This is a genomic window from Paenarthrobacter sp. AR 02 (genome assembly GCF_021538675.1).
GTDB lineage: Bacteria > Actinomycetota > Actinomycetes > Actinomycetales > Micrococcaceae > Arthrobacter.
The window spans coordinates 1-56,350 of the sequence record NZ_JAJUKH010000002.1; the positions used below are offsets into that span (position 1 = coordinate 1).

Sequence of the window (56,350 nt, forward strand, 5' to 3'; positions counted from 1 at the left end):
TTACGGCGGTCATAGCGTGGGGGAAACGCCCGGTCCCATTCCGAACCCGGAAGCTAAGACCCACAGCGCCGATGGTACTGCACCCGGGAGGGTGTGGGAGAGTAGGACACCGCCGGACAACCATTAACAGGGAGAGCCCCGACCACGACGGTCGGGGCTCCCCCCATTTAACCACCCGGTTCGCGCCGCCGGTAAAGTAGGTGGTCATGGAAAATCTCTTCAGCCATCCCGCGTCCGAACCCGAGCCCTCCGAGCAGTCCGGCAATGAGCTTGAGCCCCTGGTGGTGACCGTGGTGGTCCCATCGAACGTTTCGCATGCTTTCCAGGGCTTCACTGACCACCCCCACCTGTGGTGGCCCATGGAGGAGGAGAGCGTCTTTGGGCTCGGTTCCCATGTGGAGTTTGAGGAGAACCTGATCCTGGAGACAGCCGAGGACGGCCGCACCTCTGTCTGGGGCACCATTGACGACTGGCAGCCACCCCTGTCCTTCCATGCCAGCTGGTACCCGGCGAGCACCCCCTTGTGGTCCACGGAAATCCGTGTGGCATTCCGTGCAGTTGATGAAGGCACGGAGGTACGCCTGGTCCACGACGGTTGGGAAGGGGCCGAGGATCCTGAGGCCTCACGGGCTTCCTATGCCGAGGGTTGGCCTCGCGTGCTGCAGCGCTACGTGAGATTCATGGGCGGAGCCGTTGCCTAGGGTCCGCCGGCTCCACGCCGATGACTGGTTGTTGTTGAAGAACGTTCGCTTGGAGATGCTTGCAGACACCCCCATGGCTTACATCGAAAGCCTGGAGGCGGCACGTCGGCAGACGGATACCCAATGGCAGCAGCGAGCGGCCGCAATGTGCGGGGATGGCAACGTCACGCTGGTTGCGGATGGGGGCAAAGACGATCCCACGCTCTACGGGCTGATGAGGGTGGTCCTGAAGCACCCGCAGGATTCTGAGTCGACACGGGAAGCGATGCTCATCAGTGTTTACGTGGCCCCTGAGCATCGCGGCTTGGGGTTGGCTGATGAGCTTTTGAATGAGGCGTGCAGGGTCGCAGGGGAGTCTCTGGGCGCCGATCGTCTTGAGCTGGGAGTCCATGAGGACAATGCCCGGGCTCAAGCGTTCTACAGCCGCCATGGATTCGAGTTGACGGGTGCCAGCCGGCCCTATCCGCAAGATCCGGCCAAGCTGGAGCTCGTGATGGAACGGCTGCTGTAGACGGCGGGCCAGAGCGCTAGTACAGCTAGTTCGCGTCGGCCGGTGGAACAGCGGTGCTGGTGCGCACAACGAGCCTGGTGGGGTGCTGCGTGTCCGCTGCGACGAGAGGGGTGCCGTTGGTGATCGCCCCAAGGAGGGTACGGACTGCAAGTGCCCCTTGACCCTTGGCATCCTGGTCGATGGTAGTCAGGCCCATGACGTTACCAAGATCGTGTCCGTCGATGCCCATGATCGAGATGTCGTCCGGGACGCGCAGCCCGAAGTCGCGGGCAGCCAGGATGGTGCCGATCGCCATTTCGTCAGATGCTGCGAAGACGGCGGTTGGCCGTTCCGGCGCGCCGGCAAGCAACTGCCGGGCGGCCGCATAGGCGCCTTCTATGGTGAAGTCCGCAGAAACGATCCATTCGGGCCTGACCGGACATCCGGCGTCGTTCATTGCCTTTTCGAAACCGGTGCGGCGGGTTCCGGGCAGATGGAAGTCCTGATCGTAGGCTTCATGACCGGTGATGTGGGCGATCTTGGTGTGCCCCAAGCCTAGAAGGTGGTTGGTGGCCTGGCGCGCAATGGCCGTGTCGTCGATCCTGATGGTGGAGGCCCCAGGCAGTGGCCCGCCGATGCCAACAATGGGGCGGTGCACGGCGTGGAGTTGCCGGAGCTCGTTCTCGCTCAATTCCAAGGAGACCGCAATGACCGCGTCCACACGCTTACGCAGAAGGAAATCGTTGAAGACACTCTGCCGGTGGGCCGCATTCTCCCCGATGTTGTAGAGCGTGAGGTCGTAGCCCGCCTCCAACAGGGCTGCTGATGCGCCCTCCACCACCGCTGAAAAGAACCAGCGATGGACGGAGGGTACCACCAGGCCAACGTTGTGGGTCCGGCCGGACGCCAGGCTGGATGCGTGATAGGACAAAACGAAACCCAGCTCGGAGGCTGCAGCCTGGGCACGTGCGCGGCTGGCAGGGGATACGCTGCCTTTGCCGCTCAGGGCCCGGGAAACTGTTGCCACGGACAAACCTGCGCGCTCGGCAACGTCCTTGATACCGGTCATCCCGCTCCTTGAAGAAGATTTAGCTGACTTTGAGCCAGACTGTCTCTCCCGAGCTTATTTGATCAGCAGCCTGTGGTTCCGCGCTTACATGCCGGGAGCTGCGCAGGATCAGCTCTCCGGGCGGCATCGGCATGGGCTGGTGTGCCGTGTTCATGACCACCAAAATGTTTCCGTTGAGGTACGCGAGCGACGAGCCGCTGCAGTAATCCTCCACCCAGGCCAATGATCCTTCACCAAGTCGGAGTGCGGCCCTTTCGGCCAGTAATGCACGGTACAGGTTAAGGTGCGACGCCGGATCGGACTCCTGCTTGTCCCTCGCCAGTGCGGGCCAGGACTCGGGCTGGGGCAGCCAGGGATCCTTGCCGTCCCCGAAGCCGGCGTTGGCGTCCGCGGACCGCCACGGCAGCGGCACACGGCAGCCGTCGCGGCCGATGCGGGCCCCGCCTGTCCGGCTGAACGTGGGGTCCTGCCGAAGCGCGGCGGGGATGGTGGTGGAATCGGGGAGGCCCAGTTCCTCACCCTGGTAAAGGTAGGCGCCGCCCGGCAGGCCGAGCATGAACATGGTGGCCGCGGCAGCCCGCCGTCGTCCGAGTTCCTCGTTGGGTTGTACGTCGTCAGGCCCTATGCCATCACCATCGCGGGGGCCAGGTCCGTCGTAGCCGAACCGGGAAACGTGCCGGACAACATCGTGGTTGGAGAGAACCCAAGTACTCGGGGCCCCGACAGCATCCAGCGAGACCAGGGAGTCAGTGATGGTGTGGCGAAGGCGGTAGACGTCCAAGCCGGCATGCAGGTACGGGAAGTTGAAGGCTTGGTGCATCTCGTCGGGGCGGACCCACAGCGCCAGCCGCGGAAGCGGGTCCACATTGGCTTCGGCGCAGAGGATGCGGTCCGGCCCGTATTCCTCCAGGATGGAGCGCCAGCGCCGGTAGATGTCGTGCAGTGCGGGCTGGCCGAACATGGGAGCATCCTGGCCCGGGAAGCCGTCCGAGCTGTTGCCATCAGCACGGCCGCCCCAGTTGGGAAGGCCTGCGGCTTTGACCAAGGCGTGGGCAACATCAACACGGAAGCCGGAAATACCGCGGTCCAGCCAAAAACGGAGCACGCGTTCAAACTCTGCGTGGACCGCAGGGCTGTCCCAGTTGAAGTCCGGCTGCGAGGAGTCGAAAAGATGCAGGAACCACTGTCCTGGCCTCCCGTCCGCTTCGATGATGCGGGTCCAGGCCGAGCCGCCAAAGTGCGACTGCCAGTTGTTGGGCGGCTCGTTGCCGTCCGGACCAAGCCCGTCCCTGAAGATGAACATGTTGCGCTCGGGGCTATGAGGTCCGGCCTGGAGTGCCGCCTGGAACGCTACGTGCTGGTCGGAGCAATGGTTGGGAACCAGGTCCGCAATGACGCGCAGGTTCAGCCTGTTGGCTTCGGCAATCAGTGCGTCAAAGTCCGTCAGGGTGCCAAACAGCGGGTCGACGTCGCAGTAGTCGCTCACGTCGTAACCCGCGTCCCTCTGGGGCGAACGGTAGAACGGCGACAGCCACACGGCGTCCACTCCCAAAGCTGCAAGCTTCCCCAGTTCTTCCGTGATGCCAGCCAGGTCTCCTACACCGTCACCGTTGAGGTCGCGGAAGGACCGCGGATAAATCTGGTAGATGACGGCGGAACGCCACCAACCGTGGGCGTCGGAGGCGTCGTGGACTGGGGTTATCTGCGTGAATGCAGCAGTGGGCTCGTAGGCCTCAACTGAGAGCAATGAATCAACGGACATGGACACATCGTAGGAGACAGCCCGGAATATTGAAAGCGCTTCCACTTTCATGAACGCGCCACCCGCAGCAAAGTGAAGTGGGGCGGATTTTCGCAGGAGTAAGTTCGGGGCACAGTCTGGAAACGCTTACAGACGCCATCGAGGGAGGCCCGGCGGATTTAGCCCGGCTGTGCCAAAACGGTCAAGGGTCCGCTGGCTAGACTATGAGCACGGAAACACTGCGAAGACTGCCGGGTTGGCGTGTCCGCGGTGCTCGTGTGAAGGGAACACCTTGTCTGACGAAATGGCCATGGCCGGTACACCACAGAAACGCACACACGGCCAAGGCGAAGCAGCCCAGCCATCAGCAGCGCAGCGGGCTTTCCTGCGCGACCTTGCGGAAGGCCTGGGCGCCGGCAATCTGGCCCAGGACGTTGAAACACTCAGCACCTACTCAGCCGACCAGGGCCCCCTCTTGGAACGGCACCTGCCCCTTACCGTCGTTTGGGCTGAGTCCGTGGCGGACGTGCAACACGTCGTCCGCACCTGCGCCGCACACCAGGTTCCGATCGTCGCCCGAGGCGCCGGAACGGGTGTCTCCGGTGGTGCGCACGCCACCGAAGGGTGCATCGTCCTGAGTCTCGAACGGATGAACCGCATCCTGGACCTGAACCCCGACGACGAGACCGCCGTCGTCGAACCCGGCGTCATCAACGCCGAACTGAACGCAGCAGCCGCCGAACACGGACTGATGTACGCCCCGGACCCCGCCAGTTACAAAATGTCTACCATCGGCGGCAATGTGGCCACGAACGCGGGTGGGCTGCGCTGCGCCAAATACGGTGTAACGCGTGATTCCGTGTTGGCGCTTGATGTCGTCATGGCTGACGGCTCCCTGATGCACACCGGCCACCAGACCTTCAAGGGCGTCGCGGGCTACGACCTGACCGCCCTGCTGGTGGGCTCCGAAGGAACACTGGGAATCGTGGTGGGCGTGACAGTACGCCTGAAATACCTGCCGCGCGAAATCCACACCATCGCCGCGTTCTACCAGGACTTCCGCAGCGCAGCCGCGGGCGTCCTCGCTGTAGGCCGGGCCCGGGTCCAGCCAGCCATCATGGAACTCCTGGACAACGGCACGCTGGTGCAACTGGACGAACTGCACGGGGGAGACCTCCAGAGACGCGGCAAATCCCTGCTGCTCATCCAGACCGACGGTTTCGGTGCTGCTGCCGAGGCCGACGTCGTACGGCAGGTCCTCGCCGACGGTGGCGCCACCGTTACCACCGAAGCCAGCGCCGAAGCCGAAATGCTGGTGGAACTGCGACGCAACAGCCGCGGCGTCGAGGTCGACGACGAATTCCGGGTAGGCGAAGACATTGCCGTCCCACGATCGCGGCTGGTGGACTTCGTAGCCGCCCTTGAAGCGATGGCCGAGCGGTTCCAGGTCCGGCTCAAGGTAGTGGCCCACGCCGGCGACGGTAACCTGCACCCCACCTTCTGGATGGACCGGGTGGACCCCGTCACCGACACCGACGCCCTGCAGCGCCTGAACGCAGCCTTGGACGAGTCCATTCGGGTGGGGCTCCAGATGGGTGGAACCATCACCGGTGAGCACGGCGTAGGGCAATACAAGCTGCGCTGGCTGGGACTTGAGCAGCCGGAGCCCGTGCGGGAGCTGCAGCGGCGGATCAAGGAGCTGTTCGATCCGCAGGGGATCCTGAACCCGGGGAAGGCTATCTAGGAACCGGCTAGCGGCGCGTACCGGCCGGGCCGAGCGTACCGGGCGGGCCGGGCCCGAAGGCCCGGAACGCTCTGCGCGCTCGGTCGTTCCTCCCTTAGACGCGCGCTGCCGCGTTCCGGGCCTTCGGGCCCCTTGGGGGCGCACCGGCAGCGTTGCCGCCACATCACACCCCCGCTCTGGTATTCCAAAGTTTGTGCTTCTCGTCTTCTGGTCACATCGTTTCTGGCATTTACATTCGTTGATTCTGCTCATATTCTTATTTGGTATACCAAGTGAGTTATGAGGAGGATTGCGTGCGTGAAAACCGGGTGGGTGGGGCGGGGCTGGGTTCGAGGGCGACGACGGGCCTGATCTTGCTCGCACTTGTGATGGTGTCCATCAATCTTCGGCCGGCAATTACTACGGTGGCCGGGGTGATGAACCAGGTGCACGGGGTTTATGGACTCGATCCTTCGCTGCTTCCGCTCTTGGGAACGATGCCGGTGCTGGCCTTCGGGATTTCGGGACCCATTGGGCCGTGGCTGGCTCGCCGACTGGGAACCGGACGGGCCGTAGCCGTGGCACTCCTGGCGTTGGCTGCAGCGTTGATCCTCCGTGCGACCGTGCCAGCGCTCTTGCTCCCGGGCACTTTCCTGGCCGGCATGGCGATCATGAGCGCCAGCGTATTGGTTCCGCAGATCGTCAAATCCAACAGGGGCACGGGGTGGTGGACTGGCCTTTGCACCATGGGATTTGGACTAGGTGCAGCACTTGGGGCCGGGCTGGTCCAGCCACTGGAGCAGGCCTTCGGCGGAAGCCTGCCGTCGGCACTTGCCGCCTGGGCCGTGCCGGCCCTGCTGGGGGCCTTCCTGATCCACCGCTCCGGAGGACGCACGACGTCGACACCCCCGTCGCCCGGAACGGCCAGCCAGGTGCCTGGTCCAGCCAGCCCAGTATCTGGCTCGGCCAGCCCACTCAGGAAGCAGCGCACGGCATGGGCGGTCACGGCGTTCTTCGGTTTGCAGGCCATGCTCTACTTCGCCATCACCTCATGGCTGGCTGTGTACCTGGTGTCCCGGGGGCTCTCGCCTTCGGATGCCGCGGCATTGCTCGCATGGTTCAGCCTCGCTGGATTGCCGGCCAGCCTCCTTGCTCCTGTCCTGGCGGGCCGGCCCAGGATACTGCGGGTCATGGCACCCGGACTTGGAATATCCGTGGCCCTCGCACTCGTGGGAGTGCTGGTTGCACCCGTGGGGCTGCAGTTCGTCATGGTCGGCATACTCGGGGTTGTGCAAAGCGCCGGTTTTGGCCTGGCCATGGCACTGGTGGTGATCCGCTCGGCGGGGCCACAGTCAGCCGGTCGGCTCTCGGCCATGAGCCAAGGGTTCGGCTTTGCGCTTGCTTCGCTGGGCCCATTGGGCGCCGGATTGCTTCACACCATGACTGGCGGCTGGGAATTGACGTTCTGGACGCTCTCGGCCGAGGCGCTGGTGCTGGCCGGGGCAGGATTCCTGGCGATTCGAGGGCCCGTGGTGAGCGTCGGACTGACCGAGGTGCCCCCGCAACCCGCGTCGAAAGCTGGATCTCTTCGCTGAGGCGCTGTCCGACGCCGGTGGAACCACCTGGCGCTGAAAACAACCTTTCCGGAGGCAGGCGGGGCCTTTCGGGGGGTCCCTCTGCGGCGTATCCTCGGCGATATGACGACCTCAGCATCAGGGACGAATCAGCCAGCCACACCCGCTACGGAAATCCTTGAAACCAACGAGTGTTGGGAGCTCTTGCGCGGCGTATCAGTTGGCAGGCTGGCTGTGTGGGTGGAAGACCACCCCGATATTTTCCCCGTGAATTACAAAGTGGACCACGGAACCCTGGTCTTCAGGACCGGCGAAGGAACCAAGCTCCACGCGGCCCTTGGCGACACCCCGGTGGCCATCGAGGCCGACGGGGTCAACGCCGAAACCGGCGTGGCGTGGAGCGTTGTGGTCAGGGGCCAGGCGTCCGCGGTGAAACTGACCCAGGACGTGCTGGACACGATCGGGCTCCTGCTGTTTCCGTGGGAAGCCGGCCAGAAGGACCAGTTCATCCGCATCACACCCAGCAAAGTCACAGGCCGTCGCTTCACAGTCACTCCGGCTGTGACATGGTGGACGCCGTTGGATGACGCGCCAACTGCGCGAAGCGAGTAGCCGTTAATAACGAAACCCGCCCTGGTTCGGAACTCCTCATGCTCAACGGCGAGGAGAACCAACCAGGGCGGGTTTCGTAGCGGCTAGACCAGTTCCAACTGGTCAGCCACCACACGGCCTGCATGAATCACGGTACGGTCCTTGCCACGGTCCATGACCGTGGAGGCCACCGTTTCGCCGTCCACCAGGAGCAGTTCGGCAGGATCGCCAACCTCGACGCCGGGACGGTGGGCCGTGTCCTTGAGCCGGGTAGCGCTGGGGTCAAGGATGCTCGCGCCGCCGATGGTGGCAATGGCCAGGCAGTGCTCGATCAGCTCGTCCTTGCGGAAACCGTGCGTGAACGCCAGCTGCCATGTACGGTCCAGCATGTCCGTGTTGCCGTAAGGGGACCAGTAATCGCGTTGGCCGTCTTCGCCCAGGCCCAAACGGACGCCGGCCTCGGTGAGGAGCGGGATGGGCAATTGTCCTGCGGCGGAAGGAGCTACCGAAGCCAAGGAAACGTCCAGCTCCGCAAAGGCGTCAATGAGCCTGCGGGTAGTGGCTTCGTTGACGCTGCCCAGTTGGTAGGCGTGGGACATGGTCACTTTGCCTTGCATGCCCAGGGCCCGGGTGCGCTCGAGTACCAGGTCCGTGCTGAAGACGCCCAGCTCGCCTGGCTCGTGCAGGTGGATGTCGATGGGCACCTGATACTTCTCGGCCAGGCCGAACACGATGTCCAGGTGTTTGACCGGATCCCGGTCAAGGGTGCAGGGATCGATGCCGCCCATGACGTTGGCACCGGCCTTCAGTGCCTCCTCCATGAGTTCCACTGTGCCTTCTTCCAGCAACAACCCGGCCTGGGGGAAAGCGATGATATCCACGGAGGCCTGACCCGCAAACTTCTCCTTGGCCGCAGCCACCGCCTCGAATCGTTCGAGCCTGCAGTCCACATCCACCTGCGCGTATGAGCGCACGCGGGTGGTGCCGCGCGCGATCATCCGGCCCAGGGTGTCGTTGACGCGGTCCTGCAAGGGGACCTCGGCGTTGCGCCAGTTGAGGCGGTCGTTCATCATCATGGTCCACACGCCCGGACCGCCGGTGTGCTCACGGAACGGCAAGCCTATCCGGGTCGAATCGAGGTGCACATGGACATCGGAAAAGGACGGGAGGAGGAGCCGTCCCCGGCCCTCCACCACTGTGACGCCTTCCGGAACTGCGCGGGCAGAGTCGTGAGGTTCGACGGCGGTGATCTGGCCGCCAGTTGCGCCCGAAACAATGCTGACGTCGCTGAGCTCATGCCCCCACGGGCGAACGGCGCGGATCAGGGTGTTCAATGTTTGCTCCTTTGGTAGTGAATCTATTGCACACCGGACAGCACCGTGGCAGCCATACCTGCGTGGTGGCAGGCGGGTGCGTCCGGTGTGGCTGGTGTGGGAATCCGGTTGATACAGCGCTGGCGTTGTTCCTCGGGAAGCGTGCCGATCAGCGGGCAGCGGGTGCGGAAGACGCAACCGCTGGGTGGATTGGCCGGCGAAGGAAGGTCGCCGCGAAGGCGGATCTTCACCTGTTCACGGGCGGCACGCGGATCCGGCAATGGCACAGCTGACAACAGGGCCTTGGTGTAAGGGTGCAAGGGGTTGCTGAACAAGGCGTCGCGGGGTCCCTGCTCCACGATCTTTCCGAGGTACATCACGGCAACGTCGTGGGAAATGTGACGGACCACTGAGAGATCGTGGGCGATGAAGATGTAAGAAACGCCGGTGTCACGCTGAATCTGTTGCAGGAGGTTCACTACCTGCGCCTGCACCGAGACGTCCAGCGCGGAGACGGGTTCGTCGCAGACAATAACCGAAGGGTTCAGGGAAATGGCCCGTGCGATACCTACCCGTTGCCGCTGACCCCCGGAGAACTCATGGGGGAAACGGTTGTAATGCTCAGGCTTCAAACCCACTTGGTCCAGGAGTTCCTTGACCCGGTTCTTCAGGCCACCTTGTGGGTTGATCTTCTGCGCCACCATGGGAGCCGCGATCGCCGTCCCGACGGTTTGGCGGGGATTCAGCGAGGCAAACGGGTCCTGGAAGATCATTTGGACCGTCCGCCGGAAGTTGTACAAGCCCCTTCCGTGCAGTTCACTGATGTCCTCACCGTCCACGACGATCCGGCCGCCGGTCGGGTCCAGCAACCGCGCCACCATCCGTCCGGTGGTCGACTTACCGCACCCGGACTCACCCACGAGCCCCAAAGTCTGGCCGCGGGCAAGGCTGAACGACACGCCGTCGACCGCTTTGACCGAACCCTTGGCGGAGCCGGGAAGGAGGCCACCTTTCAGCGCGAAGTGCTTTTGCAGGTTCTCCACCTGGAGAATTGGCTGATGTTCCATGACGGGTCCTAACGCGAATTCCGGATGCTGATGAGCTGCGGGCCGCTCAAATGGCAGCGCTTGCCGTGCCCGTCCTCCATCCGCAGTTCGGGACGCTGGCTGGCGCAGACGCCGTCGCCGGCGATTTCGGCGTATTGGCATCGCGCGCTGAAGATGCAGCCATTGGGCAGGTCAAGGAGCGACGGCGGCTGGCCCGGAATGGGGTTCAGCCGGCTTTGGGCACTGTTGAGGGTGGGCATCGAGTTGAGCAGGCCGAGGGTGTAGGGGTGCCGGGTGTCGTAGAAGATCCCGTCCACTGGCCCCGACTCGACGCATTGGCCCCCATACATGACCAGCACGTCGTCACAGACTTCCGCCACCACTCCGAGATCGTGGGTAATGAGGATGAGCGCCGAGTTTGTTTCTTCCTGGAGTCCGGACATCAGGTCCAGGATTTGGGCCTGAACCGTCACGTCCAGCGCAGTGGTGGGCTCGTCCGCGATCAACAGTTCGGGTTCGCAGATCAGCGCCATCGCGATCATGGCCCGCTGCCGCATGCCCCCGGAGAAGTGGTGCGGGTACTCGTCATAGCGTTGCTCCGGGCTGGGGATGCCCACCCTTCCCAGCATGTCGACGGCGGCCGTCCGGGCCTGCTTTTTGCTCGCCTTGTTGTGGACCAGGTACGCCTCGGCAATCTGGTGCCCCACGGTATAGAACGGGTGCAGCGCCGACAGGGGATCCTGGAAGATCATGCCGATATTGCGGCCACGCAACTGACGCATGGCGGATTCGGGGAGCGCCACCAGGTCCTTGCCCTGGAACATGGCCTGCCCGGTGACCTGCGCAGACGTGCCTTTGAGCAAGCCCATGAGCGCTTGGCTCGTGACGGATTTTCCGGATCCGGATTCGCCCACAATTCCCAGGGTCTGGCCGCGTTCCAAGGTGAAGTCCATGCCGTTCACTGCGGAGACAACGCCGTCGTCCGTAGGGAATTTCACGCTGAGGTCCCGGACCTCCAGGAACGGCGCGGTGGCCGTACCGCTGGCGGGAGCGCTCGCGGGGGCGGTGTTCAACTGCATCATTGGAGCCTCACTCGGGGGTCGATGGCGGCATAGGCAAGGTCCACCGCCACGTTGGCGACGATGACGAAGAATGCGGCGAGCATGGTGATGGCCATGGTGACCGGGAGGTCCCCGGCGATGGCAGCGTGCACTGCCGTGAAGCCGAGGCCGGGGACGGAGAAGATCTGTTCGGTGAGCACTGCTCCGCCGAGCAGCAGGCCGATGTCCATGCCCAGCATGGTGACCACAGGGGTGATGCCGGCACGGACACCGTGTTTGAAAGTCACAGTGCGGGGCGCCAGGCCTTTGGCACGGGCGGTCCGGATGAAGTCCTCACCGAATGTCTCAATCATGTTGGTGCGGGTGACACGGATGTAGGAAGCACTGAAGAGGACGGCCAACGCGATCCAGGGCAGCAGGTAGTTGGCCACCCAGGCCCCGGGACCGTGCGGACCGAAGGGGCTGTTGATCTCGTTGGTGGTGAACGGCAACAGGTGCAGTTGGTTGACGAACAGGAGCAGCAGGAACAGACCCGTGACCGGGATGGGAAGGGAAACGCCTACAGAGGCTGCGCCCACAATGAACTTGTCCACCGGCGAACCCTTGCGGAGGGCCGCCAGTAGGCCGAGCCCGACGCCGGTGATGGTCCACAGGACAAGCGCACCGATGGCCATCGAGAAGGTGTAGGGGAGGGAACGGGCAATGATGTCGGCTACGTTCTCGTTGGTTTGGAACGATTTACCCAAGCACGGCCATTCGCACAGCGTCTGGGCGCCGGGGGCACCGATCATCCGTGACGAGAAGAGGCCGCGGATGTAGTCGAAGTACTGGACGAAGAACGGCTGATCCATGCCCAGCGCGACCCGTGCCTCGGATATGCGTTCGGGGGTGCATTCCTGGCCGCAGGCAGCCGCGGCAGGATCAGACGGGCCCAATTGGAAGAGCGTAAAGGTGATGAAACTGACCGCTGCCAGGAGCAATACCAGCGATCCGGTCCGGCGAATAATAAAAGTCGTCATGGTGGTGGTTGCGGGCCGCCCGCTGATGCAGCCGGCCCGCTTCTCCTTCTGGACTATGCCCGATTGGTTTCTCGAAGTCCGGCTATTGCTCGACGCCGACGATCGAAAGGTCGATGCCGCCGAAGAAGTAGCCCACCTGGGCATTGCGGACATTGGAGCCCACCACGCTGTTGGTGTGGGTGCGGATGAGCGGCACGATCGGGTAGGTCTTCAAAGCTGAGCCGAAGGCCTCGGACCACTTCTTACCGAGTTCCTCCGAGGTTCCGTCAGTGTTGCGCAGCTCGAACATCGCCTTGGACACTACGGGGTCGAAGTACCGGGAAGTGTTGGAGAAGCCATAGCTGGTGCCGTCATTGTTCGGCCCCAGGAGCGGATCGGCCGAGGTGCGCACCGATGCAGGGTCGGCACCGCCGCACCAGCCGGACCGTCCCATATCCGGAAGCTGCTCGCTGGCCAGGACCGAGTAGTAGTTCGGGGCCGGAATCGGCACCAGTTCCACGTCGATTCCCAAAGCCTTGAGGTTTTGCTGGACCACGGTGCCGGTGTTCTTGAAAGCGTCGCGGTTGTTCGCGTAACCGTACGTAAGGGTCTTGGGGTAGTCCTTGCCCTCCAGGAGCTTCTTGGCTTCCTCGAGCTTCGGCTTGCCGGTGGGGTCGAGCTCCAGCTCAGTCTCCACGTACCCGCGCATCTTCGCGTTCAGTGGGCTTTGGGTGAGCTCCCCGAAGCGTCGGCCACCGTACTGGACCAGGATGGACTGCCGATCCAAAGCCAGTGCGATCGCCTTGCGGACATCGGGGTCCTTGATCTTCTGGGTGTTCAGGCTCAGCACATCGTTGCAGCCCAGCAGCCCGGAGGCCACGCGATCCTTCACTTTTGCGTCTGCGAGCTTGGCGGAATCCGAGGTCTGCAGTGCGCCATTGGAGTCCAGGGTGATGGCATTGGGGTCCGAGTCGGCCAACAACTGCTGGCTGATGGTGGCCTGAGAGGTCGAAAGCGAGAAACTGAAGGTGTCCGGCAGGGCCGAGCGGTTGGGGTCCGTGGCAGCATCCCAGTGCGGGTTACGGACCAGTTTCAGGGATTTGCCGCGGTTGTAGGACTCCACCATGTACGGACCGGAGGATACCGGGTGGTTGGTGTAGTCCAGCTTGGTGTCCTTGGCCCTGGGAACAGGGGCCGTGTTGGAACGGGAAGCCAGTGCGGGGAACTCCGCGAATGGCTTCTTCAGGTGGAAGACCACGGTCCGCTCGTCGGGTGTTTCAACTGCCTTGAGTTCAGCGGAAGGATCCTTGTACGGCCCCTTGTGCCCACCAGCGTCGAGTGCTGCATTCAACTCCTGCGGCGCCTGGGTGAAGACGTCCTGGGCGAAAGTGCGCTCCACGCCGTATTTGATATCGGCGGAGGTGATGGGCGTACCGTCCTCGAACTTCACGCCTTCCTTCAGGGTGAACGTCCAGCTGAGGCCGTCGTCGGAGACTTTACCGGTGTCCGTTGCGAGGTCCGGCACCACAGTGGGCGGCTGGCCGGCTGTTTCCTTGGCCATCGTCAGCGTGCGGTAGTACAGCTGGCCGACGTTGGCCGTCTGTACGTAGTTGCTGTTGCCAGGATCAAGTGTCTGGAAGTCGGAGGACATCAGGACGTTGATGTTTCCGCCCTTGCCGTTGAAACCGGACTTGACCACAACCGGCGCAAGTTCCGTGACTGACTGGGCCTGGTTGGAGTTGGTGGGCTGGTTCTTTCCGGCGCCACAGCCGGTGGCGGCTACGGCGATCAGCACGGAAAGAGCCAAGGCTCTTGCAGGGGTTTTCATGATGCTCCTTGAGGGGGTGTGGTGATGCGGGGATGAATGCGGGATTCAGTGGCGGGAAGCTTTAGGGTCCAGTGCGTCCCTGACGGCGTCACCAAGGAGATTGAACGCCAGGACGGTGACGATGAGCATGACGCCGGGAACGGCCAGGAACCATGGATCGCTGAGGTACCAGTTACCGGATTGGGCGGCGTTCAGCATCTGGCCCCACGACGGTGTGGGGTCCTTTACGCCGACGCCCAGGAAGGACAGTGCTGCTTCGGCTGAGATGTTGGTGGGGATCAGCATGGTGGCGTAAACCAGCACGACTCCCATGACGTTGGGGATAATCTGCCGGAACAGGACACTCACGTGCGAGGCGCCGAAGGACCTGGCGGCTTCCACGAATTCGCGCTCGCGGACGCTGAGTACCTGGCCCCGGACGATGCGGGCGAGGTAGGCCCAGCCGAAGAAGCCAAGGATGATCACCAGCGAGGCCATGGGCAGGAAGCTCCCTTCGCCCAGCGGGGTATCCCGGAGCCGTGACTGAAGGATGGGCGTCAGCGACAGCACCAGGAGAAGATGGGGAAAAGCGAGGAACAGGTCCATGATGCGGCTGATGATCGCGTCCGTTTTGCCACCGAAGTAGCCGGCCGCCGCGCCCAGGACAGTTCCGAGCACGACCGAGACAGCGGTGGAGAGCAAGGCGATGGTCAGGGAAACCTGGCCGCCGTAGGCAAGCCTGGCGAAGAGATCGCGGCCCAGGCCAGGCTCCACGCCCAACCAGTGCTGTGCCGAGGGGTACATGTAGCCGGGAAGCGGAAGCCCGGGTGTTTGGAAGTCATCCAGCACCTCGGGGCTGGTGTTCGACGTAAAGGGGTCGTTTCCCGACATGGCGCTCAACACGGGAGCCAGGATGGCGAACACCATGATGGCCACCACGACGCACAGGCTGAGGAGCGCGATCTTGCTGCGGCGGATCCGCATCCACGCAGTGGCGAGCAGTGAGCGGGCCTCGGCAGGCGCTTTGGACTCGCCCGCCGCTGCCCGAGGAAGCGGCGGGCTGCCGGTGTTCGGTTCGATGGACTGTAACTGGGTCAACGGTTCTGCTCGTTTCATCATCCGAGGAGCGTGCTCCGGAGTTCTTGTATACCAAAATAGATTAGAGCAGGATTCATGCGATGTAAATCACAAATAATGTACTGTTTGGAATACCAGAGAGTTCCTCGCGCTGAGCCAGCAGAGGACAGGAAACATTGAGGAGCCACCCGTGCCAACCAAGGTCACCGCCCGCTACGTGCTGGGTTATCACAACGGACACCACGTCCTCCTTGAAGACGCCTGCGTTGTGTATGACGGCTCCACCATTGAGTACGTCGGCCATGACTACCCCGGAGCCGTGGACGAAGAGCGCCAGCTTGGTGACGCCCTGCTGATGCCCGGCCTGATCGACCTCGACGCGCTCACGGACATCGACCACCTCATCCTGGACAGCTGGGCCGGACCGGAACACGCCAAAGGACACCAGTGGTCGGAAGACTACTTCCGGAACCGCCGTGCAGACGTCTTTACCGCCGAAGAGCGCCAGCAAGTCCGCGAGTACGCCCTGATCCAGCTCATCCTGCACGGCGTCACCACGTACATGCCCATCGCCTCCGAAGTGCACTCCACATGGGCCGAGCCCTATGAGGAGCTGGTGGGCATGGCCGAAACCAGCCGACGCCTCGGCCTGCGCGGCTTCCTGGGCCCTGCCTACCGCTCCGGCGTGAACGTCGTCCTGGAGAGCGGCAAGCGTTCGGTGATGTTCGACGTCGAGCGTGGCCGTGAGGGTTTTGCCGATGCGTTGCGCTTCATCGACCATGCGACGGAACTTAACGACCCTCTGGTGACTGGCGTCCTGCTCCCGTGCCGGATCGAAACACTGGACATAGGGTTGCTTAAGGAAACGGCGGCGGCATCCGCCGACAGGGACATTTTGGTGCGCCTCCACTCCCTGCAGGGCCTGATGGAACGCGAACTCATCCTGGACCGGCATGGAGTGGCGCCTTTGGAGCTCCTTGAACAGGTGGGTCTGCTGGGCGAACGGCTGCTGATTCCGCACGCCACCTACACAGACCGCAACCCGGCCGTGTTCGGCGAGGACCGCGGCGACCTCTCAACGCTTGCGGACAGCGGTGCAAGCATCATCCACTGCCCGCTCACGTCCATGCGTTACGGCAGTGCCCTGGATTCCTTCAATGCCTACAAGGGAGCGGGCATCAACATTTCGCTGGGCACCGACTCCTTCCCGCCGGACCTGATCCGCGGAATCGACGCCGGAGTGCAGCTCGCGAAAATCCTCGCCGGAACCAACGACGCCGGTGACGTTGCGGGATACTTCGACGCAGCCACCCTCGGTGGTGCGCATGCCCTCCGCCGCCCAGACCTGGGCCGGTTGGAGCCCGGAGCCCAGGCGGACCTGGTGGCCTTCTCCTTGGGGGACATCCGTGACGGCGTCCACGACGATCCACTCCGGACGCTTGTCCTGAACGGAACAGCCCGCCAGGCTGTGCTGTCCGTGGTGGCTGGCCGAACCATCATGGCTGACGGTGTGATCGACGGGGTGGACCTGGACTATTGGCGCCTGAAGGGCCAGGAATTGTTCGACAAGATGCGCCAGGCCTACAGCGTTCGGGACACCCTGAACCGCCCTGCCGATGAGCTGTTTCCTCCCGTGTATGCTCGGTTGGAACGCTGACCGGCGCCGTCCGGCACATGAGGCGTGCAAGGGTGTGAAGGAAGGTTTGACAGTGGCTGAGGCGATGCCGGAAACCGGAACTGGCCGCGACGACGAGGCCCGTGCCGAGAACGTCTATCAACTGGTGCTCGAAGGCATAGTCACAGGCACGTATGCCCAGGGCATGCGTTTACGTGAACGCGAACTTTCCGAGGTCTACAACGTCTCGCGTATTCCGGTGCGGGAAGCCATCCAACGGCTTGAGCAGGACGGTTTTGTCCAGACGTTCCCGCGTCGCGGTGCCGTGGTGCGGCAGCTAACGCTCACCGACGTCAACGAGTTGTTCGACATCCGGCTGTGCCTGGAAACGTTCGCCGCCCGGATGGCTGCCACCCGGGTGGCGGAAGGCGCCGACGGCGGCCGGTTGGAGGAGCTGATGCAGGCCTCCACGGCGGCCATCGATGAGGACCGGACCGAAGACGTCGCCGTGATCAGTGCCGAGCTCCACGCCGAAATCGTCCGCCTGTCCGGAAACCGCCTGCTGATCGAGTCCGTGAAGCCGTTGTTCGGCAGGATGCGGTGGATTTTCGGGCTGGCGCACAACCGAAGCAACGAACTCCAACGCGAAGAACACACTGAGCTCTGCAACGCCATCTTGAAAGGCCGGCCTGATCTGGCCTACTCCCTGGCATACTCGCACATCGAATTGGGCCGCGAACCGGTCCTGTCAGGCCTCGCCGAGACGCTGGAGCCCTAAAGCTCCACTAGTCGTCGGCGTCCGGGTACTCGTCTTCCTCCTCGTCGTCGTAGCGGCCGGATTCCTCCACTTCGACTTCGAGGATCTTCAACAACTCAGTGTCCGGGTTCAGCATGATGGCTGCCTCGTCACGGCGGTGCTGCAGCACGGTGTCCAGGTAGGACTGCACCGTCTCGGCCAACGGTACATACCTGTCCTGCTTCTGGCTCATGTACCAGCGGTGCTCCAGGACTTCATGGACCACCTCTGCCGGTTCCAGCTTCCCGGCCAAGTGGCGGGGAATGGAACGGACAATGGGTTCGAAGATCTGGCTCACCCAAATGTGGGCGCTGATTTCCTCATCCAGTTCCGGGTTGTTGTCGGCACGGAACTGGTCCATGTCGTTCAACAGCCTGCGGGCTTGGTTCTCCTGGGCGTCCAAACCCGTGAGGCGGAGCAACCGCCGCTGGTGATGGCCGGCGTCGACCACTTTGGGCTGGAGCTGGATGGTGGAGCCGTCCGCCGTGGTCTTGATGGCGTATTCCTCCACGTCGAAGCCCAGCTCGTTGAGGCGGCGGATGCGCGCCCCTACGCGCCAACGCTCGCCGAGCTCAAAGGACTCCTTTTCCGTTAGCTCGGTCCAGAGCCGGCGGTAGCTGTCCATGATCAGCTCGCTGGTGGCTACCGGGTCAACCTTTTCCTCAATCAGCCCGCCATCCAACAGGTCCATCAGTTCACCTGCAATGTTCACCCTGGCGATCTCGAGGTCATATTCGCGCTGGCCCATGGAAAGGTCACGGTAGAGCTCGCCCGTTTCCGCGTCCACCAGGTACGCGGCGAAAGCGCCCGCGTCACGGCGGAACAGCGTGTTGGACAGCGACACGTCACCCCAATAGAAACCCACCAGGTGCAGGCGCACCAGCAACAGCGCCTGCGCGTCAATGAGGCGGGTCAGCGTGTCCTTCCGCAGCATCTGGGAGAACAACGCGCGGTAGGGCATGGAGAATTTCAGGTGCCGGGTGACCAGAACGGGGTTCAGCGGGCGCCCGTCCGCGGTGGTGCGGCCGGTGATGACGGCCACGGGTTCCACGCAGGGAACGTCCAGCCGTGCCAGCTTACGGAGCATGTGGTACTCGTGGCGGGCGACGTGTTCTGAGGTCTCCTTGATGGCAATGACCGAGCCGCCAAGGTGGGCAAAACGGACGATATGCCGGGAAATACCGCGGGGCAGGGCCGCAAGGTACTCGGCGGGCCAGTCCTCCAGGGCGATGTGCCACGGCAGGTCCAACAGCTCTGGATCAGCTGCCGCAGCAGTGATGTTAAGCGAACCGATCACGCTGGCCGGCGGTGCGGTGTCCTGCGCGCTGGCTGCCTCAGTCCTGGGGAGCTTGCCGATCTGCCCGTAGTCGGTGGGTTCGTCGTGCCACTGGGCTCCGTTTTGCTCGCTCATGCCTCAATTGTTCCGTACTTGGCGTCGCTGGCGGTTATCGCGCCTGAAAAGGGATACTCCGGCTTCGCCGACCATTCGACGTCGGGTGTTTCCTGGAAGACGACGCCTTGCCGCGTGAGCCGCTCACCCAAGGCGCCCAACCGACGTCGGAAGTCACCGGCGTTGCGGACTTCCTGGCCGGACCAGGCCACTTCCGCCAGTGAAACCGCCCGTGGGTACAGGAGCCATTGGGCCTGTTTGTTGTTCCGTACCGTCTCAGACCACAGGGGCCCTTCGATGCCGAGGATCTGTTCGTCGTGCAGGCCGCCCTGGGCAGGGTCCCAGTTGTAATACTCGGACCAGGTGAAGGGGCCGCCTTCCACCCACGACAACCCAACGGGACTTTCCGGTGCATATTTTTGGTCCAGGTAGGTGTTCGCTGCGGGGGACATGATGACCGGTGTGCCGCTGTTGTGGGCCTGTCGCACGGTGGCCTCCAGATCGCCGTGCCAGTACTGGATCACCGCACCTTCCGGAAGCTCGACGGCGGCAAACTCGTTCCAACCCACCACGGCCTTGCCAGTCGCGGCGGCTATCCGGACAAACTGCTGCACCATGGCGACGTAGTCCTCGTGGGCCGTGACATGGGCTTCGTCTCCACCGATGTGCAGGTACGGGCCTACAGTGATGTCGGCGAGCTGTCCGAGGACTTCGCGGGCGAACTCGTACGTGGCCGGTAGGTCCGCGCTCAGGGTCGACCAGCCAACCTCGGCCGTGGTGCTCATGGGTTTGGCCTCGCTATCCGGATTGAGCTGAGGGATGGCGGCGAGGGCGGCGTTGACGTGTCCGGGGAGGTCGATTTCCGGCACCACCAGGACATTGCGGCTGGCGGCGTACGCCTGGATGTCCCGGAAATCCTGTTGCGTGTAGAAGCCGGAGTTGCCACGCGCGGGCACGGCAGTTGGGACCTCGACGGCGCCCGTGCCGCCCAGCCGGGTGAGGTTCGCGTAGTCCAGCCCGGATGGATTCTCCTTGGGCTCCAGGACTTCGATGCGCCACGACTGGTCATCGGTGAGGTGCAGATGCAGTGCGTTCAGCTTGAACTGGGTCATGACATCGATCTGCTCCTTCACCTCCTCCACTGTGAAGAAGTTGCGGGCAACATCCAGCATGAGGCCGCGGTAGGCGAAACGCGGCGCGTCAACGATGTCGACGGCGGGAATCACCCAGACGCCATCGGCGTCCCGCTCCGTACCCTCAATGGATGCGGGGAAAAGCTGCCGCAGTGTCTGCACTCCGTTGAACAGGCCGGCATCTGTGGAGGACGAGAGTCGGATGGCATCGCTGGTGACAGCGAGCGAGTACGCTTCCGGGCCGCCGTCGAAAATGTCCACCAGCTCGAGGACGATGTCGCCGGGGCGGGTGTCCTCCGTTATGGGCAGCTCGAAACCGGTGCCGCGACGCAGGAGCGAGGCAAGCTGCTCAGCGACGGGCACGGCAGGATCGCTTGCCACAATCCGGGCGTTGGGGGAGAGCGTGAAGGCAGGGCTGTCCAGGAGTTCGACGTGCGAGGGGCGGGGGATCAGGGTATCTGTCGTGTTCATGCCGTTCTTTCTGGGAGAAAGGTTAACGCGAGAGCGGCCCGACCGTGAGGGGTCGGGCCGCTATCACAATGCGGAACGTACAGACGCGTCAGCGTCGGGTTAGGGCCCACGCCGGCAGGGTTCCCTGGCCGAGCGAAGCGAGGCTAGGGTGCCGGTGGGGACTTAGTCGCCCAGGCGGAGGCCGGTCTTGGTGTCGAACAGGTGGACGTGGCCGGACTGCGGACGAACAAAGATGGATTCGCCCTTCATCGGGGGGCGACGGCCATCGACGCGGGCGACGATGTCGTGGCTCTTGCCATCAAGGATGGTGTGGCCGTAGACGTAAGCGTCGGCGCCGAGTTCTTCAACGACGTCAACCTCGACCTGGAGGCCTTCGCCGTTGCCGACCGTCTCCAGGTCTTCCGGACGCGAGCCAACGGTAACCGTCTGGCCGTGTGCTTCCTGGAGGACGTCGCGCGGCACGGGGTAGACCGTTCCACCGAACTGAACGCCGCCGTCGACTACCGGCAGTTCCAGCAGGTTCATGGCCGGGGAGCCAATGAAGCCTGCAACGAAGACGTTCTGCGGGCGGTCGTACAGGTTGCGCGGGGTGTCAACCTGCTGCAGCAGGCCGTCCTTCAGCACAGCCACGCGGTCACCCATGGTCATGGCCTCGACCTGGTCGTGCGTCACGTAAACCGTGGTGACGCCCAGGCGGCGGGTCAGGGACGCGATCTGCGTACGGGTCTGGACGCGGAGCTTGGCGTCAAGGTTGGAAAGCGGCTCATCCATGAGGAAGACCTGGGGGTTACGGACGATTGCGCGACCCATGGCAACACGCTGGCGCTGACCGCCGGAGAGTGCCTTCGGCTTGCGGTCCAGGTACTGCTCGAGGTCAAGGAGCTTGGCGGCTTCGCGGACACGCTCTGCGCGCTCTTCCTTGGAAACGCCGGCGATCTTCAGGGCGAAGCCCATGTTGTCCGCAACGGTCATGTGCGGGTAGAGGGCGTAGTTCTGGAAGACCATCGCGATGTCGCGGTCCTTCGGCGGAACGTCCGTGACGTCGCGGTCGCCGATGAGGATGCGGCCTGCGTTGACGTCCTCAAGGCCTGCGAGCATGCGCAGCGAGGTCGACTTACCGCAACCGGAGGGTCCAACGAGGACCAGGAATTCGCCATCGGCGATGTCGATGTTGAGCTTATCGACGGCGGGCTTATCTGTGCCCGGGTACAGACGCGTAGCGTTATCAAAAGTAACTGTAGCCACAGTTATCAATCCCTTCACCGGCAGGTACGTGCCGGACGATCCGTTGTGAATGGTTCATTTTCTTCAGTTGAACTCCCCGGCCAATGGCCGGGGAGGATCGTGTGACGCCGCACGGTACTGTGCGTCACATCACATCCAAGAGTATGTCAGACTTTTGGATGAAAGACCTAAATGTTACAAAGGTCACATGTGCCGTTGATCACCGGTCGCGCGCGGCAACCACACGCCGACGCTCCCGCAGCAGGGCCTCCAACAGCTCTGCCATGTGGACTGGAGCCTCCACGCGGTACTGCGCCTGGGTGAAGTCCAGGCCGACCTTGATGCCCACGTCATCACCCATCAGGCGGCCCAGGGCATCCTCATCCGTTACGTCATCCCCGGCGAAAAGTATGGCCGTCGCGCCGGTTGCCTGCCGGAGGAACTCCACCGCCTCACCCTTTGACGCGTGGACCACCGAAGTTTCCAGCACCCGCTTGCCCGTCTTCAGGTAGACGCCTGCATACTCGCGGAGCACGCGCGTAGCGGCTTCCACAGCGTCCTCGGCAACGTCGTCCTCCGCCATCCTCGTATGGAGGACGACACCGGCAGGCTTGTCTTCGAGGACCGTCCCGGGAGCCGTCTCCACGATTTCCTCGAGCACATCACGAACTGCCGCCAGCGCTGTGCGCTGTTCGTCATCCAGTTCCAAACCCTGGGAGCCTTCGCCCAACCAGACCTCGGCCCCGTGGCTCCCAACCAGCAGCGTGGCGACCGGAGGTGAGGCGACCAGCCGCAAGCTGTCCAGTGCCCGGCCCGAGATGAGTGCCGTCGTCGTGCGGGGAAGTTCGGCGAGTTCCGCCAAAGCAGCGGCGGACCGAGGGAGTGGCCGGGCGTCCTCTGCCCGGTCCACGATCGGGGAGAGCGTGCCGTCGAAGTCGAGGGCCACCAGGAGCTGCTCGGTGTTGGCGATGCGGCGGATGGCGTCTAGCAGTTCGGGCTTCAAGGACAGTTTTTCAGCTGTCATCGCGGACCACCTTTTCCTCAAGTGCGGCCAGGAACTCGGCCGACCAGTGGTCGACGTCGTGGTCCAGGATCTGCTTCCGCATCAGTTTCATGCGGCGGCGGGCCTCTTTGGGCTCGAGGTTGACCGCGCGGAGGATGGCTGATTTGAGGCCATCGATGTCGTGCGGATTGATGAGGAACGCCTGCTTGAGCTGGTCCGCGGCGCCGGCGAATTCGCTCAGCACCAACGCCCCGTTGTCATCGGCGCGGGCGGTCACATACTCCTTGGCCACCAGGTTCATGCCATCGCGCAGCGCGGTCACCAACATGACGTCGGCGGCCAGGTACAGCGCCACCATCTCCTCCACCGGGTAGCTGTGGTGCAGGTAGCGGACGGCTGTGTTCTGGATGGTGTCGTAGGTGCCGTTGATGTGACCGACGGTGCCTTCGATTTCCTCGCGAAGCAGCCTGTACTGTTCCACGCGCTCGCGGCTGGGGCTGGCCACCTGGATGAGCGTGGCGTCCTCGACTTTGATCTGCCCGTCAGCGAGGAGTTCCTCGAAAGCCTTGAGCCGGTGCCCGATTCCCTTGGTGTAGTCGAGCCGGTCGACGCCCAGGAGGATGGTCTTGGGGTTGCCGAGGTCCCGGCGGATCTGCTTGGCACGCTCAATAATGTCCGGATTGCTTGCCAGCTGCCGGATCTGGTCCACGTCGATGGAGATCGGGAAGGCCTGGGCCCGGGCGATGTGGGTGACTTCGCCGTCGGGGCCCTTCACGTGGACCTGCTGCTGCTTGACGCTGGCGCCCAGGAACCGGCGTGCGGAGCGCATGAAGTTGCCGGCATCGCTGGGACGCTGGAAGCCCAGAAGGTCCGCCCCCAGCAGGCCGTCGATGATCTCGCGGCGCCAGGGCAGTTGCGCGAAAATTTCCGGCGGAGGGAACGGGATGTGGTTGAAGAAGCCGATCTTCAGGTCCGGCCGCGCCTGACGCAGCAGGCGGGGCACCAGCTGGAGCTGGTAGTCCTGGACCCACACAGTGGCGCCGTCCGCGGCGTGGCGGATGACGGCGTCGGCGAACTTCTTGTTGACCGTCCGGTAGGAGTCCCACCACGTACGGTGGAACTCCGGCGGGGCGATGACGTCATGGTAGAGCGGCCAGATGGTCGCGTTGGAGAAGCCCTCGTAATACAGTTCGACTTCGTGGCTGCTGAGCTGGACCGGGACCAGGTCCATGCCTTCGTGGCTGAAGGGCCGCACTGTTTCGTCGGGGGCCCCATGCCAACCCACCCACGCGCCGTCGGACTTTGTCATCATGGGCGCCAATGCCGTGACCAGGCCGCCGGGCGAACGGCGCCAGCCGTCACCGCCGTCGTCGTTGCCGTCGCTGCTGCAACGGTCCACAGGCAACCTGTTGGAGACCACCATGAAATCGAACGTGCTGGCCGTAGGCTTCTTGGTTGGAGAAGCCTTGGGGGCTTGTTCGGTACTGAGTTTTTCGCTTGCCGGTTCCTGCATTAACGCTCCCTGGGGTTGCTGTGACTCAACTCCCAGCCTACTAGTGGAATCTTCACGGGCAGTTGATCGTTCAACAACCGGGCGGGAGGGTGTGCGGTAGAGCTCCAAGTTCGCTCCCGTAAACTGTCCCCGTTGCCCTAGATATTCACTACGACGTCGAGTAACCCGAGGAACTGATGAGCCCCGCAAACGAATCCCGCCTGTCCAAGGCTGAGCGCACCGCCCAGGCACGGGAAAAAGCGCGCGCAATCCGCGAAGAGCAGTTGAAGAAAGAGAAGCGCAACAAGCTTCTGGTCGGCTGGGGCATCGTGGTTGCCATCGTTGTCATCATCGCGGTGGTGGCGTTCGTGGTTGTTGGCAACGTCCAGAACAACGCGCCGATTGCCGACAACGGCCCCACGCCCGCCAACGGCAACGTCCATGGCGGCGTCACCCTGCTGGCCAACAGCGAGGTTGTGAAGTCCGAACCCGCCACCGTCAACGTCGCCGACGTTCCTGCTCCGCTGGCCAGCAAGCCCGCAACCGTAACTGTTCCCGGTGGCGAGGCTGAAGCCGGAAAGCCGGTCAAGGTAGTTGCCTACATCGACTTCATCTGCCCCGTCTGCAAGCGCTTCGAGACCACGTACGGTGACTCGCTGACCAAGCTCCGCAACGATGGAAAAATCTCCCTCGAATACCGCGCTCTTGGCTTCCTGGACCAGCAGTCCACCACCAACTACTCCTCGCGGGCGGCCAACGCTGCGGCCTGCGTGGTGAACTCTTCCCCGGAAAAGTACGCGGACTTCTTCAACCTCCTCTTTGAGCGCCAGCCGGCTGAAGGCAGCGCAGGCATCTCTGACAAGGACCTGAAGGCCATGGCCACCGAGGTAGGTGCGGCAAACATCGACTCCTGCGTCGACAGCAAGCAGTACCGCCCCTGGGTGAAGGTTGCCACGCAGGAAGCCGCAGCGATCGGCGTCACGGGTACGCCTACCGTTTTTGTCGACGGCAAGCAGTGGGACGGCTCCACGGACCTGAACGCTGAAATCCAGACCGCCATCACGGCAAAGGGCTAAGCCTTCCTTGAATTACGACGGCGGCCGGTCACCCTTACGGGGTGGCCGGCCGCCGTTTGTTCTTGGTCCCGTGGTACCGCACTGCTTCCGAATTTCGTTGCGGGGGAGGGTGTGGGCTAACCTTGTCTAGCGTTGTTTCGGCGGCGCTGATGTGTTGTTACGCCTGTGTTGTTACGCCTCCTTAGCTCAGTTGGCCAGAGCACCGCTCTTGTAAAGCGGGGGTCGTCGGTTCGAATCCGACAGGGGGCTCCACGAACCCCTCCATTCCGGCGATTGCTGGGATGGAGGGGTTTTCTGCTGCTGCATCGATTTGAATCTGTAGAACCCGTCCGATCTTTATCGATGCCTGTTTCTGCGTCCTGCACGATCGGCGAAGGCGTCCAGGGCTGCGATGATGTCCGGAGCCACCCAAACCCGGGTGCCGCGGATTTTTCCGGCGGATGCCAAGACGCCCGCGTGTTCCAGCCGTTCCACTGCCCGGTAGGCGGTGGCCATGGAGGCCCCAGTGTGTTCGGCGACCATTTCAGCCGTCAGTGCCGGCTCCCGTGGTACCAGGTCCAGGACTTTACGGACGGATGCGGGTACACCCGCCAGGCGTTCCCTGTAGCTTGCTTCTACCGCCTCAATGTCTGTCGTCAGTTGCCGGCCGTTGTCGACGGCGCGGACAGCGGACTCGGCAAAGCGCTCCACGATCGGCTGGATGTCCCCTTCGCGGTAGGCGCCCAGTGCGTGGAAGTACAGGCGGGTATCGGTCAGCAATCCCGAGGACACGGGAACGGTGACGTTCTCGGTGACGCCTTTGGCTCGCAGTAGGGCGCTGACGATGGCCCGCCCGGTGCGGCCGTTGCCGTCGGCGAATGGGTGGATGGTTTCGAACTGGGCATGCGCGATCGCCGCTTGGGTCAGGGCCGGGATGTCGTCTCGCTGCATAAAGGCCACCAGGTCCTCGACTGCCGGCATTACCCGATCCGGGTGGGGCGGGACGAACTCGGCCGTGTGTGGGGAGTTGCCGCGGATCCAGTTCTGGGCGTCACGGTACTCACCGGCGATGTTTTCGTCGGAGGCGTTCAGCAGGGCGTGGTGCATGACCGCGATGTTCTGCACTGACAGGTCCTCGGACAGGTCGATCGCAGCCTGCAGGGCCCTGACATTGGAGGCGATCAGTGAGGCGTTTGTGCTGGAGGTGTCACCAAGCTGGGCCAGGGCGATCTTGCGGGCGCCAGCGGTCAGGTTCTCAATCTGGGAGCTGGAGGCGGACTCGCTGCGCAGTAGCAGCGCCGCGAACGGTGTGGTATCCCGGCCCAGCTCAGCGTCGAAGCGGACCATCTCCACTGTCGCCGCTTCTGCCAACGCCTGGGTTCGGGAATCAATGGCCGGATCCAGGCTAGCGATCTCGGGAGCGACTGCGGCCTCATAGGGGCCGCGGGCCAGCAGCCGCTGCCGTCGGGAGGCACCGCGGTCGGGGTCGGTTTCCCACGGATGCTCCTCGTAGCCTATGGCCGGCCAGCCGCCGGTGCCGTCGAACAGGGAGACGCTTGGCTCGGCGTGCGGGTTTGCGGCAAACTGTCCGCCGGCAGGGATGCCGTGCGGGTGTCTAGCCTGGGAGTCCATGGTTTCCTTTGAGAAGACTGAACCCTGATTTTCTCATAGTAGGAGCTAAATGAGAATATCGGCGTCCCTGGTTCTCATGTTGACGGCGCTCATTCGAACTCGATGACCGCTGCGGACCAACGCTTCTGCCTGAACCGGATGATGGGAGGGAACCAACATCCATGGTCCGCCTGAGGGAAACGTCCAAAGTGCCCACGAGCCAACTCGGTGAGGATCCTAAACTCCAGCCGGTCGGATAAGCCGCGCAGCCAGGGAGGCTTGCGTTCACGTTGGGCGGGCAATGAACTGCCGGATCCAATCGACTGTTTCGGGGTGGTCCAAATGCAGCCCATGACCAGCGCCGGGCACCCGCACCAGCACTGACCGGGGAATATGCCGGCGGAGGAGCAGGGCATTGGGCAATGGGGTGAGCCGGTCAACAGTCCCATGAAGTATCAGAGTAGGCGACTTGATGTTGCTCAGTTCACTCCAGGCGTCGTGGTCCCGGCTCGCCCTGAAATGACGGGCTTTGGCCCATGCCGAGGCCGGGGAATTGAAGAAAGCATGCGTCGCCTCAGGATTGCGCCGGACCCAGTCGGCGTCAAAGAAGAGCGGTTCGAGCCGGGACATGTCGCCGCCCACCAGGGCTTCGAGGGCAGCTTTTTCGGGTTGGGTTGCCGGATCCGGCGATTTGCCGCCACTGGTGGCGGCGAGGATCAAGGTGCGGACCGTCTCCGGATGATCAATGGCCAACCATTGCCCCACGCGCCCACCCATTGAGTGCCCGTACACATGTGCGTTGTCCGCTCCGGCGGCGGAGAGGACAGCTGCTGCGTCTTCGGCGAGGAGCCGCGTGGTGTACCGGTCGGCATCGCCCCGCCCACTCCGTCCAATCCCGCGGTGATCGAAGCGGATGACGCGGTAAAAGCGGGACAAGAGTTCCGCCGTCGGGCCCCAACCATCCATGGCCGTTGCCTGTCCGGCGATGAGCAGCAGTGGCTCGCCTTCGCCCTCGGACGTCCAGGCGAGTCCGGTGCCGTCGGGCGCTTCGGCGAAGTTCACCGTGCCACTTTATCCCTGCTCCCGGATGCTGGGCTGGGCCCCGGTCCTGGGCGCACTTGCAGCAGGCCGGCAACGGTGAGTCCTGCGGTGAGTGCGAGGGCTCCAGCCCACAGGGTGAGGGCCGCGAGGTCGTGAACAGCCATCTGGGGGAGCCGCCGATCCGGGACGGCCACCACGCCGATAAAGGCTCCGACAAGGCCAAAGTAACTCCCGGTCATGAAGCGTTGGTGGGCTCGGATGTTGCCTTTGCGTACGGACCATAAGCCGATGGTCAGCGTGCAGAACGTCAAAACCGAGAGAGCGTGGAGCCAGTTAAACCCGCCGTCAATGGTCCGGATCCCGAAGGAGGTAAGCACCACGACGTACATTGCCACAGCCCAGATACGGCCCAGGATCTTGTGCGCCACACTGCCTTTGTTGCGGCGGAGCAGGTTCACGGCGCCGAAGATCAGCGCGTAGCCTGCGGCGATGGCGTGCAATGCAATGAGGAATGTCCACGGCGAAGGCATACGGCCAGCCTAATGGTCAGTGCGGACCGATCCGCCTCAGCCCGGTTGAACGCTACGGAGCTTCGTGTCGCGGGGTTAGGGTGGTCCCGTGACTCAACCAAGCGACGACGGCCCCTTCTTCCATGGCACCAAGGCGGACCTCCGGGAGGGAGACCTCCTGAGGGCGGGCTTCAGGTCCAACTACCGTCCGGAGGTGGTCATGAACCACATCTACTTCACTGCTCTGAAGGACGGTGCGGGACTTGCCGCTGAGCTCGCAGCCGGGGACGGTGAGCCGAGGGTCTACGCTGTGGAGCCGACCGGACCCTTCGAGGATGATCCGAACGTGACGGACAAGAAGTTCCCGGGCAATCCCACCCGTTCGTACCGGAGCGCCGCGCCACTTCGCGTGATCGGCGAAGTTACCGACTGGACCAGGCTGGCCCCGGAGGCACTGCGTGCTTGGAAGGAACGCCTGGGCGCCATCCTTGCGGACGAGCGCGGCGAGATCATTAACTGAGGAACGCGCTCAGGCCCGGAAGAATCCGCCGTGCCGTGTCATGGAGGCGTGCGCCGCGCTGATGAGGTCCGATCGGGCTGCCATGCAGCGGTCCGCGGTCTGGCGCAAGGCTGGAAGTGCTTCGGCTGCGTAGTCGAAGTGGTCTTCCCTGATCATGGATTCGATGGCCCGGCACTGGTGCTCGGTTTCAATTGCCCCGACCATCGCTGAGCTGATCTTCAGGCTCAGGACAGCGTTGGTGCTCTCTTCCTCGTCTCCCTGTTCCACTGCCTGCGCGATCCGTTCAACGCGGCCGGCCAGCATGGACAGGTACTTGGTGAGGAACCGCAACGCCGGCGCAGGGTCGCCGAGGTCATCGGCGAGGCTGCGGAGCCGGTCCAGGTCCAGGCCTTCACGGTTGCTTCGCGGTGCGCTCATTCCTGGACTTCCTTTCGGGTGTGGACCGGGGGCCGGCCTGAAGGGCAAACGGGCCGGCCCCCGGGGCTTAGTGGTGCTGTGGTTGGTTACTTGGTGGTTTGCGTGCGCTGGGTGCCGGTGAAGGAGAACCCGACGGTGGAGGTGGCGCCCTGGAAGGTGTTGTCCGCGGTGGTGGGCAAAGCGGTGGTGACTTTGAGGTTGTCGGTCTTGGTGCTGGTCAGGGAGGTCAGGTTGTTCAGGACGCTGTTCGCGGCGATGACCGGGCCTGAGGCCAGGACGGTGGTTTTGGTGCCGGCGCAGGTATAGGGGGCGGCGGTGCCGGTCCAGGCCACGGAGCAGTTCTCGATGGTCAGCTGCAGGCCGTTGGTGGTGTCGGTGGTGAGCAGGGATCCGGTGGCACCGGCGGAGGTGGTGAGGGTGACGTTGTTCAGGTCGGAGTTGCCGGTGTTGGCCAGGGTGACGAGCTTTTCGACTTTGTCCCCGGGCAGCAGGCCCGCGACGGGGACGTTGAGGGTGTTGCTGGCGCCGGTGCCCAGGGCGATGGTGACCGTTCCTGCGGTGACGGCCTGGGAGGCGGAGGTCGAGGAGGTGAACGCGCCGTAGGTTCCCATTCCGGCGACGGCGGCTGCGGTGCCGACCAGTGCGACGGAAGCGAGGATCTTGCCGGAGGTGGTCTTGAGGCTGATGGCCATGGGAATCAGTGTCCTTTCGGTAGGCCACCGTGAGACCGGCCGGCCGTTCTTCGTTCCAGCCTCTCTGGCTGACAAGAACTACTGTGCCGGGCCACCCTCAAGAACCAATCCTGCAAACCCGCAACAGTCCCTCAGGAAAACCTCAAGACTCGCACCACACGCAACGGTGCCTCCCCACAAGGGGGAGGCACCGGCGTCGTTATTCAGTTAGAGCAGCCTTAAGGGGTGGGGTTGCCGCCGTTGACGTTCAGCGTTTCGCCTACCACGTAGCTGGATTCAGGCGAGGCGAGGAAGACGTACGCCGGGGCGAGTTCAGCGGGTTGGCCGGCGCGGCCCAGGGGAGTCGACTGGCCGAATTCGGGCAGTTCCTCCTTCGGCTGTCCGCTGCTGACCTGCAGCGGCGTCCAGATCGGTCCCGGAGCCACCGCGTTTACCCGGATTCCCTTGGGCGCAAGCTGCTGGGCCAGGCCCTTGGTGAAGTTGTTGATGCTGGCCTTGGTGGTGGCGTAATCCACCAGCGTCGGCGAGGGGTTGTACGCCTGGATGGAGGTGGTGTTGATGATGGTTGAGCCTGGCTCCAAGTGCGGGAGTGCGGCCTTTGTCAGCCAGAACATCGCGTACACGTTGGTCTTCAGCGTGTGGTCGAACTGCTCGTCCGTGATGTCGGCGAGGTCCTTCTGGGCCACCTGCTTGCCGGCGTTGTTGACCAGGATGTCCACCCCGCCCAACACTGCGACGGCGGTGTCCACGAGCTCTTGGCAGGTGCTTGAGTCCTTGAGGTCGCCGGGAACCTTGACGGCCTTGCGGCCTGCGGCTTCGATGAGGTTGGCGATCCGGGCCGCGTCTTCTTCCTCTTCGGGCAGGTAGGAAAGGACGACGTCGGCTCCCTCGCGTGCGAAGGCGATGGCGGTAGCGGCTCCGATGCCGGAGTCGGCTCCGGTGATGATCGCTTTGCGTCCTTCCAGCCGCCCCGTGCCCCGGTAGCTTTCTTCGCCAAGGTCCGCCTTCGGCGTCAATTCTGCGTCGAGGCCGGGCTCAGGCTGGTGCTGCTTGGGCGGGGAAATGTGCTCGTAGGCGGTGACCGGGTTTCGGAAGGTGTACTGGTCAGTCATGGTGGTCCTCCTGGTCCTTCATCGTGGAACTCGGACGGAAAAGCTAAGTAGGCTTACGATTTCTACCTTAGGCACGAGGAGGTGTGCGTGCCAAGTCGCAGGCGGATACCCGTGTCTACGCCGCCGAGTGAAGGGCGACGGAAGAACGCTCAACAGCCGGGCACTCGATTTTCAAAGCAGCTCCGTCCGGGGCGGCCTCGATGCCCAACAGCATGCGGACACCGGCGGCCCCGAGCTCGTAGTGCGGCAACGATACCGTGGAGAGCGGCGGCCGAAGGTGTGCTGCGATGACTTCCTGGTTGTCGAACCCCACCACGGCGATGTCGTCCGGGATGGACAGGCCGTTCTCCCGCAGGCCGTCGTACAGGCCCATGGCCATCCGGTCGTTGTAGCAATAGACGGCGGACACATCGAGTTGCAAGAGCTCCCCTGTAGCGCCGTAGCCGCCCTCCTGGTCCGGGTAGGCCTCCAGAACCAGTGAAGGGTCGAACGGTATGCCGGCAGCATCAAGCGCTGCACGGTAGCCGGCGAGCCGTCCGTCCTTGGCCGGGGCAGGGGTGGTGGTGTTGATGAAGGCGATCCGGCGGTGGCCCCCGCGGAGGAGGATCTCCGTTGCCGACTGCCCGCCCTGGGCCTCATCCGGAACCACAGCCCGGGCAGACGGTGAATCCGGCGAAAAGCAGTTGACCAGCACGAAATCGGATTCCCGCAACGTCGACGGGACCTTTGTGGCCCGGTGGAACCAGGTGGAATACAGGATGCCGCGGACCTTGTATTCCAGCATCATGGCGATGGCGTCTTTTTCCAGGTCCACGTTTCCCTCGGTGTTCGCGATCAGGAGCGCGTACCCGTGTTTCCAGGCTTCGTCCTGTGCGCCGTGGATGATCTGGCCGGCGAAGGGGGTGGTGGCAACTCCGTCGGCCACCAGGCCGATGAACTTCGAGGTTCCACTGACCAGGTTCTTGGCCATCGCATTGGGACGGTATCCGAGCTGCCGAATGGCGTCGTTGACGCGCTGGCGCGTTTCGTCTGCGATGCGCGCGTTCTTTTTCTTGTTGATCACCAGGGAAACGGTGGCCGTGGAAACGCCGGCTGCTTCTGCCACTTCGCGGAGGGTCACTGGATGTACGTGGTCCCTTGTGACAGGAACGTCGGGGGTGGCCGCGTTGCCTGGATTTTTCTCCTGCGAAATCATCTGTCCTCCACCAGGAGTATATCCGCCCGTGGATGCCGTCATCCCTTGGTCGCCCCGCTTTCAAGGCCCTGGATCATGGCCTTGTTCAGCACCAGGAAAACCAGCAGCAACGGCGTGATGGTCACGCACACTGCTGCGAAGGTAGCCGTCCAGTCAACCTTGCCCATGGCACCGATGTAGTTTTGCAGGCCCAACGGGATTGTCTTCAGTTCCTCCGAAAGGACAAACGTGTTGGCGAAAATGAAGTCATTCCAGATAAAGATGCTGTTGACCAGGACCACTGTAACCACGGTGTTCAATGACAACGGCAACGTGATGAGACCAAAAATCCGATAGGGTCCGGCACCGTCCAAGGAAGCAGCTTCATAGGTTTCGCGGGGAATGTATTCGAAGAAGGATGAGAACAGATAAATCGACATCGGCAGCGCAAAACCGGCCAGCGGGATAATCATCGACTGGTATGTGTCCAGCAGGTTCACGGTTGAGTAATCGATGAAGAGCGGGACAAGTGCGATTTGGACGGGAACAATAATCCCGACCAGGAAAAGGCCTCGAACAAACCTGCTTAAACGGAAGCCCAGAACCTGGATGGCGTAGGCAGCCATCATTCCGAACAAGACAATGAGCAGGTTGGCGCCCATGGTCACGATGAAGCTGTTCAGGATATTCCGTCCCAGGTCGCCTGTTTCGAAGGCGCGGGCGTAGTTCTCCCAAGTGAGGGAACCGGGAAGTGCGAACGGGTCTCCCGTGGCGAAGTCCTGTTCGGTACGAAGGCTGGTGAGGAACAGCCATGCAAGCGGATAGACCTGGACGATCACAATGAGCATGATCAGGACCCGCGAGAGGGTCCGGTAGAGGCTGGGCTTCCGGCGACGCGGCTTGTAAACGGGTGCCGGCGGCGGGGCGGTGCGGGTGGTGGCCGGGGCTGTCTGGACGATCATGAGTCTGCCTTCCGCTTGAGCATGAACAGGATGAGGCCGACGGCGACGAGGCACTCGATCACGATGAACACGGAGATGGTGCTTGCGTACCCGAAATCGGTACTGGTGAATGCTGTCTTGTACATGTAGGTGGTCAGCAGCTCCGACGATTGTCCCGGGCCTCCGTTGGTCATCAGGTAGGGGATGTCGAACCCGCGCAGGCCATAGGTGGTGGCCATGATCGTGGTGGTGATCCAGACCGGGCGGATGTACGGGAACCGGATCTTGGTGAAAAGCGTCCACTTGGAGGCGCCGTCAAGGACCGCGGCTTCTTCGAGCTCCTTGGGTACGGCGATGAGGGCCGCATAAATGATGAGCATGTAGAGACCCGTGAAGCGCCAGCCTTCGGGCGCCGACACTGCTGCCAGGACGGTGTTCACATCAGAGAGCCATGCCCGCTCCAGGGACCCCAAGCCCACCCAGTGCAGCAATTGGTTCAGCAGGCCTACCGGGTCGATCGAGTAGATGCGCACGAAGAGGAACGCAATGGCTACGGTCGAGATGACGGCGGGCAGCAGGTAGAGGGTTTTGATGAGTTCCCGGCCTCGACGCAGGGAGGTCAGCAGGCTGGCAACCACCAGCGCGCCGCCGAGTTGCAGGACCAGGCAGATGGCCAGATAGAGCAGGGCATTGAAGAAGGAATGCCAGAAAATGTCATCAGCTGTGAGCATCCTGACGTAGTTCGCCAGCCCGACGAACTCCATGTCGCTGATGCCGTTCCACGAGAAGAAGCTCAGGAACAACGACTGGAGGATCGGAAAGAGCACCGCTGCGCAATAGAGCAGGAGTGGGGGGATCAGGAATACCAGGACTGATGTCCTTGACCTGTTGGGAAGCATGGTGGGCCTTTCGGTGCGGGGGGCTTTTGCAGCCCCCCGCATGTGTGTCTACTTGAAGAACTTGGGTGCGTTCTGCTTGATGGCGTCGTCCATCGTTTGCGTGAACTGTTCAGGGGTGATGTTTCCCTGCACAAGGAGGACGAGTTCCTGCTGCAACCTGCCATTGGTGGTTGGGTCCAGTTGGGTGTCCCACGGCATTGCCTGCTTGCTCCCGAGGCCGTTCGCAGCGTCGAGGGCCTTCTTGTACAGCGGCGTGGCGTTCGCGGGCACCGCAGTTTGGACTGTGGTGGTGGGGGACAGGGCGCCGGTTGCGGCGTATTCAGCCGGATACTTCCCCAGGGCGAACTTCAGGAAGTCGCTGACCAGCGGATCGTAGGTCTTGGAGTTCACGGCCATGCCAATACCCGACGGCGAGACGTACTCATTCGCTGCCGTCACCGCTCCTTCAGTGGTGGGCAGGGTGAAGAAGTCGATGTCGTTCCGCACGGCAGGGTTCAGTTTGTCGGTGGCAAGGCTGGGGAGTTCCCAGGTTCCGATGTTGTACATGGCAGCCTGGCCGGAGGTGAACTGGTTCTGGGCGTCCGAATAGCCTTGGGCCGAGAATCCATCCTGGAAGCAGTTGGCCTTGCCGAGCTCGGCCAGCCAACCCACTGTCTTTTTCCCGGCCGGGTCGGCGAATGAGGCCTCGCCCTTTTTCAGCTTCTGCACGAACTCCGGCCCGGCTTCACGGAAAGGCTGGTAGGCGACGTAGCGTTCCAACGGCCACTGGTCCTGTCCGTCCAGGGCAATGGGGGTGATGCCGGCCTTCCTCAACGCCGTGCACATGGCAGGAATGTCATCGAGGGACTTCGGAACGGAAACGCCGGCCTTTTGCAGCAGTGACTTGTTGTACCACATGAATTCGAGCTCGAACTGGAACGGAATCATGTACAGGGAGCCGTCGTCGAACCGCTGGTAGTCCAGGGCACCGGGGCGGTAGTCGTCGTAGACGCCCAAGGACTTGAGCAGTTTGTCGGCGTCAACCATCTTGCCCTGCTTGGCGAGCTGCTGGGCGAAGGGGGTCGCGTCCGTGTCGAACAGTTCAGGGAGCTTGTTCGCGGCGGCCAACGTTTCGAGCTTTTGGATATAGGAGGGCCGGTCCGGGGTGGTGATGAGGTTCAGCGCGAAGCCGGGGTGGTCCTTGGCGTAGTCATCGGCGAGCTTCTTCATGATGTTGATGACGGCGCCGTCGGCGGGACGGGACAGCAACCAGGAAATTTCGCGGGGCTTGATCTCACCGGTGGGACTCACATTGCTTGGGTTGCCCGCGGTGCCGCCGCCACCACACGCCGTCAGCGCCAGCGCGCAGGCAGCCGCAACAGCCGCGGCTCGGAAAAGCTTCTTCATGGGGACAGTCTCCCTTGATTGGTCGGAATGATGGGTTGGGGATATTCAGTTGTCGGTGCGTTGGCGTATTTCAAGTTCGGCAACGGTGACCGCGCCTTCGCCGGCGAAAACGCCGATCCGTCCGGTGGGGCAGTCATAGATCCTTGCGCTCAGCGCAACTTGGCGGTCGACGACGGCGACGCACGTGTCGCCGTCGACCATCACCTCGAGCGTGTGCTTGCCTGGGGCGAGGTGGCAGGGTCGTTCCAAGGCGATGTCGAAGGGCACATCACCCGACACATGCCACTGGGCATCGCCGGTCAGTTCCCGGGGCCATCGATCGAAGACCAGCCGGCCCCGTTTGGGTTCGAGGCGCAGCACGTAGGACTGGTCGCCGTCGTGGTTTGACCGGAGCAGCAGCCCGCATTCGGTGGTGTTGGGCGCTATGTCGAAGACGGCCTTCGCGTAAAACTGGTTGGGCAGTTCCTCGTTCGAGACGATCGCGGAGTAGCTGTCGGGCACGTCCAGGGAGGCCGGTATGGGAACGGGCAGAGTTACGGGCACGTCCTCCCAGAAGCTGTCCACGAGTTCGTCGGCAAAACCGAAGCCGAGTGTTCCGTCCGCGTTCTGGCGGGCCTCCAGGACGGACATGGTGCCTGCCCACTGCCACGGACCGTCGTCGGCGTTGCCTTCCTTGCTGGCAATCCAGCCGAAGAAGAAACGCCGATCGTCGCGGGCGGCGCTCTTCGAAGCGTAGAAGGCGCGGCCGTCGATGCTGTCCAGCTCGGGTACCGACCATGGACCGGTGGGACTTTTGGCCATGCGGTACCTGGTGGTGAACGATTCGGAGAACTCGGAGTACACCATGTACCACCAGTCGCCCCACTGGAAAACGTCCGGGCACTCGTGGGTGATGTAGCGTCGCGGGTCCCAGAACGGATCCGCATAATCCCAGGTCATCAAATCCCGGGAGACGCACTGGGCGATGACACCCCGGCGGCGTTCGGGGCCCTTGGAGTGCCGGGCTGCGATGAGCATGCGCCAGAGTCCGCTTTCCTGATCGTAAAAGACGAAGGGGTCGCGCCAGTCGCCGGTCTCGTACCCCTCCGGTGCGCCGAAGGTGAGCTCCGGGTGCTTGGTCCAGCTCCGCATCCCGTCAGTACTGGTGGCGTGCATGACCAGTTGGAGGGGAGCGCCGTCAGGGCCCAGGTTTCGCGGATTTTGGCCGGTATAGAACAGGTGGTGGGTGCCGTCACCGTCGACTGTCACGCTGCCTGTGTAGGCATTGAAGTCCGGTTCATCCTCGGTTCCGTGCGGCAGGGCGACACCGTGGTTTTCGAACTGGGTGAGGTCTTTGGTGGTGACCAGGTTCCATGCCGTTCCGGGCTTGGGGTGGGAGCGTTCTTCATGAAGGTAGAAGAGCCAGAACTCCCCGTCCTTCTCGAAGGGAATGAGGTCCCCAACCCATCCGTCGGCGGGCTGGAAGAAGACTGAGCGTTTCATCTGCGCTGATGTCCATTCTGCTAAAGCGTTTGATCACCATGAAGGTAGCGCAGGTCACATCGATTGATCAAGCGTTTTAGCAAAATATTCTTCCGATGCTAAAACGATTGACCGTTGCCTCGGGAAGCCACTATGGTCCTAGCTACCGATGACAAACCGCGCTTCCTCGACGCCGAGCGGGCTGACCTGGTCACCGTCATCGAAACATGTTCTCCAGCCCTATGACTGCGTAGCTTATGCGCGCCCGGCCACACCCTGGCCGGACCCTTTGTCACGCCCTCATGCCACTGAATGCTTGAGAGGAACCACTTCATGACGCTCGAATTTTCACGCCGAACAGTCCTGCAAGGGACGGGAGCGGGCGCTTTGGCGCTGCTCATGGGAGGCGTCGCCGCCGGAACAGCCCAAGCGGCGCCCTCCCTCAGGGCGGTTTACCACATGACACCGCCGTCTGGTTGGCTGTGTGATCCCCAACGGCCGGTCCACACCAACGGTGCCTACCAGCTTTATTACCTGCACTCAAGCATCATCAACGGCCAGGGCGGATGGGACCACGCGACCACCAATGACGGCGTCTCGTTCACCCACCACGGTGTGGTGATGCCGCTCCAGCCCGATTTTCCTGTGTGGTCAGGATCGGCGGTGGTGGATAGAGCGAACACGGCGGGCTTTAGCGCGGGGGCGGTGATCGCCCTCGCGACCAAGCCCACGGACGGGATCCGCAAGTACCAGGAGCAATACCTCTATTGGTCCACGGATGGCGGCTTTACCTTCACAGCGCTGCCGGACCCGGTGATCGTGAATACCGACGGTCGCGCCGCCACGACGCCCGTGGAGATCGAAAATGCCGAGTGGTTCCGTGACCCGAAGATCCACTGGGACACCGCACGGAACGAATGGGTGTGTGTCATCGGGCGGGCACGCTACGCAGCCTTCTACACCTCACCCAATCTGCGCGACTGGCAGTGGACCTCCAACTTCGACTACCCGAACCACGCGCTCGGCGGGATCGAATGCCCCGATCTGTACGAGATGACCGCCGACGACGGCACGCGGCATTGGATCTTCGGGGCGAGTATGGATGCGTACAGCATTGGCCTGCCGATGACCTACGCCTACTGGACTGGTTCCTGGAACGGCACGGAGTTCACAGCCGATAACCTGACGCCCCAGTGGCTCGATTGGGGGTGGGATTGGTACGCCGCGGTGACGTGGCCGGCCGTGGAAGCGCCCGAAACAAAGCGGCTCGCCGTCGCCTGGATGAACAACTGGAAGTACGCTGCCCGCGACGTCCCCACCGATACAACGGATGGCTACAACGGGCAGAACTCGGTAGTCCGGGAGCTTCGGCTGGAGCGCCAGTCCGGTGGCTGGTACAGCCTGTTGAGCGCCCCCATCGCCGCTCTCGAGTCCTACGCGACAGCCACCGTTCAACTTCCTGATCGCACGGTGAACGGAAGCGCAGTGCTTCCGTGGTCGGGCCGCGCGTACGAGTTGGAGCTCGACATTTCCTGGGATGCCGCAGCGAATGTTGGGGTGTCCGTGGGGCGTTCCGCCGACGGTTCCAGGCACACCAATATTGGCAAATACGGTGGGGACCTCTACGTGGACCGTGCGCCGTCAGACCAGGGCGGATACGCGTTGACGCCTTACACGCGTGCTGCCGCGCCCATCGACGCCGGCGCGCGGTCAGTGCACCTGCGGATTTTTGTCGACACCCAAAGCGTGGAGGTCTTCGTCAATTCCGGGCACACAGTGGTGTCGCAGCAGGTGCATTTCGCTGAAGGTGACACCGGCATTTCACTGTACGCCGACGGTGGCCCAGCCACCTTCACCGGAATAACCATCCGCGAGTTCGGGAATCCCATCTAGCGGAGCGGCGGGGCGAGGGTTACGTCGTTATCCACAGACGCAAGGACGTGGACGACGGCGGCCCCCGCCTCGCGCTAGGCTGGTTACCTCGGCTGATGCAAGTGGCCGCAGGAACCACCTATGCGGAGCTTTCCTCTTAATGTCCGATGACCTTGCCCTCGCCGCCCTCGCGGCGTCTTCCTTTTCCCTCCCAACTTTGCGCGACGGCCAACTGGCCGGCATGAGTGCCCTGGTCGAGGGCCGTGATGTCCTGGCCGTCATGCCCACCGGGTACGGCAAATCCGCTACGTACCAGGTGGCGGCCCAGTACCTTCATAACAAAACGGGACGACCCGCCGTCGTGATTTCTCCCCTCATTGCCTTGCAGGAGGACCAGCTCGACGGCCTGGCCGAGGACCTGGGGGAGGGCGCCGCGGTCGCGGTCAACTCGTCCCACAGTGATGCCGACGTCGAGGCCGCATGGGAGGCGGCGGGTTCAGGCCGTGCCACATTCCTCTTCCTCGCGCCGGAGCAACTGGCCAAGCAGGAGACGGTGGACCGGATCGCCGCGATGGACGTCACCATGTTCGTCGTTGATGAGGCGCATTGTGTTTCGTCCTGGGGCCACGATTTCCGGCCCGACTACCTGGACCTTGGAAATGTCCGCAAACGCTTGGGCAACCCGCCAGTGCTGGCATTGACCGCCACAGCATCCCCGCCGGTGCGCGACGAGATCGTGGAGCGCCTGGGCATGACGGACCCACTGATCCTGGTCCGCGGTTTCGACCGCCCCAACATCAGCCTCGACGTCGTCCGCCACCAGGACGACAAAGGCAAGCGTAAGGCCGTGGTGGAACAGGTCGCCGCATTGGCCAAGACCGACGGTTTGGGGCTGCTTTACGCCGCAACACGCAAGGACACGGAAAAGTACAGCAGCAAGCTAGCCGAGGCCGGGCTCCGTGCAGAGGCCTATCACGCGGGCAGGAATGCCTCCGAACGCGAACGCATCCACCAGCAGTTCCTGGATGACGAACTGGACGTTGTGGTGGCCACGACAGCGTTTGGAATGGGCATCGACAAGGCAAACGTGAGGTTCGTCGTACACGCGGACATCCCGGAGTCCCTGGATGCCTATTATCAGGAAATCGGACGTGCTGGCAGGGACGGGGAGCCCGCCTCAGCCATCCTCCATTACCGGGAGGAGGACTTGGGGCTGCGGAAGTTCTTCGGCACCCATTCGCCGGACCCCGAGGCTCTTCTCGCGGTGTTAACCGTGGTGAAGAACGCCAAGTCGCCAGCTCCCAAGAGCGCCATTGCAGAGCTCACCGGCTTCCCGCCGCGGCGAGTCACCGCGCTGGTAAGCCAGCTCGAGGAAGCCAGTGCCGTTACCCCCGGAAAACGTGGCGTCCGGCTCACGTCCAAAGCCAAGCTGCCCGCTTTGGTGGAGCGGGCGGTCGAGCTGGCCGAAGCCCGGCAGCGCGTAGACCAATCCCGGCTCACCATGATGCGTGCCTACGCTGAAACGGACGGTTGCAGGCGCCAGTTCCTCCTGGGGTACTTCGGTGAGGACATGCCACAGCCGTGCGGCAATTGTGATGCGTGCACCGAGGCGGCAGGCCGCGCCGAACCGCCGGCTGGTACGGACCCTGTGCCCGCAGCATCTGATGAGCCGTTTCCGCTTCAATCAACGGTGATCCACAAGGAGTGGGGGCAGGGCCTGGTGATGCGCCACGAGGATGACGTCATCACAGTCCTGTTCGAGCAGGAGGGTTACAAGACCCTGTCCCGCACTGCGGTGGTGGAGCACGAGCTGCTGAGACTGGCGTAGTTTGGCTGGGGCGTCACGTGTTCAGTTCCAGCATGAGGGCAGGGAGTTGGTCGCTGAGCTCGCGGGCCAGGAAGCCCAAGGGACCGAGCTTGCTGGCCAGGCGATCGGCCGCAGCCGCGTGGAGGTGCGTGCCCCAGCACGCAGCCTGAGCGTCGCTGGTTCCGCGGGCCCGTAACCCGGTGATGGCACCGGCAAGGACGTCGCCGCTGCCCGATGTCCCCAACCCGCCGTAGCCTGTGGTGATTTTCCAGAGTCCGGGCGAGTCCGCGTCCGGGGTGGATGGACCGGCAATGTAGCCCTGGCAGCTGACCACGGCGTCAAAGCGTTGGGCGATCTCCACGATGGCCCCTTCCAGAGTGTCCACGTCCCGGCCCAGCAGGATCCCGGCTTCGGTGGGGTTCGGCGTGAGGATCAGCCGGCCACGCCACGGCCCGATGTGGTCTTCCAGCTTGGTTAGCGCCCCCAGCGCATAAGCGTCAAGAACGACGGCGGGGCCGCCGTCGCCGTCCGGGTCACCGCTTTGTTCCTCCCGCTCCAGCAGCGCCCTAAGCATCGTCTCAGCCAGGTCGAGATCGTCCAGGCCAGGACCGATCAGGACCGCGTCCGAACCGTCCAGATAGGAAGATATCCGGTCCAGGCCTTCGCCGGTTAGAGATCCGTCATCTGTTTCCGGCAGGCCCAGCGCCCCGCACTCCGGGAAAGCGATGCCCACCGGCACAGCCACGGATTCAGCGACCGCCAACGATATTTTTCCTGCACCCGCGCGAAGGGCGGCGGTGCCGGCAAGCAAAGCCGCGCCCGGGGTGGCACGTGCCCCGCCTATGACCAGCACTGCTCCACGTGAATACTTGCTGTCGCCCGGTGCCGGCAATGGCCAGTCACGCAACAGGGACGGGGTCACCAGAGTGGGCTGTTCATGGTTAATGGGGGTGGACACTGGCGTCTCCGGAGTGCTCGGTGACCGTCACGCCTTGCTCGGTCAGGTGGTCGGCCACGTTGAAGCTTTCCAATTCCCAACGGCCCGAACCACTGGGACGGACGTAGCGGGTGATCGAGGCGTTGAGTACCGATGTACTCGCCGCGAGGTCCAGGATTTCGTCCTCCGTCATGCCCTCCAAGACGTACCGGATCAGTAGGATCACGGCGTCATGGCAGACCAACATCACCCGGTGGCCGGCCGCGAGGGTGTTGAGTTCGTCCAGGACCGAGCGCAGCCGCAGGGCAACGTCCGCCCACGATTCGCCGCCCGGCGGCCGGTAGTACAGCTTGCCGAGCCAGAGCCGCCGCTCGGCCTCATCCGGGTACCTGCTCTCCACTCCACGACGTGTCAGCCTGTCCAGGATTCCCAGTTCGCGGTCACGCAGGCGCTCATCCGTGAGCACTTTCACGGGCCAACCCGCCGCCTCGACCGCGATTTCCGCTGTCTGCCGGGCGCGTGCGTAGGGGGAGGACACCACGGCATCGGGCCGCAGCTCCTCTGCGATCCTGGCCAACGCCGTACCCAGGGCTTTGGCCTGCTCTTGCCCGGTCCCGGACAGGTTCACATCGGGGTCCCTCGCAGGTACATCGATGATTTCCGCTCCGGACAGGTGGGCCTCGGTTGCGGCCACGTTGCCTTCGCTCTCACCGTGCCTTATCAGCAGCAACTCAACAGCCCCGGCCTCCTGCACAGCGTCTGTCAGTCCGTCCTCTTTCACTAAAGATCACCTTTCCGCGTGCTTTGCCGAATTCAGAACCCTACCCACTGCGTACCCACCGGACCAGAGACTAAACGTGAGGTGTCCGCCGTCGACCCCTGTCGCATGGACCTCCCGTGAAGTAAGTTGCTCGCATGGAGGACTCATACCAAGTCATTGTGGTCGGTGCCGGATTCGCAGGCGTTGCAGCAGCCAAGGAGCTTGGCCGAAAGGGCATTCGCGTCCTGCTCATCGATTCGAACAACTACCACCAGTTCCAGCCGCTCCTTTACCAGCTGGCGACCTCGCAAATCGGAGTCTCGGCCATTGCCCGGCCCCTCCGCTCGGTCTTCCGACGCTTCAAGTCCGTCCGGGTCCTGACCGCGAAGGTGGAATCCGTGGATGCGGCAGAGCGGTCCGTCACCACAGCGGAGGGCCGAACCCTGCGCGCAGAGGTCCTGGTCATCGCCGTCGGAGCCGTCCCGAACTTCTTCAATACGCCCGGCGCGGAGGAGTTCGCGTTTCCCTTGTACTCGGTCACCGATGCCACCCGACTCGGTACGGGCCTCACCCGGTTACTGGACCAGGCCGACAGGAGCCCCGACGGATCCGTGGACGTTGTAGTGGTGGGCGGTGGCCCTACCGGGGTAGAGACCGCCGGGGCCATGGCAGAGAACGTCAAATACGTTGTCAGCAAGTACTTTTCGCCCGGCCTTGCTGCGCGGTGCAAAGTGCATTTGGTGGACATGGTTCCGAGTGTCCTGAACATGTTCTCCACCAAATCCCAAAGCTACGCCACGGAACACCTGACCAAGATCGGTGTCCAGTTGCGCATGGGCGTCGGGGTCACTGAAGTTCGCAAGGACGGCGTGACGTTGGCTGACGGCAGCACCGTTCCTGCACAGATTGTTGTGTGGGCCGGCGGCCTGAAAGCCGGTGACCTGATCGCCAACTCCGGGCTGACGCAGGGGAGGGGAGGGCGCATCGATGTTAATCCCGACCTGACCGCGCCCGACGTTGACGGGGTATACGTCCTGGGGGATGCCGCCAACATCACCGATTCCACCGGAGCCAAGCTGCCCCAATTGGGATCCGTCGCCCAGCAAGCGGGCAAGTGGGCGGCCAACAACATCATCGCCGACCTGCGGGGAGGCACCCGAAAGCCGTTCAGTTACTTCGACAAGGGGTACATGGCGATGGTTGGCAGGGGTGCTGCCGTGGCTGAGCTCGGACGCAAACGCCACCAGTTGCAGGGGCCTTTCGCTTTCCTGTCCTGGCTGCTGGTACACCTCGCCCTGCTGTCCGGACTCCAGCAGAAAGCACGTGCGTTGTTCTCCTGGCTCAACGGGTACGTCCTGCACAGCCCGGCCCAGGTTGTGGTGAGCGGACCGGTCGAGAAGGACCCGCCGGAGCAGACCCCGCCTGGGACTGCCTGAACACCTGAGTGCACCGCTGGGCGCCGAACTGGGAAGATAGCAGGAGGACCCCAAACAAGGAGCATCATGTCACTCAAAGAACGCTTGAAAGCGGACGTCGTCGACCATATGAAGGCCGGCAACAAAGTCGCACTCACCACGGTTCGCAACGTCCTGGGCGAAATCACCACCCGCGAGAAGTCCGGCAAAACGCCGGTGGAGCTCGACGACGCCCAGGTCACCTCGCTGCTGCAGAAGGAAGCTGCCAAGCGCCGCGACACCGCCCGCATCTATACAGAGGCTGGCGAAACCGACCGTGCCGCCGCAGAGGTGGCTGAAGCGGAGATCATCGAGGCCTACCTGCCCAAGGCCCTCACCCGCGAAGAGGTGGAAGCAATCGTGGACGAGGCTATCGCTGACCTGAAGGCGGACGGCCAGGAGCTATCCATGCGGTCCATCGGAGCCGTAATGAAGCCCGTTACCGCCAAGGTGGCAGGACGCTTCGACGGAAAAACCGTTAGCGAAATTGTGCGCGGCCGCCTGGGCTAGCAGCGGAAGCGAGCGTCAGCCCGCCCCAAGCAGCCACCGCAGAGTTTCAGCGTTCCGCACGGCGTTACCACCGCCGTCGTTGTTGAAGTAGGCGTAAACGTCCTTGCCGGCGTCACCCCACTCCCGGATCCGGTCGGCCCACCACCGGAGGTCGTCATCGGAGTACGAGCCACCGTAGAGATGCTGGTGGTCCGGGCCGTGCAGCCGCAGATAGACGAACGGCGCAGTGGCCCGGAGAATGCAGGGGAGGTTGGCTCCGCTCATGATGCAGTACGCGGCCTCATGGCGTTCCAGCAGCGCATACACCTCGGGGTGGTCCCAGCTGTCGTGCCGGAATTCGACGGCGACGCGGATCCAGTGGGGCAGGGCGGCCAGGAAGTAGTCGAGCCGGGCGTCGTCACGGGCGAAACCGGGCGGGAGTTGGACCAGCAGCACGGCCCTCTTGTCGCCCAGTTCGTGCCAGCAGCGCTCTATCCGCTGCACCCAGACTTCCGGGCTGTACAGTTTCTTGGCGTGCGTGAGGCCTCGCGGGGCCTTGACCGACATGGCAAAACCGGGAGGCAGCCGGTTCCGCCAGCTGGCAAACGAGGTGTCGCGGGGCCAACGGTAGAAGCTGGCATTCAGTTCCACGGTGTTGAACCGCGCCACGTAGTGAGCTAAACGCTTGGCAGTCGGAAGGCCGGGCGGATAGAGAACGTTCTCCCAATGGTCATAACTCCAGCCGGATGTACCTATGTGGATACCCATGCTGGAAATGTACCCGCGTCGGATGCCTGCTAACGCGAGCCGCTACTGCTTCGCTGCGGTACTGGCCATGAGGGCCCGGAGGTCCTCTGCGACTTTGGCGACCTCACGTTGGCGGGCACTGCGGATCGGCTTTGATCCGTGGACTGCCGGACGCTCCGCGCGGCTGGAGTTGTGCGATTGGCGGCGAATTTGGGGGTCCCGAACGGGCTGCGCGTCAACAGCGACGGCGCCCTGGAAGGGATCGTGAAAGAGCGGGAAGTTCATGATCCCTGATCCTGACACAACCACGGAACCCCCGAAATGGACAGTTGCATATCGTCCTATGTGGGCGCTGTGCAGATGTCCATGCAGGCCTACCCCCACAGCGCCTTCTTGAGCAGCGCCCTGAGCTGCAGGTTTTCGTCCTCGCTCAGTCCCTCAAGTTGCGTCTGTTCGCACACTTCAAGTGCCGCCCGGGCCTTGTTGTGGATCCGGCGGCCCTCGGCGGTGGAAACGATGATCTTTGCGCGTCGGTCCTGCTTACCCTGGGCCCGTTTGACCAGGCCGCGGTGTTCGAGGTCGTCAACCAGGCTGACAACCTGGCTGGGATCCAGGCTGAGGAAATCGGCCAGCTCGCGCTGGGTAGGTTCCAGTCCGCTGCAGGCGAGTGTCAGCACGGAAAACGACCGTTCCCGAAGGCCGTAGTCCGCCAGCGCCTTGTTGTTCAGGAGGGAACCGGTGGCGTGGAGCTTGGCCAGCAGCAGGCCCACATCGTTGCCGATTTTGGCGGCGGCCAGGCGCGGGGTTTCCACTTCGGTGCTTTGCGGTCCCATGACAACTCCAATAGTAATGAAAAACAATCGTTGACTTTTTCAATGATCCGTATTCTCATTGATCATGACAAGGATCTCACGCCGCAGTGGGATCGGCCCCACCGGCTCCGGCCGGTTACTGCATGCGAAGGAGCACGCCATGAGCTTGAACGGCAAGGTTGCAATCGTCACCGGGAGCGGACAGGGTCTTGGACTCGCTTACGCGAGGGAGCTCGCCCGCCAGGGAGCCGCCGTCGTGATTAATGACGTGAACCAGGAAACCGCTGCTGCCGCAGTCGCGCAGATTGAGGCTGACGGCGGCCGGGCCACCGCCGTCGTGGTCCCGGTGGGCAGCACGGATGCCGCCAAAGCGCTGGTGGCGGGCGCAGTCGATACGTTCGGGCGGTTGGACATCCTGGTCACCAACGCCGGCATCCTGCGGGACAAGAGCCTGCTGAAGATGACCGACGAGGATTTCGACCTGGTCATCAACGTGCATCTGAAAGGCACCTTCACCTGCGTCCGTGAAGCGTTTGCATACTTCAAGGAAAACAACATCGCGGGCCGTATCATCACCATCGGATCCCCCACGGGCCAGCGCGGCAACTTCGGACAGACCAACTACGCCGCCGCCAAGGCCGGAATCGTGGGAATGGTCCGGACCTGGGCGTTGGAGATGAAGAGGGCCGGCGTGACGGTCAATTCCGTGATCCCGGTGGCCGCCACCGCGATGACCAAGACAGTCCCGTACTTCCAGAAGGCCGTGGAAGCGGACGAGCGTGGCGAGGCCATGCCGTCCTTCTTCCGCCACGACCTCGGTTTCGGAACGGCCGACGACGTCGCCGGGCTGATTGCCTTCCTCGCCTCCGACGAAGCTGCCGGGATTACCGGCCAGGCGATCGGCGCCGGCGGTGACCGGCTGCAGGTCTGGACCCACCCGACCGCTGCCACCACCGAATACCGCGAAGGCGGCTGGAGCTACGCCGCACTGCGGGAGAGCGCCGGCACGCTCTTCGGCCAGGAAAACCTCCAAAGCTACGGCGAGGAATTCCTGCCGTTGCCCGAGGAACTGCAGCCCGAACCGGCCAAGGCTGAGGCCCGCTGATCATGGCCACCCGTTACGAACCGGGCATCGACGCCGCCGCGCTGGACGCGATCGATATGCACGTCCACCTCGAAGTGGACAGCTGCGGCCACGGCTCACTTCCTGATGCGCTCACGGAGGCCTCTGCAAAGTACTTCAAGGCCGAGGACCGGACGCCGTCGCTGGACAGGATTGCCGAGGTTTACCGCGAACTGAACATGGCCGCCGTCGTCTTTACTGTTGACGCGCGCACCCAGCTCAAGCACGAGCCCAACAGCATCCCGGAACTCATCGAGGGCGCAGCGCGGAACAACGACGTGCTGATTCCCTTCGGCAGCGTGGACCCGCGGACGGGTGAGGACGCCATCGCCGGGGCCAAGCACCAGGCCGTTGAGCTCGGTGCCCGTGGCTTCAAGTTCCACCCGTCCTTGCAGGGCTTTGACCCGTCCAACGAGCAGTTCTACCCGCTCTGGGAAACGCTCCAGGAGTTGGGCTTGCCGTGCATTTTCCACACGGGCCAGAACGGCATGGGCGCCGGCCTTCCCGGCGGGTTCGGGATCAAGCTGGCCTATTCCAACCCGTTGTTGCTCGATGCTGTCGCCGCCGACTTCCCGGGCCTGCAGATCATCATGGCGCACCCCTCGGTGCCGTGGCAGGACGAGGCCAACTCGATCGCGACACACAAGGCCAACGTGTTCATCGATCTGTCCGGGTGGTCCCCGAAGTATTTCCCGGAATCCCTGGTCCGGCTCTCCAACTCGGTGCTGCAGGACAAGGTGCTCTTCGGCACAGACTTCCCCCTGATCACTCCGCAGAAGTGGCTGGGCGCCTTCGCGGACCTGCCGTTGAAGGACGAGGTCCGGCCGAAAATCCTCAAGGACAACGCTGTGCGGTTGCTCGGGCTCGGTGGTTGAGATGTCCACCACCGCATTGGAACAACGGCTCTACGCAGTGGGGGACTGGTACGATGCCGAAGCGCTCCTCGCTACTGAAGAGCGGGAGGTGTTGGCCCGGCTTCGCGGCTTCCTGGACGCCGAGGCCAAGCCGCTCCTGGCCGGGTACTGGGAGCGGGGGGAGTTCCCGCAACAATTGGCCCAACCGCTGATCGACCTTGACCTGATGGAACCCTTCGACGCTCCAGCCCGGGGCATCTACCAGGGTTTCCGGATCTTCGAACTCGCACGGACCGATGCTTCCCTGGCCACCTGGTACACCGCGCAGGCCGGGTTGTTCCGGACGGCGATCCGGGTGGGCGCATCCGAGGAACAACAGAAAGAGTGGATGCCCCGGGTTGTGGATTTTTCACTCAAGGGTGTCTTCTCCCTGACCGAGCCGGAACACGGCTCGGACATTGCCGGCGGACTGGCCACCACCGCCCGGTTTGAAGAAGATTCCGACGGCGGAACATGGGTTCTGGACGGTGCCAAACGTTGGATTGGGGGCGCCTCAACTGCGGATGTGCTGTGTGTGTTCGCCCGGGATGTCGCCGATGGACAGGTCAAGGCCTTTCTCGTGGACCGAACCGCCGCCGGCGTCAGCCTGGAGAAGATCACGGGCAAGACGTCCCTGCGGATGATGCAGAATGCGCACATTACCCTGGACGGTGTCCGCGTCCCGGAAGCCATGCGCCTTCACAACGTGAACTCCTTCAAGGATGTGGCGGCGATGCTGCGCGCCATGCGCTCGGACGTTGCCTGGATCGCTACCGGAATACAGGCCGGGGCGTTCGAAGCCGCACTGGCGTACGTCAAGGAACGCCAACAGTTCGGCCGGTCGCTCGGTTCCTTCCAACTGGTGCAGGAAAAGCTGGCCCGGATGCTTGGCAACCTCACTGCATCCCTCTCACTCGTGGTGCGGCTGACCGAACAGCAGAGCGCAGGGATCGTGCGGGACCAGGACTCGGCGCTCGCCAAAATGCAGACCAGCCTTCTGATGCGCGAAACCGTCGCCCTGGCCCGCGAAGTGGTGGGCGGCAACGGCATTACGCTCGCCGCCGACGTCGCGCGTTTCCACGCCGACGCAGAAGCTGTCTATTCGTACGAGGGCACCCACGAAATCAACGCCCTCATCATCGGCCGCGCCCTCACGGGCGAGAGTGCCTTCACCCGCTGAATCTCTTCAAACAACAACACAGGAGGCAAAGATGCCCAATCTCGTCGTCGATTTCGACACCCTGCTCACCATGTCCGGCAAGGACCTTGGCACCACTGATTACCGGGAAATCACCCAGCAGCAGATCAACCTCTTCGCGGACGCCACGGACGACCAGCAATGGATCCACACCGACCCCGAGCGCGCCAAGGACGGCCCCTTCGGTGCCCCGATCGCGCATGGTTTCCTCACGCTTTCCCTGATCATCCCGTTCTGGGGAGAGCTGTTCGACGTGGACGGGGTCACCACCAAGGTCAACTACGGCCTGGACAAAGTCCGCTTCACCTCACCGGTCAAGGTGGGCTCCAAAGTCCGCATGAACGGCACCATCGCCGAAGTCAGTGAAGTCAAGGGCGGCGCCCAGATCAAGGTCAACGCCACCATCGAAATCGAAGGCCAGGAACGCCCCGCCGTCGTAGCTGAATTCCTCGCACGCTTCTACAAATAAACCTTCCACCAGCAATATCCCTCCTCTCCCAAGGAACAGCCATGTCAGGACACACTGCGCTCGCAACATCGAGCACGGCCGCTAAGCGCAAAGAAGCACGCACGGTCATCTTGTCCAGCTATCTGGGCAGCACCATCGAGTTCTACGACTTCCTGCTGTACGCAACAGCCGCGGCCGTTGCCTTCCCCAAAGTCTTCTTTGCCGGTACGGACGAATGGGTTGGCGTGGTCGCCGCCTACGCCACCTTCGCGGCCGGCTACGTCGCCCGGCCTTTGGGCGGCATCATCTTCGGCCACTTCGGTGACCGGATCGGCCGAAAAGGGATGCTCATCGTCTCGATGGCCATGATGGGCATTGCCTCCACGCTAATCGGGCTGATCCCGGGAGCGAACGTCATCGGTCCTTGGGGTGCCGTACTCCTTGTGGTCCTGCGCGTCTGCCAGGGCATCGCCGTCGGGGGTGAATGGGGCGGCGCCGCACTGATGGCGCTGGAACACTCGGACCCCAAGCGGCGGGGGTTCGCGGCATCGTTCGTCAACGCTGGTGCGCCGACGGGTGCCGTGCTGGGAACAGTGGTCATGGGCATCTTCTCCGCCCTTCCGCAGGATGCTTTCCTTGCGTGGGGGTGGCGCGTGCCGTTCCTGCTGTCCTTCGTGCTCCTGATTGTCGGTATGTTCGTGCGGCTCCGGGTCTCCGAAAGCCCCATCTTCGCTGAAGCGGTGGCCAAGGAAAGCGCACAAGGAACCAAGCGCAAGATCCCGCTGCTGGAAGTGCTGCGGCGTCCGAAGGCCCTGATCATGATCATGTTCGCCGGTGCCGCCGGGTTCGGACTGCAGGTAGTGCTGCCCACATTCTCCGTCACCTACGCGGTCTCCAAGGGCGCACCCCAGCAGGGCGTGCTCTATGCCTTCGCGGGAGCCTCGGCCATTTCCATTCTGTTCGTCCTCCTGGGCGGAAGATTGTCCGACCGTTTCGGACGGCGTCCAGTGATGGTCACAGGGTTGGCTTTGTTCATCCTGTACCTGTTCCCCATGTTCGGGATGCTCAGCTCGGGCAACATCGCCATGATCTTCCTGGCCTTCACCGTTGCCCTAATCCTGCATTCCTCCCTTTACGGGCCGCTGGCCGCGTTCGTGTCCGAGCAGTTCGGCACCACCAGCCGCTACACCGGTGCCGCGGTGGGCTACCAGTTGGCCACCCTGATCGGTGCCGGCTTCACCCCGGGCATCGTGGCTGGCCTCTACAAGGACGCGGGGCAGAGCATCGTCCCCGTGGTGGTGTTCCTTTCGGCAATGTCATTGGTGTCGATTGTCTTCATCCTGCTCACGCGGGAGTCTAAGAACAACGACCTTTCATCGGTCAGTTAGGAGTACGGACCATGGACAACAACGGAGTTGGATCCTGGCTGCACCGCCGCCGCGCAAAGTCCGGGACCAAAACGGCCCTCGTCTCCGGCAGCCGGAGCCTGGGCTACGACGAACTCTCGACCCGCACCGATCGCCTGGCCAATGCACTTGTCGCCCGCGGCGTGGGCAAAGGGGACCGGGTGGCTTACCTTGGCGAAAACCACCCATCGTTCGTGGAGACCTTCTTTGCCTGCGGGCTGGTCGGGGCCATCTTCGTGCCGCTCAACACCCGGCTCGCTGCCCCGGAACTGCAGTTCCAACTGCAAGACTCCGGCGCGCGGCTCCTGGTCAACGCTTCCGCTTTGGAGGTCGTAGCGGGTGCGTCCACGGCAGGAACCGACGTCACTCACCGCCTCGTTGTGGCGCCCGACGGCGACGCCGGGTCCGTCGCTGAGCTGCCACCCGGCGTCGAGCATTATGGCGACGCGATTGACGCGGCAGGTGACACGCCACTGGATGTGGCCGTGACCCTGGACGACGGCGCCATGATCCTTTACACCTCCGGCACCACGGGCAAGCCAAAGGGTGCGCTGCTGACGCACGGCAACATCACCTGGAACTGCATCAACACCGTGGTGGACATGGACCTGAACCGCAACGACGTGGCCCTCATGATCTCGCCCCTGTTCCACGTGGCGTCCCTGGACATGGGCTTGCTGCCGATGCTGCTCAAGGGCGCCACCGTGGTTCTCGAAGCAAAATTCGACGCCGGACGGGTACTGGAACTGGTGGCCGAGCACAGAGTCACCACGCTCAACGGCGTCCCGACCACATTCCAGATGCTTTGCGACCATCCGGAATGGTCGACGGCGGACCTCAGCTCCCTGGACAAGCTCACCTGCGGTGGTTCTGCCGTTCCGCAGCGGGTGCTTGACGCCTATGAGGAGCGAGGCATCGGTTTCACCAGTTGCTACGGGATGACCGAAACCGCGCCAGGGGCGACGATGCTGCCGGTGTCCCGGTCGAAGGAGAAGGCCGGATCCGCAGGGTTGCCGCATTTCTTCACGGATGTGCGGATTGCCGATCCTTTGGGAGGCGTTGCTGCGCTTGGCGCGGTGGGCGAGATCCAGATTTCCGGCCCCAATGTCATCAAGGAGTACTGGAACCGGCCCGAGGCCACCGCAGACAGTTACGCGGACTCTTCCTGGTTCCGTTCGGGCGACATGGGCCACCAGGACGAAGAGGGGTTCCTGTTCGTCTCGGACCGCCTCAAGGACATGATCATTTCCGGAGGCGAGAACATCTACCCGGCGGAGGTGGAAGCTGCCATAGCGGAGCTGCCTGAGGTGGGGAGCGTGGCCGTGATCGGTGTTGCCGACGAAAAGTGGGGCGAAGTGCCCCGGGCCATCGTTACCCTGCGTGAGGGGAGGACCTTGACGGAGGAGCAACTGCGCTCGCATCTGGAAGGGCGCCTTGCCCGGTACAAGATCCCCAAGTCCGTGGTCTTCGTCGAGGAAATGCCACGGACGGCCAGCGGGAAAATCCGCAAGATGGACCTGCGGAAACAGTTCGCTCAATAAGGGTTCCCCACCCCCGGACGCTCGCTCACATCCCGCCTGTTTGGTTTGGACGCTCTCTCACGTTCCGCCTGTTTGATCCGAACGCTCGCTCACATCCCGCCCGTTTGGTGGGGACGCTATCTCACGTCCCACGGATTGCTGAGTGAGGGTTTGGGGGATGGGGGTGGTTGGTGAGTGAGGGTTTGGGGGATGGGGGTGGTTGGTGAGTGAGGGTTTGGGGGAAATAATCCGTCAACAGGCTAAATCCGGGTTAACTTTGTCCATCAAACTGCCTTATTGGCTCCCGGGGCATTACGATAAGGCACGACTCATCACCTGAGCGCCTCAAACCTACCCGGGGGAAATACTAATGAGCTCTTACCCGCAGCAACCTCAGCAGACCCAGCCCTACGCCGCCCAAGGCGGCGAGCCGCCACTGTGGGCTCCCTACTACGGCGCCCCGATCGGCGCAGCAGTCAACCGTTTCTTCAAGAAGTACACCGCCTTCAACGGCCGCGCCAGCCGCAGTGAATACTGGTGGGTCGCCCTGGTCCTGGGCGTCGTCGGTTTCGTCCTGCAGCTCCTCACCGGCATCCTCGGAGCCGCAGGCGCGACCGTCAGCGCCAACGGCACCTCCGTTCCGGGGCCGGGCGCAGTCGTCGGACTCATTCTGATTGTCGTTTTCTACCTGGCTGTCCTGATTCCGTCCATCGCGCTGCTGGTGCGCCGTCTCCACGACGGCAACTTCAGCGGCTGGCTCGTCCTGCTCGGCCTGATCCCGGGCCTTGGTGGCCTGGCACTGCTCATCTTTGCGCTCCTGCCGTCCAACCCGGCCGGCCAGCGTTTCGACCAGCCGACTGCCTAGTCAGCCGAGCACCAAGCAGTACGCTCCAATGAAAGGGGCGGCACCCGGTGTGCCGCCCCTTTTGCGTGCCCGCTTCCGAGTTCCGATGCGCCGGACATGACATGCTGTGACTGACACGGACCGACCCCAACGACGAGGAGTGCCATGTCCACGCGAAACATCAAACGCGCCGCAGTGGTTGGCGGCGGGATCATCGGCATCGCTGTGGCCAGGGAACTGACCAACACCCTCGACGACGTCCAGGTCACCGTGTATGAGAAGGAAGACCACCTCGCAGCCCACCAGACCGGGCACAACTCCGGGGTGGTCCACGCAGGCCTCTACTACGAACCCGGTGGGTTGAAGGCACGGTTGTGCCGCCGTGGTGTGGAGCTGCTCCAGGAATTCTGCGCCGCCAAGAGCCTTCCCTACGAGGCCTGCGGCAAGCTGGTCATTGCCCAGACACCGGAGGAGTCCAAACGCCTGGACAACATCTTCGCCCGCGCCACGGCCAACGGGGTCCCCGGAGCGCGGATGCTGCGCGGTGACCAGATACCCGAGGTGGAGCCGAACGCCGTCGGGCTTTCTGCTTTGCACTCGCCTGGAACGGCGATCGTGGACTACGCAGCCATCACCCGGGCGCTCGCCGACGACGTCCGCGCAGCGGGCGGGACCATCCGCCTTGGGACGGAGGTGACGTCGCTGGAACAGCAGGGGAGCGGCGTTGCGGTGTCCACGAAGGACGGTGACGAACATTACGACCTGGTGGTTACGTGCGCCGGGCTCCAATCCGATCGCCTCGCCAAGGCAACCGGAGAGCCCCCAACGCCGAGGATCGTGCCCTTTTTCGGGCAATACTTCCTTCTCGGGGGCGAAGCCAGGGAGCAGGTGCGGGGCCTGATCTATCCGGTGCCGGACCCGAAGCATCCTTTCCTGGGCGTGCACCTGACCAAACGCATAGACGGCGAAATGATGCTGGGTCCCAATGCATTTATCTCTTTTGGTCGTGAATCCTACGCGTGGAAAAACGTCAATGTCCGGGACGTCCTGGATTACGCACTCTTTCCGGGCTTCTGGAATTTCGCCTGGCATAACGTGCCGTCTGCTGCCCGGGAATTCCAGACCGTCATCAGCAGGAAGAAGTTCATCCGTGAGGCAATGCGCTTCGTGCCCTCGCTCGAGGGGGCTAGCGTCCTGCCGGGTACCCGCGGAGTGCGTGCCCAGGCCATGAACGGTGACGGTTCGCTGGTGGACGACTTTGTCATTGCACGACGCCGGGACACAGTGATGGTGCGCAACGCGCCTTCCCCGGGCGCGACGTCGTCGATGGCCATCGCCGAGTACATCGTGGAGCAGGCCCTGACAGAGTGACCACGGGAGGCGCCCGATAGTTAACAAGCCCGTGACGTACCTGAAACCGCTCCGGACCACACGATGGATAGCGTGGCGGCATGATCGCATCGACTCTTGGAAGCTGGGCCGCCACCGCGCTCGCCAAGCTGGGCTCCATCATTGAAGCTGCCTACGTGATGGACTGCACCGGGCCGGAGTCGGAGAGCCCCGGGGCGGGCAGCGCGGATCTGACGTGGTTGCCGGCGCTCAGCGGGGTCACAGTTGCCGGTTCGCAGGCCATTCAATCCCACGTTTCGAGGCCCGTCATTTAGCCTTTGGGAGCGTCGGAAAGCCTGGGACTGTTGCGTTGGGCACACTTTTCGTAATTTGCGGGTAGCATGCCCTAAACTGCATCACTGAGGTGCCGGAATAGGCACTATGCAGCAACGAAAGCGAACACCCAATGGCTACTGATTACGACGCCCCGCGCAAGACAGAAGAAGAGTCTCCCGCTGAATCGCTTGAGGCCCTCCAGGCATCCCGTGGCGGCGGTGCCCAGACCGCCGTGATCGACGTAGAGGACATCGACACGGCCGAAGGCATTGACCTTCCCGGGGCTGACCTTTCGGGTGAAGAGCTGACCGTCATTGTGGTCCCTGAGCAGTCCGACGAATTCACTTGTGGCTCCTGTTTCCTGGTCCGCCACCGCTCACAGGTGGCTTTGGAAAAGAACGGCCTGAAGTACTGCAAGGACTGCGAAGGCTAGATAACGCCGGGGTCTCGTTACCTTCGATCACGAACCAAGGTACGGAGACCCCGTTTCCGGCCTGAAAACACGGCCCGCGGGACCTTGTCATGACCCGCCCGTAACCAATCGGCGCACCCTTTAACGGTTGCGTGCCGAAGCGGCCACAACCCGCCCCAAGCCCCTCCCACCCTCCTAATGTTGAAGTATCAACGTAGCCTGAAGGGGGCACAAAAAATGAGGAAATTGGGAGCGGGTTTGGCGGCCGTCATGGCCGTTGCCGGACTCGGTCTGGTGGCGCCGGTACCAGCCTCGGCTGCCACGTATTGCGGCATCTCGTGGGGTTCACTGGCCAAGGCCGATCCCGATATGAGCGCCGCCAACGTCACAGGCGTCCGCACCGGCCAGCAGCCGTGCTTCGATCGCCTGGTGATCGACATGGCCGGGAAGGTTGCCGGCTACTCCGTGCAGTATGTTCCGGTGGTGACCCAGGACCCGACCGGCTTCCCCATCCCGGTGCTGGGGGACGCGGACCTGCAGGTGGTTGTGACGGCGCCGTCGTACAACCAGGCCGGCCAGCCCACCTATGAACCCGCGGCCAAGGCGGAACTGTCCAACGTTTCGGGATACCAGACGTTCCGGCAGGTGGTTTTCGCCGGCAGCTTCGAAGGAACCACGAGCATTGGGCTGGGGGTCCGTGCCCGGCTTCCGTTCAGGGTTCTCACCTTGGAGGGGCCCGACGGCGGGTCCCGGCTGGTAGTGGATGTCGCCCACCACTGGTGATCGGTCAGCCCTTGGCCCGCGACAACGCGGGAAAGCGGTCAGTTCGC

Annotated in this window: 53 protein-coding genes, 1 tRNA gene and 1 rRNA gene; 26 read left to right on the forward strand and 29 right to left on the reverse strand. The window is 63.3% G+C overall.

Features of this window, described 5'->3' with window-relative positions; genetic code table 11:
* Position 1: 1 nt before the first annotated feature.
* From rrf to LRQ04_RS06180, 3 genes are all read left to right on the forward strand, one after another.
* Positions 2–118, forward strand: a 5S ribosomal RNA gene (rrf, locus tag LRQ04_RS06170).
* 88 nt (positions 119–206) lie between these two features.
* Positions 207–701: an SRPBCC domain-containing protein gene (locus LRQ04_RS06175; RefSeq protein ID WP_235518748.1), complete on the forward strand. Its 495-nt coding sequence runs from the start codon at positions 207–209 to the stop codon at positions 699–701.
* Entirely contained in the window at positions 694–1,212 is a 519-nt protein-coding gene (locus tag LRQ04_RS06180; protein ID WP_235518751.1) for an N-acetyltransferase, read from the forward strand. Before LRQ04_RS06175 ends, LRQ04_RS06180 begins: the two co-directional genes overlap by 8 nt.
* A gap of 25 nt (positions 1,213–1,237) precedes the next feature.
* Here the strand turns inward: LRQ04_RS06180 and LRQ04_RS06185 are convergent, their stop codons facing one another.
* Together LRQ04_RS06185 and LRQ04_RS06190 are read right to left on the reverse strand one after the other, a co-directional pair.
* A complete protein-coding gene (locus LRQ04_RS06185; protein ID WP_235518757.1) occupies positions 1,238–2,260 on the reverse strand; it encodes a LacI family DNA-binding transcriptional regulator in 1,023 nt (340 codons plus the stop codon).
* Positions 2,261–2,279: 19 nt separating this feature from the next.
* Positions 2,280–4,022, reverse strand: coding sequence for a glycoside hydrolase family 13 protein (locus LRQ04_RS06190; RefSeq protein ID WP_235518759.1), 1,743 nt, complete (start codon positions 4,020–4,022; stop codon positions 2,280–2,282).
* 289 nt (positions 4,023–4,311) lie between these two features.
* Between LRQ04_RS06190 and LRQ04_RS06195 the strand changes: the two genes are divergently transcribed.
* From LRQ04_RS06195 to LRQ04_RS06205, 3 genes are all read left to right on the forward strand, one after another.
* Positions 4,312–5,745, forward strand: coding sequence for an FAD-binding oxidoreductase (locus tag LRQ04_RS06195; RefSeq protein WP_235519706.1), 1,434 nt, complete (start codon positions 4,312–4,314; stop codon positions 5,743–5,745).
* 293 nt (positions 5,746–6,038) lie between these two features.
* Positions 6,039–7,319: an MFS transporter gene (locus LRQ04_RS06200; RefSeq protein WP_235518760.1), complete on the forward strand. Its 1,281-nt coding sequence runs from the start codon at positions 6,039–6,041 to the stop codon at positions 7,317–7,319.
* Between the two features lie 102 nt (positions 7,320–7,421).
* Positions 7,422–7,910, forward strand: a complete 489-nt coding sequence (locus LRQ04_RS06205) for a pyridoxamine 5'-phosphate oxidase family protein (RefSeq protein ID WP_235518762.1) — start codon at positions 7,422–7,424, stop codon at positions 7,908–7,910.
* A gap of 83 nt (positions 7,911–7,993) precedes the next feature.
* On the opposite strand, the gene LRQ04_RS06210 is transcribed toward LRQ04_RS06205, so the two are convergent.
* From LRQ04_RS06210 to LRQ04_RS06235, 6 genes are all read right to left on the reverse strand, one after another.
* The gene (locus LRQ04_RS06210) at positions 7,994–9,223 is read right to left on the reverse strand and encodes an amidohydrolase family protein (RefSeq protein WP_235518767.1); all 1,230 of its coding nucleotides are present in this window, start codon (positions 9,221–9,223) and stop codon (positions 7,994–7,996) included.
* A gap of 23 nt (positions 9,224–9,246) precedes the next feature.
* A complete protein-coding gene (locus LRQ04_RS06215) occupies positions 9,247–10,269 on the reverse strand; it encodes an ABC transporter ATP-binding protein (protein WP_235518768.1) in 1,023 nt (340 codons plus the stop codon).
* A gap of 8 nt (positions 10,270–10,277) precedes the next feature.
* Positions 10,278–11,327: an ABC transporter ATP-binding protein gene (locus tag LRQ04_RS06220; protein ID WP_235518771.1), complete on the reverse strand. Its 1,050-nt coding sequence runs from the start codon at positions 11,325–11,327 to the stop codon at positions 10,278–10,280.
* Positions 11,327–12,328, reverse strand: coding sequence for an ABC transporter permease (locus LRQ04_RS06225; protein ID WP_235518772.1), 1,002 nt, complete (start codon positions 12,326–12,328; stop codon positions 11,327–11,329). Before LRQ04_RS06225 ends, LRQ04_RS06220 begins: the two co-directional genes overlap by 1 nt.
* An 82-nt stretch (positions 12,329–12,410) precedes the next feature.
* Positions 12,411–14,135 carry an ABC transporter substrate-binding protein gene (locus LRQ04_RS06230; RefSeq protein WP_235518773.1) on the reverse strand — a complete coding sequence of 575 codons (1,725 nt, stop codon included), beginning with the start codon at positions 14,133–14,135 and terminating at the stop codon, positions 12,411–12,413.
* Positions 14,136–14,180: 45 nt separating this feature from the next.
* Positions 14,181–15,233: an ABC transporter permease gene (locus LRQ04_RS06235; RefSeq protein WP_235518775.1), complete on the reverse strand. Its 1,053-nt coding sequence runs from the start codon at positions 15,231–15,233 to the stop codon at positions 14,181–14,183.
* 148 nt (positions 15,234–15,381) lie between these two features.
* Between LRQ04_RS06235 and LRQ04_RS06240 the strand changes: the two genes are divergently transcribed.
* On the forward strand, positions 15,382–16,848 hold the full coding sequence (locus tag LRQ04_RS06240) for a chlorohydrolase family protein (RefSeq protein WP_235518777.1): 1,467 nt from the start codon (positions 15,382–15,384) through the stop codon (positions 16,846–16,848).
* Between the two features lie 52 nt (positions 16,849–16,900).
* Entirely contained in the window at positions 16,901–17,584 is a 684-nt protein-coding gene (locus tag LRQ04_RS06245; protein ID WP_235518778.1) for a GntR family transcriptional regulator, read from the forward strand.
* 7 nt (positions 17,585–17,591) lie between these two features.
* On the opposite strand, the gene LRQ04_RS06250 is transcribed toward LRQ04_RS06245, so the two are convergent.
* From LRQ04_RS06250 to LRQ04_RS06270, 5 genes are all read right to left on the reverse strand, one after another.
* Positions 17,592–19,013, reverse strand: a complete 1,422-nt coding sequence (locus tag LRQ04_RS06250; protein ID WP_235518779.1) for a DUF4032 domain-containing protein — start codon at positions 19,011–19,013, stop codon at positions 17,592–17,594.
* Positions 19,010–20,596: a beta-N-acetylhexosaminidase gene (locus LRQ04_RS06255; protein WP_235518780.1), complete on the reverse strand. Its 1,587-nt coding sequence runs from the start codon at positions 20,594–20,596 to the stop codon at positions 19,010–19,012. The genes LRQ04_RS06250 and LRQ04_RS06255 overlap by 4 nt, the downstream gene beginning before the upstream one ends.
* Before the next feature lie 162 nt (positions 20,597–20,758).
* Positions 20,759–21,841: an ABC transporter ATP-binding protein gene (locus LRQ04_RS06260; protein WP_142936539.1), complete on the reverse strand. Its 1,083-nt coding sequence runs from the start codon at positions 21,839–21,841 to the stop codon at positions 20,759–20,761.
* A 199-nt stretch (positions 21,842–22,040) separates the two neighbouring features.
* A complete protein-coding gene (gene otsB / locus LRQ04_RS06265; protein WP_235518783.1) occupies positions 22,041–22,844 on the reverse strand; it encodes a trehalose-phosphatase in 804 nt (267 codons plus the stop codon).
* Complete coding sequence (locus LRQ04_RS06270) at positions 22,834–24,336, reverse strand: trehalose-6-phosphate synthase (RefSeq protein WP_305082600.1); 1,503 nt, start codon at positions 24,334–24,336, stop codon at positions 22,834–22,836. Before LRQ04_RS06270 ends, otsB begins: the two co-directional genes overlap by 11 nt.
* A gap of 176 nt (positions 24,337–24,512) precedes the next feature.
* Between LRQ04_RS06270 and LRQ04_RS06275 the strand changes: the two genes are divergently transcribed.
* Both LRQ04_RS06275 and LRQ04_RS06280 read left to right on the forward strand, forming a co-directional pair.
* The gene (locus LRQ04_RS06275) at positions 24,513–25,391 is read left to right on the forward strand and encodes a thioredoxin domain-containing protein (protein WP_235518784.1); all 879 of its coding nucleotides are present in this window, start codon (positions 24,513–24,515) and stop codon (positions 25,389–25,391) included.
* A gap of 175 nt (positions 25,392–25,566) precedes the next feature.
* Positions 25,567–25,643, forward strand: a tRNA-Thr gene (locus LRQ04_RS06280).
* Positions 25,644–25,727: 84 nt separating this feature from the next.
* Here the strand turns inward: LRQ04_RS06280 and LRQ04_RS06285 are convergent.
* The 3 genes from LRQ04_RS06285 to LRQ04_RS06295 all read right to left on the reverse strand — a co-directional run bounded on the left by LRQ04_RS06285 (position 25,728) and on the right by LRQ04_RS06295 (position 28,552).
* The gene (locus LRQ04_RS06285; RefSeq protein ID WP_235518786.1) at positions 25,728–27,002 is read right to left on the reverse strand and encodes a Fic family protein; all 1,275 of its coding nucleotides are present in this window, start codon (positions 27,000–27,002) and stop codon (positions 25,728–25,730) included.
* Between the two features lie 264 nt (positions 27,003–27,266).
* Positions 27,267–28,043 carry an alpha/beta fold hydrolase gene (locus tag LRQ04_RS06290; RefSeq protein WP_235518788.1) on the reverse strand — a complete coding sequence of 259 codons (777 nt, stop codon included), beginning with the start codon at positions 28,041–28,043 and terminating at the stop codon, positions 27,267–27,269.
* Positions 28,040–28,552 (reverse strand): DUF2306 domain-containing protein, encoded by a 513-nt coding sequence (locus tag LRQ04_RS06295; RefSeq protein WP_235518790.1) that lies wholly within the window; start codon positions 28,550–28,552, stop codon positions 28,040–28,042. Before LRQ04_RS06295 ends, LRQ04_RS06290 begins: the two co-directional genes overlap by 4 nt.
* A gap of 88 nt (positions 28,553–28,640) precedes the next feature.
* Here LRQ04_RS06295 and arr point away from each other — a divergent pair, with 88 nt between their 5' ends.
* Positions 28,641–29,051 (forward strand): NAD(+)--rifampin ADP-ribosyltransferase, encoded by a 411-nt coding sequence (gene arr / locus LRQ04_RS06300; protein ID WP_235518791.1) that lies wholly within the window; start codon positions 28,641–28,643, stop codon positions 29,049–29,051.
* Between the two features lie 9 nt (positions 29,052–29,060).
* Here arr and LRQ04_RS06305 read toward each other — a convergent pair whose 3' ends face one another.
* The 8 genes from LRQ04_RS06305 to LRQ04_RS06340 all read right to left on the reverse strand — a co-directional run bounded on the left by LRQ04_RS06305 (position 29,061) and on the right by LRQ04_RS06340 (position 37,154).
* On the reverse strand, positions 29,061–29,468 hold the full coding sequence (locus tag LRQ04_RS06305; RefSeq protein ID WP_235518794.1) for an Hpt domain-containing protein: 408 nt from the start codon (positions 29,466–29,468) through the stop codon (positions 29,061–29,063).
* 86 nt (positions 29,469–29,554) lie between these two features.
* Positions 29,555–30,160 (reverse strand): TasA family protein, encoded by a 606-nt coding sequence (locus LRQ04_RS06310; protein WP_235518796.1) that lies wholly within the window; start codon positions 30,158–30,160, stop codon positions 29,555–29,557.
* A 218-nt stretch (positions 30,161–30,378) separates the two neighbouring features.
* A complete protein-coding gene (locus LRQ04_RS06315) occupies positions 30,379–31,272 on the reverse strand; it encodes a glucose 1-dehydrogenase (RefSeq protein WP_235518798.1) in 894 nt (297 codons plus the stop codon).
* Between the two features lie 115 nt (positions 31,273–31,387).
* Positions 31,388–32,467, reverse strand: coding sequence for a LacI family DNA-binding transcriptional regulator (locus LRQ04_RS06320; RefSeq protein ID WP_235518800.1), 1,080 nt, complete (start codon positions 32,465–32,467; stop codon positions 31,388–31,390).
* 38 nt (positions 32,468–32,505) lie between these two features.
* Positions 32,506–33,408 (reverse strand): carbohydrate ABC transporter permease, encoded by a 903-nt coding sequence (locus LRQ04_RS06325; RefSeq protein ID WP_235518801.1) that lies wholly within the window; start codon positions 33,406–33,408, stop codon positions 32,506–32,508.
* Positions 33,405–34,286 carry a carbohydrate ABC transporter permease gene (locus LRQ04_RS06330; protein ID WP_235518803.1) on the reverse strand — a complete coding sequence of 294 codons (882 nt, stop codon included), beginning with the start codon at positions 34,284–34,286 and terminating at the stop codon, positions 33,405–33,407. The genes LRQ04_RS06325 and LRQ04_RS06330 overlap by 4 nt, the downstream gene beginning before the upstream one ends.
* 48 nt (positions 34,287–34,334) lie before the next feature.
* Positions 34,335–35,672 (reverse strand): ABC transporter substrate-binding protein, encoded by a 1,338-nt coding sequence (locus tag LRQ04_RS06335; protein WP_235518805.1) that lies wholly within the window; start codon positions 35,670–35,672, stop codon positions 34,335–34,337.
* Between the two features lie 45 nt (positions 35,673–35,717).
* Positions 35,718–37,154, reverse strand: a complete 1,437-nt coding sequence (locus LRQ04_RS06340; RefSeq protein ID WP_235518806.1) for a glycoside hydrolase family 32 protein — start codon at positions 37,152–37,154, stop codon at positions 35,718–35,720.
* Between the two features lie 312 nt (positions 37,155–37,466).
* Here LRQ04_RS06340 and LRQ04_RS06345 point away from each other — a divergent pair, with 312 nt between their 5' ends.
* The gene (locus LRQ04_RS06345) at positions 37,467–39,026 is read left to right on the forward strand and encodes a glycoside hydrolase family 32 protein (protein WP_235518808.1); all 1,560 of its coding nucleotides are present in this window, start codon (positions 37,467–37,469) and stop codon (positions 39,024–39,026) included.
* A gap of 139 nt (positions 39,027–39,165) precedes the next feature.
* A complete protein-coding gene (locus LRQ04_RS06350) occupies positions 39,166–40,833 on the forward strand; it encodes an ATP-dependent DNA helicase RecQ (RefSeq protein ID WP_235518809.1) in 1,668 nt (555 codons plus the stop codon).
* A gap of 13 nt (positions 40,834–40,846) precedes the next feature.
* Here LRQ04_RS06350 and LRQ04_RS06355 read toward each other — a convergent pair whose 3' ends face one another.
* On the reverse strand, positions 40,847–41,770 hold the full coding sequence (locus tag LRQ04_RS06355) for an NAD(P)H-hydrate dehydratase (RefSeq protein WP_235518811.1): 924 nt from the start codon (positions 41,768–41,770) through the stop codon (positions 40,847–40,849).
* A complete protein-coding gene (locus LRQ04_RS06360) occupies positions 41,754–42,530 on the reverse strand; it encodes a histidine phosphatase family protein (RefSeq protein ID WP_235518813.1) in 777 nt (258 codons plus the stop codon). The genes LRQ04_RS06355 and LRQ04_RS06360 overlap by 17 nt, the downstream gene beginning before the upstream one ends.
* A gap of 134 nt (positions 42,531–42,664) precedes the next feature.
* Here LRQ04_RS06360 and LRQ04_RS06365 point away from each other — a divergent pair, with 134 nt between their 5' ends.
* Together LRQ04_RS06365 and LRQ04_RS06370 are read left to right on the forward strand one after the other, a co-directional pair.
* Entirely contained in the window at positions 42,665–43,945 is a 1,281-nt protein-coding gene (locus LRQ04_RS06365) for an NAD(P)/FAD-dependent oxidoreductase (RefSeq protein WP_235518815.1), read from the forward strand.
* Positions 43,946–44,011: 66 nt separating this feature from the next.
* Positions 44,012–44,473, forward strand: a complete 462-nt coding sequence (locus tag LRQ04_RS06370) for a GatB/YqeY domain-containing protein (RefSeq protein ID WP_235518816.1) — start codon at positions 44,012–44,014, stop codon at positions 44,471–44,473.
* Positions 44,474–44,488: 15 nt separating this feature from the next.
* Here the strand turns inward: LRQ04_RS06370 and LRQ04_RS06375 are convergent, their stop codons facing one another.
* The 3 genes from LRQ04_RS06375 to LRQ04_RS06385 all read right to left on the reverse strand — a co-directional run bounded on the left by LRQ04_RS06375 (position 44,489) and on the right by LRQ04_RS06385 (position 46,032).
* Positions 44,489–45,220, reverse strand: a complete 732-nt coding sequence (locus LRQ04_RS06375) for a DUF72 domain-containing protein (protein WP_235518818.1) — start codon at positions 45,218–45,220, stop codon at positions 44,489–44,491.
* Between the two features lie 42 nt (positions 45,221–45,262).
* Positions 45,263–45,484: a hypothetical protein gene (locus tag LRQ04_RS06380; RefSeq protein ID WP_235518821.1), complete on the reverse strand. Its 222-nt coding sequence runs from the start codon at positions 45,482–45,484 to the stop codon at positions 45,263–45,265.
* An 89-nt stretch (positions 45,485–45,573) separates the two neighbouring features.
* Positions 45,574–46,032, reverse strand: a complete 459-nt coding sequence (locus tag LRQ04_RS06385; protein WP_211712778.1) for a MarR family winged helix-turn-helix transcriptional regulator — start codon at positions 46,030–46,032, stop codon at positions 45,574–45,576.
* A gap of 139 nt (positions 46,033–46,171) precedes the next feature.
* Here LRQ04_RS06385 and LRQ04_RS06390 point away from each other — a divergent pair, with 139 nt between their 5' ends.
* The 11 genes from LRQ04_RS06390 to LRQ04_RS06440 all read left to right on the forward strand — a co-directional run bounded on the left by LRQ04_RS06390 (position 46,172) and on the right by LRQ04_RS06440 (position 56,303).
* The gene (locus LRQ04_RS06390; RefSeq protein WP_235518823.1) at positions 46,172–47,116 is read left to right on the forward strand and encodes an SDR family NAD(P)-dependent oxidoreductase; all 945 of its coding nucleotides are present in this window, start codon (positions 46,172–46,174) and stop codon (positions 47,114–47,116) included.
* Positions 47,117–47,118: 2 nt separating this feature from the next.
* The gene (locus tag LRQ04_RS06395) at positions 47,119–48,009 is read left to right on the forward strand and encodes an amidohydrolase family protein (protein ID WP_235518825.1); all 891 of its coding nucleotides are present in this window, start codon (positions 47,119–47,121) and stop codon (positions 48,007–48,009) included.
* Position 48,010: 1 nt separating this feature from the next.
* Entirely contained in the window at positions 48,011–49,207 is a 1,197-nt protein-coding gene (locus LRQ04_RS06400; protein WP_235518826.1) for an acyl-CoA dehydrogenase family protein, read from the forward strand.
* Between the two features lie 31 nt (positions 49,208–49,238).
* Positions 49,239–49,694, forward strand: coding sequence for a MaoC family dehydratase (locus LRQ04_RS06405; protein WP_235518828.1), 456 nt, complete (start codon positions 49,239–49,241; stop codon positions 49,692–49,694).
* A 41-nt stretch (positions 49,695–49,735) separates the two neighbouring features.
* On the forward strand, positions 49,736–51,061 hold the full coding sequence (locus LRQ04_RS06410; RefSeq protein ID WP_235518830.1) for an MFS transporter: 1,326 nt from the start codon (positions 49,736–49,738) through the stop codon (positions 51,059–51,061).
* Positions 51,062–51,072: 11 nt separating this feature from the next.
* Entirely contained in the window at positions 51,073–52,620 is a 1,548-nt protein-coding gene (gene menE / locus LRQ04_RS06415) for an o-succinylbenzoate--CoA ligase (RefSeq protein ID WP_235518831.1), read from the forward strand.
* 349 nt (positions 52,621–52,969) lie between these two features.
* The gene (locus tag LRQ04_RS06420) at positions 52,970–53,464 is read left to right on the forward strand and encodes a DUF805 domain-containing protein (RefSeq protein ID WP_235518832.1); all 495 of its coding nucleotides are present in this window, start codon (positions 52,970–52,972) and stop codon (positions 53,462–53,464) included.
* Positions 53,465–53,608: 144 nt separating this feature from the next.
* The gene (gene lhgO / locus LRQ04_RS06425) at positions 53,609–54,814 is read left to right on the forward strand and encodes an L-2-hydroxyglutarate oxidase (protein ID WP_235518833.1); all 1,206 of its coding nucleotides are present in this window, start codon (positions 53,609–53,611) and stop codon (positions 54,812–54,814) included.
* Between the two features lie 80 nt (positions 54,815–54,894).
* Positions 54,895–55,107 (forward strand): hypothetical protein, encoded by a 213-nt coding sequence (locus tag LRQ04_RS06430; RefSeq protein WP_235518834.1) that lies wholly within the window; start codon positions 54,895–54,897, stop codon positions 55,105–55,107.
* 131 nt (positions 55,108–55,238) lie between these two features.
* Complete coding sequence (locus LRQ04_RS06435; RefSeq protein ID WP_211712788.1) at positions 55,239–55,541, forward strand: DUF4193 domain-containing protein; 303 nt, start codon at positions 55,239–55,241, stop codon at positions 55,539–55,541.
* Between the two features lie 216 nt (positions 55,542–55,757).
* On the forward strand, positions 55,758–56,303 hold the full coding sequence (locus LRQ04_RS06440) for a hypothetical protein (protein WP_235518835.1): 546 nt from the start codon (positions 55,758–55,760) through the stop codon (positions 56,301–56,303).
* Positions 56,304–56,350: the final 47 nt, after the last annotated feature.

Coding starts and splice junctions, on each gene's coding strand:
- LRQ04_RS06250 (WP_235518779.1), bottom strand. CDS start 19,013: ATGAGCGAGCAAAACGGAGCCCAGTGGCACGACGAACCCACCGACTAC.
- LRQ04_RS06235 (WP_235518775.1), bottom strand. CDS start 15,233: ATGATGAAACGAGCAGAACCGTTGACCCAGTTACAGTCCATCGAACCG.
- LRQ04_RS06310 (WP_235518796.1), bottom strand. CDS start 30,160: ATGGCCATCAGCCTCAAGACCACCTCCGGCAAGATCCTCGCTTCCGTC.
- LRQ04_RS06220 (WP_235518771.1), bottom strand. CDS start 11,327: ATGCAGTTGAACACCGCCCCCGCGAGCGCTCCCGCCAGCGGTACGGCC.
- LRQ04_RS06175 (WP_235518748.1), top strand. CDS start 207: ATGGAAAATCTCTTCAGCCATCCCGCGTCCGAACCCGAGCCCTCCGAG.
- LRQ04_RS06365 (WP_235518815.1), top strand. CDS start 42,665: ATGGAGGACTCATACCAAGTCATTGTGGTCGGTGCCGGATTCGCAGGC.
- LRQ04_RS06385 (WP_211712778.1), bottom strand. CDS start 46,032: ATGGGACCGCAAAGCACCGAAGTGGAAACCCCGCGCCTGGCCGCCGCC.
- LRQ04_RS06420 (WP_235518832.1), top strand. CDS start 52,970: ATGAGCTCTTACCCGCAGCAACCTCAGCAGACCCAGCCCTACGCCGCC.
- lhgO (WP_235518833.1), top strand. CDS start 53,609: ATGTCCACGCGAAACATCAAACGCGCCGCAGTGGTTGGCGGCGGGATC.
- LRQ04_RS06405 (WP_235518828.1), top strand. CDS start 49,239: ATGCCCAATCTCGTCGTCGATTTCGACACCCTGCTCACCATGTCCGGC.
- LRQ04_RS06270 (WP_305082600.1), bottom strand. CDS start 24,336: ATGCAGGAACCGGCAAGCGAAAAACTCAGTACCGAACAAGCCCCCAAG.
- LRQ04_RS06350 (WP_235518809.1), top strand. CDS start 39,166: ATGTCCGATGACCTTGCCCTCGCCGCCCTCGCGGCGTCTTCCTTTTCC.
- LRQ04_RS06230 (WP_235518773.1), bottom strand. CDS start 14,135: ATGAAAACCCCTGCAAGAGCCTTGGCTCTTTCCGTGCTGATCGCCGTA.
- LRQ04_RS06435 (WP_211712788.1), top strand. CDS start 55,239: ATGGCTACTGATTACGACGCCCCGCGCAAGACAGAAGAAGAGTCTCCC.
- LRQ04_RS06275 (WP_235518784.1), top strand. CDS start 24,513: ATGAGCCCCGCAAACGAATCCCGCCTGTCCAAGGCTGAGCGCACCGCC.
- LRQ04_RS06295 (WP_235518790.1), bottom strand. CDS start 28,552: ATGCCTTCGCCGTGGACATTCCTCATTGCATTGCACGCCATCGCCGCA.
- LRQ04_RS06205 (WP_235518762.1), top strand. CDS start 7,422: ATGACGACCTCAGCATCAGGGACGAATCAGCCAGCCACACCCGCTACG.
- LRQ04_RS06255 (WP_235518780.1), bottom strand. CDS start 20,596: ATGAACACGACAGATACCCTGATCCCCCGCCCCTCGCACGTCGAACTC.
- LRQ04_RS06340 (WP_235518806.1), bottom strand. CDS start 37,154: ATGAAACGCTCAGTCTTCTTCCAGCCCGCCGACGGATGGGTTGGGGAC.
- LRQ04_RS06395 (WP_235518825.1), top strand. CDS start 47,119: ATGGCCACCCGTTACGAACCGGGCATCGACGCCGCCGCGCTGGACGCG.
- LRQ04_RS06370 (WP_235518816.1), top strand. CDS start 44,012: ATGTCACTCAAAGAACGCTTGAAAGCGGACGTCGTCGACCATATGAAG.
- LRQ04_RS06345 (WP_235518808.1), top strand. CDS start 37,467: ATGACGCTCGAATTTTCACGCCGAACAGTCCTGCAAGGGACGGGAGCG.
- menE (WP_235518831.1), top strand. CDS start 51,073: ATGGACAACAACGGAGTTGGATCCTGGCTGCACCGCCGCCGCGCAAAG.
- LRQ04_RS06190 (WP_235518759.1), bottom strand. CDS start 4,022: ATGTCCGTTGATTCATTGCTCTCAGTTGAGGCCTACGAGCCCACTGCT.
- LRQ04_RS06185 (WP_235518757.1), bottom strand. CDS start 2,260: ATGACCGGTATCAAGGACGTTGCCGAGCGCGCAGGTTTGTCCGTGGCA.
- LRQ04_RS06330 (WP_235518803.1), bottom strand. CDS start 34,286: ATGCTTCCCAACAGGTCAAGGACATCAGTCCTGGTATTCCTGATCCCC.
- LRQ04_RS06225 (WP_235518772.1), bottom strand. CDS start 12,328: ATGACGACTTTTATTATTCGCCGGACCGGATCGCTGGTATTGCTCCTG.
- LRQ04_RS06335 (WP_235518805.1), bottom strand. CDS start 35,672: ATGAAGAAGCTTTTCCGAGCCGCGGCTGTTGCGGCTGCCTGCGCGCTG.
- LRQ04_RS06440 (WP_235518835.1), top strand. CDS start 55,758: ATGAGGAAATTGGGAGCGGGTTTGGCGGCCGTCATGGCCGTTGCCGGA.
- otsB (WP_235518783.1), bottom strand. CDS start 22,844: ATGACAGCTGAAAAACTGTCCTTGAAGCCCGAACTGCTAGACGCCATC.
- LRQ04_RS06380 (WP_235518821.1), bottom strand. CDS start 45,484: ATGAACTTCCCGCTCTTTCACGATCCCTTCCAGGGCGCCGTCGCTGTT.
- LRQ04_RS06315 (WP_235518798.1), bottom strand. CDS start 31,272: ATGACTGACCAGTACACCTTCCGAAACCCGGTCACCGCCTACGAGCAC.
- LRQ04_RS06400 (WP_235518826.1), top strand. CDS start 48,011: ATGTCCACCACCGCATTGGAACAACGGCTCTACGCAGTGGGGGACTGG.
- LRQ04_RS06285 (WP_235518786.1), bottom strand. CDS start 27,002: ATGGACTCCCAGGCTAGACACCCGCACGGCATCCCTGCCGGCGGACAG.
- LRQ04_RS06320 (WP_235518800.1), bottom strand. CDS start 32,467: ATGATTTCGCAGGAGAAAAATCCAGGCAACGCGGCCACCCCCGACGTT.
- LRQ04_RS06305 (WP_235518794.1), bottom strand. CDS start 29,468: ATGAGCGCACCGCGAAGCAACCGTGAAGGCCTGGACCTGGACCGGCTC.
- LRQ04_RS06215 (WP_235518768.1), bottom strand. CDS start 10,269: ATGGAACATCAGCCAATTCTCCAGGTGGAGAACCTGCAAAAGCACTTC.
- LRQ04_RS06390 (WP_235518823.1), top strand. CDS start 46,172: ATGAGCTTGAACGGCAAGGTTGCAATCGTCACCGGGAGCGGACAGGGT.
- LRQ04_RS06430 (WP_235518834.1), top strand. CDS start 54,895: ATGATCGCATCGACTCTTGGAAGCTGGGCCGCCACCGCGCTCGCCAAG.
- LRQ04_RS06410 (WP_235518830.1), top strand. CDS start 49,736: ATGTCAGGACACACTGCGCTCGCAACATCGAGCACGGCCGCTAAGCGC.
- LRQ04_RS06195 (WP_235519706.1), top strand. CDS start 4,312: ATGGCCGGTACACCACAGAAACGCACACACGGCCAAGGCGAAGCAGCC.
- LRQ04_RS06375 (WP_235518818.1), bottom strand. CDS start 45,220: ATGGGTATCCACATAGGTACATCCGGCTGGAGTTATGACCATTGGGAG.
- LRQ04_RS06325 (WP_235518801.1), bottom strand. CDS start 33,408: ATGATCGTCCAGACAGCCCCGGCCACCACCCGCACCGCCCCGCCGCCG.